Source organism: Paenibacillus sp. HB172176, assembly GCF_011947265.1.
GTDB lineage: Bacteria > Bacillota > Bacilli > Paenibacillales > Paenibacillaceae > Pristimantibacillus.
Map to the genome: position 1 here is coordinate 287265 of NZ_JAATHD010000002.1, position 56746 is coordinate 344010.

Annotated in this window: 67 protein-coding genes and 1 riboswitch (2 of these 68 only partly in view); of the genes, 3 read left to right on the forward strand and 64 right to left on the reverse strand. The window is 50.9% G+C overall.

All coding sequences use genetic code 11. The features are described from left to right. From aroB to HFP08_RS03820, 35 genes are all read right to left on the reverse strand, one after another. A protein-coding gene (aroB, locus tag HFP08_RS03650; RefSeq protein ID WP_168119152.1) for a 3-dehydroquinate synthase crosses the window boundary here: on the reverse strand, positions 1-975 show its 5' portion. The gene continues 129 nt to the left of window position 1, outside the view; 975 of the gene's 1104 nt are visible here — the first part of the coding sequence; its start codon is at positions 973-975; its stop codon lies off the left edge, out of view. A 2-nt stretch (positions 976-977) separates the two neighbouring features. Then, complete coding sequence (gene aroC / locus HFP08_RS03655; RefSeq protein ID WP_168119153.1) at positions 978-2147, reverse strand: chorismate synthase; 1170 nt, start codon at positions 2145-2147, stop codon at positions 978-980. Between the two features lie 243 nt (positions 2148-2390). Then, entirely contained in the window at positions 2391-2561 is a 171-nt protein-coding gene (locus HFP08_RS03660) for a hypothetical protein (RefSeq protein ID WP_168119154.1), read from the reverse strand. Positions 2562-2630: 69 nt separating this feature from the next. Further along, positions 2631-3413 (reverse strand): CheR family methyltransferase, encoded by a 783-nt coding sequence (locus tag HFP08_RS03665; protein ID WP_168119452.1) that lies wholly within the window; start codon positions 3411-3413, stop codon positions 2631-2633. Positions 3414-3441: 28 nt separating this feature from the next. Then, a complete protein-coding gene (ndk, locus tag HFP08_RS03670; RefSeq protein WP_168119155.1) occupies positions 3442-3885 on the reverse strand; it encodes a nucleoside-diphosphate kinase in 444 nt (147 codons plus the stop codon). A gap of 21 nt (positions 3886-3906) precedes the next feature. After that, entirely contained in the window at positions 3907-4881 is a 975-nt protein-coding gene (locus HFP08_RS03675; RefSeq protein ID WP_168119156.1) for a polyprenyl synthetase family protein, read from the reverse strand. Beyond that, positions 4878-5738: a menaquinone biosynthesis protein gene (locus tag HFP08_RS03680; RefSeq protein WP_168119157.1), complete on the reverse strand. Its 861-nt coding sequence runs from the start codon at positions 5736-5738 to the stop codon at positions 4878-4880. The genes HFP08_RS03675 and HFP08_RS03680 overlap by 4 nt, the downstream gene beginning before the upstream one ends. Continuing rightward, a complete protein-coding gene (locus HFP08_RS03685) occupies positions 5728-6381 on the reverse strand; it encodes a UbiX family flavin prenyltransferase (RefSeq protein WP_168119158.1) in 654 nt (217 codons plus the stop codon). Before HFP08_RS03685 ends, HFP08_RS03680 begins: the two co-directional genes overlap by 11 nt. Beyond that, a complete protein-coding gene (locus HFP08_RS03690; RefSeq protein WP_168119159.1) occupies positions 6375-7250 on the reverse strand; it encodes a UbiA-like polyprenyltransferase in 876 nt (291 codons plus the stop codon). The genes HFP08_RS03685 and HFP08_RS03690 overlap by 7 nt, the downstream gene beginning before the upstream one ends. Further along, positions 7247-7966 (reverse strand): demethylmenaquinone methyltransferase, encoded by a 720-nt coding sequence (locus tag HFP08_RS03695; protein ID WP_168119160.1) that lies wholly within the window; start codon positions 7964-7966, stop codon positions 7247-7249. Before HFP08_RS03695 ends, HFP08_RS03690 begins: the two co-directional genes overlap by 4 nt. A gap of 5 nt (positions 7967-7971) precedes the next feature. Then, positions 7972-8841 carry a heptaprenyl diphosphate synthase component 1 gene (locus tag HFP08_RS03700; RefSeq protein ID WP_168119161.1) on the reverse strand — a complete coding sequence of 290 codons (870 nt, stop codon included), beginning with the start codon at positions 8839-8841 and terminating at the stop codon, positions 7972-7974. A 98-nt stretch (positions 8842-8939) separates the two neighbouring features. Then, positions 8940-9506, reverse strand: a complete 567-nt coding sequence (locus HFP08_RS03705) for a hypothetical protein (RefSeq protein WP_168119162.1) — start codon at positions 9504-9506, stop codon at positions 8940-8942. A 221-nt stretch (positions 9507-9727) separates the two neighbouring features. Next, complete coding sequence (gene mtrB, locus HFP08_RS03710; protein ID WP_168119163.1) at positions 9728-9949, reverse strand: trp RNA-binding attenuation protein MtrB; 222 nt, start codon at positions 9947-9949, stop codon at positions 9728-9730. A 117-nt stretch (positions 9950-10066) separates the two neighbouring features. Next, a complete protein-coding gene (locus HFP08_RS03715) occupies positions 10067-10342 on the reverse strand; it encodes an HU family DNA-binding protein (protein WP_168119164.1) in 276 nt (91 codons plus the stop codon). Between the two features lie 183 nt (positions 10343-10525). Continuing rightward, on the reverse strand, positions 10526-12004 hold the full coding sequence (spoIVA, locus tag HFP08_RS03720) for a stage IV sporulation protein A (RefSeq protein ID WP_168119165.1): 1479 nt from the start codon (positions 12002-12004) through the stop codon (positions 10526-10528). 269 nt (positions 12005-12273) lie between these two features. Further along, on the reverse strand, positions 12274-13020 hold the full coding sequence (locus tag HFP08_RS03725; protein WP_240941061.1) for a DUF3939 domain-containing protein: 747 nt from the start codon (positions 13018-13020) through the stop codon (positions 12274-12276). A 19-nt stretch (positions 13021-13039) separates the two neighbouring features. Then, positions 13040-13384: a 2Fe-2S iron-sulfur cluster-binding protein gene (locus HFP08_RS03730; RefSeq protein WP_168119166.1), complete on the reverse strand. Its 345-nt coding sequence runs from the start codon at positions 13382-13384 to the stop codon at positions 13040-13042. Then, entirely contained in the window at positions 13369-13992 is a 624-nt protein-coding gene (locus HFP08_RS03735) for a nucleotidyltransferase family protein (protein ID WP_168119167.1), read from the reverse strand. Before HFP08_RS03735 ends, HFP08_RS03730 begins: the two co-directional genes overlap by 16 nt. Before the next feature lie 47 nt (positions 13993-14039). Next, entirely contained in the window at positions 14040-14336 is a 297-nt protein-coding gene (locus tag HFP08_RS03740) for a 2Fe-2S iron-sulfur cluster-binding protein (protein WP_168119168.1), read from the reverse strand. Next, positions 14329-14625, reverse strand: a complete 297-nt coding sequence (locus HFP08_RS29670) for a hypothetical protein (RefSeq protein WP_481856533.1) — start codon at positions 14623-14625, stop codon at positions 14329-14331. The genes HFP08_RS03740 and HFP08_RS29670 overlap by 8 nt, the downstream gene beginning before the upstream one ends. Positions 14626-14773: 148 nt before the next feature. After that, positions 14774-15049, reverse strand: coding sequence for a stage VI sporulation protein F (locus HFP08_RS03750; protein ID WP_168119170.1), 276 nt, complete (start codon positions 15047-15049; stop codon positions 14774-14776). Between the two features lie 76 nt (positions 15050-15125). Continuing rightward, positions 15126-16169 carry an NAD(P)H-dependent glycerol-3-phosphate dehydrogenase gene (locus HFP08_RS03755; RefSeq protein WP_168119171.1) on the reverse strand — a complete coding sequence of 348 codons (1044 nt, stop codon included), beginning with the start codon at positions 16167-16169 and terminating at the stop codon, positions 15126-15128. 4 nt (positions 16170-16173) lie between these two features. Then, the gene (gene plsY / locus HFP08_RS03760) at positions 16174-16773 is read right to left on the reverse strand and encodes a glycerol-3-phosphate 1-O-acyltransferase PlsY (protein ID WP_168119172.1); all 600 of its coding nucleotides are present in this window, start codon (positions 16771-16773) and stop codon (positions 16174-16176) included. A gap of 12 nt (positions 16774-16785) precedes the next feature. After that, positions 16786-18108 carry a ribosome biogenesis GTPase Der gene (gene der, locus HFP08_RS03765; protein ID WP_168119173.1) on the reverse strand — a complete coding sequence of 441 codons (1323 nt, stop codon included), beginning with the start codon at positions 18106-18108 and terminating at the stop codon, positions 16786-16788. Positions 18109-18320: 212 nt separating this feature from the next. Beyond that, positions 18321-18815, reverse strand: coding sequence for a YphA family membrane protein (locus HFP08_RS03770; protein WP_168119174.1), 495 nt, complete (start codon positions 18813-18815; stop codon positions 18321-18323). Positions 18816-19070: 255 nt separating this feature from the next. Next, entirely contained in the window at positions 19071-20306 is a 1236-nt protein-coding gene (gene rpsA, locus HFP08_RS03775; protein ID WP_168119175.1) for a 30S ribosomal protein S1, read from the reverse strand. Positions 20307-20384: 78 nt separating this feature from the next. Then, on the reverse strand, positions 20385-20960 hold the full coding sequence (locus HFP08_RS03780) for a lysophospholipid acyltransferase family protein (RefSeq protein WP_168119176.1): 576 nt from the start codon (positions 20958-20960) through the stop codon (positions 20385-20387). Between the two features lie 3 nt (positions 20961-20963). Further along, positions 20964-21662 (reverse strand): (d)CMP kinase, encoded by a 699-nt coding sequence (gene cmk / locus HFP08_RS03785; RefSeq protein WP_168119177.1) that lies wholly within the window; start codon positions 21660-21662, stop codon positions 20964-20966. A gap of 184 nt (positions 21663-21846) precedes the next feature. Continuing rightward, entirely contained in the window at positions 21847-22056 is a 210-nt protein-coding gene (locus tag HFP08_RS03790; RefSeq protein WP_168119178.1) for a hypothetical protein, read from the reverse strand. Between the two features lie 70 nt (positions 22057-22126). Next, positions 22127-22780, reverse strand: a complete 654-nt coding sequence (locus HFP08_RS03795; protein ID WP_168119179.1) for a flagellar brake protein — start codon at positions 22778-22780, stop codon at positions 22127-22129. A gap of 87 nt (positions 22781-22867) precedes the next feature. Then, positions 22868-24223, reverse strand: a complete 1356-nt coding sequence (gene ypeB, locus HFP08_RS03800; protein ID WP_346768714.1) for a germination protein YpeB — start codon at positions 24221-24223, stop codon at positions 22868-22870. A 103-nt stretch (positions 24224-24326) separates the two neighbouring features. Further along, positions 24327-24488: a hypothetical protein gene (locus tag HFP08_RS03805; RefSeq protein ID WP_168119180.1), complete on the reverse strand. Its 162-nt coding sequence runs from the start codon at positions 24486-24488 to the stop codon at positions 24327-24329. Positions 24489-24566: 78 nt separating this feature from the next. Beyond that, positions 24567-25262 carry a glutamic-type intramembrane protease PrsW gene (gene prsW / locus HFP08_RS03810; protein WP_168119181.1) on the reverse strand — a complete coding sequence of 232 codons (696 nt, stop codon included), beginning with the start codon at positions 25260-25262 and terminating at the stop codon, positions 24567-24569. 238 nt (positions 25263-25500) lie between these two features. Further along, positions 25501-26112 (reverse strand): genetic competence negative regulator, encoded by a 612-nt coding sequence (locus tag HFP08_RS03815; RefSeq protein WP_168119182.1) that lies wholly within the window; start codon positions 26110-26112, stop codon positions 25501-25503. 198 nt (positions 26113-26310) lie between these two features. Then, positions 26311-26646 (reverse strand): hypothetical protein, encoded by a 336-nt coding sequence (locus HFP08_RS03820; RefSeq protein WP_168119183.1) that lies wholly within the window; start codon positions 26644-26646, stop codon positions 26311-26313. Positions 26647-26808: 162 nt separating this feature from the next. Here HFP08_RS03820 and HFP08_RS03825 point away from each other — a divergent pair, with 162 nt between their 5' ends. Then, on the forward strand, positions 26809-27654 hold the full coding sequence (locus tag HFP08_RS03825) for a polysaccharide deacetylase family protein (RefSeq protein WP_168119184.1): 846 nt from the start codon (positions 26809-26811) through the stop codon (positions 27652-27654). Between the two features lie 240 nt (positions 27655-27894). Here the strand turns inward: HFP08_RS03825 and HFP08_RS03835 are convergent, their stop codons facing one another. Continuing rightward, the gene (locus tag HFP08_RS03835) at positions 27895-28488 is read right to left on the reverse strand and encodes a CPBP family intramembrane glutamic endopeptidase (RefSeq protein ID WP_168119186.1); all 594 of its coding nucleotides are present in this window, start codon (positions 28486-28488) and stop codon (positions 27895-27897) included. Positions 28489-28554: 66 nt separating this feature from the next. On the opposite strand from HFP08_RS03835, the gene HFP08_RS03840 reads away from it, so the two are divergent. Together HFP08_RS03840 and serA are read left to right on the forward strand one after the other, a co-directional pair. Then, on the forward strand, positions 28555-29475 hold the full coding sequence (locus tag HFP08_RS03840; protein ID WP_168119187.1) for a hypothetical protein: 921 nt from the start codon (positions 28555-28557) through the stop codon (positions 29473-29475). 244 nt (positions 29476-29719) lie between these two features. Further along, complete coding sequence (gene serA / locus HFP08_RS03845) at positions 29720-31312, forward strand: phosphoglycerate dehydrogenase (protein WP_168119188.1); 1593 nt, start codon at positions 29720-29722, stop codon at positions 31310-31312. Between the two features lie 107 nt (positions 31313-31419). Here serA and HFP08_RS03850 read toward each other — a convergent pair whose 3' ends face one another. The 28 genes from HFP08_RS03850 to HFP08_RS03985 all read right to left on the reverse strand — a co-directional run. Continuing rightward, positions 31420-32889, reverse strand: coding sequence for an ATP-binding protein (locus HFP08_RS03850; RefSeq protein ID WP_168119189.1), 1470 nt, complete (start codon positions 32887-32889; stop codon positions 31420-31422). Beyond that, on the reverse strand, positions 32890-33606 hold the full coding sequence (locus tag HFP08_RS03855) for a response regulator transcription factor (RefSeq protein ID WP_168119190.1): 717 nt from the start codon (positions 33604-33606) through the stop codon (positions 32890-32892). It abuts the gene before it with no gap. 26 nt (positions 33607-33632) lie between these two features. Beyond that, the gene (gene ccsA, locus HFP08_RS03860; RefSeq protein ID WP_168119191.1) at positions 33633-34892 is read right to left on the reverse strand and encodes a cytochrome c biogenesis protein CcsA; all 1260 of its coding nucleotides are present in this window, start codon (positions 34890-34892) and stop codon (positions 33633-33635) included. Further along, positions 34889-36562 carry a cytochrome c biogenesis protein ResB gene (gene resB, locus HFP08_RS03865; protein ID WP_240941062.1) on the reverse strand — a complete coding sequence of 558 codons (1674 nt, stop codon included), beginning with the start codon at positions 36560-36562 and terminating at the stop codon, positions 34889-34891. The genes ccsA and resB overlap by 4 nt, the downstream gene beginning before the upstream one ends. Positions 36563-36574: 12 nt before the next feature. Then, positions 36575-37105, reverse strand: coding sequence for a redoxin domain-containing protein (locus tag HFP08_RS03870; RefSeq protein WP_168119192.1), 531 nt, complete (start codon positions 37103-37105; stop codon positions 36575-36577). Positions 37106-37186: 81 nt separating this feature from the next. After that, positions 37187-37930: a pseudouridine synthase gene (locus HFP08_RS03875; RefSeq protein ID WP_168119193.1), complete on the reverse strand. Its 744-nt coding sequence runs from the start codon at positions 37928-37930 to the stop codon at positions 37187-37189. Positions 37931-38008: 78 nt separating this feature from the next. Next, positions 38009-38542 carry a spore maturation protein gene (locus HFP08_RS03880; protein ID WP_168119194.1) on the reverse strand — a complete coding sequence of 178 codons (534 nt, stop codon included), beginning with the start codon at positions 38540-38542 and terminating at the stop codon, positions 38009-38011. Further along, positions 38535-39128 carry a nucleoside recognition domain-containing protein gene (locus HFP08_RS03885; protein ID WP_168119195.1) on the reverse strand — a complete coding sequence of 198 codons (594 nt, stop codon included), beginning with the start codon at positions 39126-39128 and terminating at the stop codon, positions 38535-38537. The genes HFP08_RS03880 and HFP08_RS03885 overlap by 8 nt, the downstream gene beginning before the upstream one ends. Positions 39129-39170: 42 nt before the next feature. Beyond that, positions 39171-40202 carry a D-alanyl-D-alanine carboxypeptidase family protein gene (locus HFP08_RS03890; protein ID WP_240941095.1) on the reverse strand — a complete coding sequence of 344 codons (1032 nt, stop codon included), beginning with the start codon at positions 40200-40202 and terminating at the stop codon, positions 39171-39173. Between the two features lie 383 nt (positions 40203-40585). Further along, positions 40586-41080, reverse strand: a complete 495-nt coding sequence (ytfJ, locus tag HFP08_RS03895) for a GerW family sporulation protein (protein WP_168119197.1) — start codon at positions 41078-41080, stop codon at positions 40586-40588. Next, complete coding sequence (locus HFP08_RS03900; RefSeq protein ID WP_168119198.1) at positions 41053-41745, reverse strand: DUF2953 domain-containing protein; 693 nt, start codon at positions 41743-41745, stop codon at positions 41053-41055. The genes ytfJ and HFP08_RS03900 overlap by 28 nt, the downstream gene beginning before the upstream one ends. Before the next feature lie 96 nt (positions 41746-41841). Continuing rightward, positions 41842-42432: an SMC-Scp complex subunit ScpB gene (gene scpB, locus HFP08_RS03905; protein ID WP_168119199.1), complete on the reverse strand. Its 591-nt coding sequence runs from the start codon at positions 42430-42432 to the stop codon at positions 41842-41844. Beyond that, on the reverse strand, positions 42401-43180 hold the full coding sequence (locus tag HFP08_RS03910; RefSeq protein ID WP_168119200.1) for a segregation and condensation protein A: 780 nt from the start codon (positions 43178-43180) through the stop codon (positions 42401-42403). The genes scpB and HFP08_RS03910 overlap by 32 nt, the downstream gene beginning before the upstream one ends. Before the next feature lie 39 nt (positions 43181-43219). Continuing rightward, the gene (gene ribH, locus HFP08_RS03915) at positions 43220-43690 is read right to left on the reverse strand and encodes a 6,7-dimethyl-8-ribityllumazine synthase (protein WP_168119201.1); all 471 of its coding nucleotides are present in this window, start codon (positions 43688-43690) and stop codon (positions 43220-43222) included. Between the two features lie 67 nt (positions 43691-43757). Further along, positions 43758-45053: a bifunctional 3,4-dihydroxy-2-butanone-4-phosphate synthase/GTP cyclohydrolase II gene (locus HFP08_RS03920; protein ID WP_168119202.1), complete on the reverse strand. Its 1296-nt coding sequence runs from the start codon at positions 45051-45053 to the stop codon at positions 43758-43760. 58 nt (positions 45054-45111) lie between these two features. After that, positions 45112-45777 (reverse strand): riboflavin synthase, encoded by a 666-nt coding sequence (gene ribE / locus HFP08_RS03925; RefSeq protein ID WP_168119203.1) that lies wholly within the window; start codon positions 45775-45777, stop codon positions 45112-45114. Further along, positions 45762-46892 (reverse strand): bifunctional diaminohydroxyphosphoribosylaminopyrimidine deaminase/5-amino-6-(5-phosphoribosylamino)uracil reductase RibD, encoded by a 1131-nt coding sequence (gene ribD / locus HFP08_RS03930; protein WP_168119204.1) that lies wholly within the window; start codon positions 46890-46892, stop codon positions 45762-45764. Before ribD ends, ribE begins: the two co-directional genes overlap by 16 nt. A gap of 142 nt (positions 46893-47034) precedes the next feature. After that, positions 47035-47233, reverse strand: a riboswitch (FMN riboswitch). A gap of 52 nt (positions 47234-47285) precedes the next feature. Then, complete coding sequence (locus tag HFP08_RS03935; RefSeq protein ID WP_168119456.1) at positions 47286-47717, reverse strand: peptidylprolyl isomerase; 432 nt, start codon at positions 47715-47717, stop codon at positions 47286-47288. A gap of 52 nt (positions 47718-47769) precedes the next feature. Beyond that, positions 47770-49101 carry a diaminopimelate decarboxylase gene (gene lysA / locus HFP08_RS03940; RefSeq protein WP_168119205.1) on the reverse strand — a complete coding sequence of 444 codons (1332 nt, stop codon included), beginning with the start codon at positions 49099-49101 and terminating at the stop codon, positions 47770-47772. Positions 49102-49253: 152 nt separating this feature from the next. Beyond that, complete coding sequence (locus HFP08_RS03945) at positions 49254-50963, reverse strand: spore germination protein (RefSeq protein ID WP_168119206.1); 1710 nt, start codon at positions 50961-50963, stop codon at positions 49254-49256. Positions 50964-51003: 40 nt separating this feature from the next. Further along, entirely contained in the window at positions 51004-51432 is a 429-nt protein-coding gene (locus HFP08_RS03950) for a stage V sporulation protein AB (RefSeq protein WP_168119207.1), read from the reverse strand. After that, entirely contained in the window at positions 51425-52075 is a 651-nt protein-coding gene (locus HFP08_RS03955) for a stage V sporulation protein AA (RefSeq protein WP_168119208.1), read from the reverse strand. Before HFP08_RS03955 ends, HFP08_RS03950 begins: the two co-directional genes overlap by 8 nt. A gap of 101 nt (positions 52076-52176) precedes the next feature. Continuing rightward, positions 52177-52932, reverse strand: coding sequence for an RNA polymerase sporulation sigma factor SigF (gene sigF, locus HFP08_RS03960; RefSeq protein ID WP_168119209.1), 756 nt, complete (start codon positions 52930-52932; stop codon positions 52177-52179). A 19-nt stretch (positions 52933-52951) separates the two neighbouring features. Continuing rightward, positions 52952-53398, reverse strand: a complete 447-nt coding sequence (gene spoIIAB / locus HFP08_RS03965; RefSeq protein WP_168119210.1) for an anti-sigma F factor — start codon at positions 53396-53398, stop codon at positions 52952-52954. Next, the gene (gene spoIIAA / locus HFP08_RS03970) at positions 53395-53748 is read right to left on the reverse strand and encodes an anti-sigma F factor antagonist (protein WP_168119211.1); all 354 of its coding nucleotides are present in this window, start codon (positions 53746-53748) and stop codon (positions 53395-53397) included. Before spoIIAA ends, spoIIAB begins: the two co-directional genes overlap by 4 nt. A gap of 130 nt (positions 53749-53878) precedes the next feature. Further along, the gene (locus tag HFP08_RS03975; RefSeq protein ID WP_168119212.1) at positions 53879-55069 is read right to left on the reverse strand and encodes a D-alanyl-D-alanine carboxypeptidase family protein; all 1191 of its coding nucleotides are present in this window, start codon (positions 55067-55069) and stop codon (positions 53879-53881) included. A gap of 197 nt (positions 55070-55266) precedes the next feature. Beyond that, the gene (locus tag HFP08_RS03980; protein WP_168119213.1) at positions 55267-56595 is read right to left on the reverse strand and encodes a pyrimidine-nucleoside phosphorylase; all 1329 of its coding nucleotides are present in this window, start codon (positions 56593-56595) and stop codon (positions 55267-55269) included. A gap of 28 nt (positions 56596-56623) precedes the next feature. Continuing rightward, positions 56624-56746, reverse strand: the 3' portion of a protein-coding gene (locus HFP08_RS03985; protein WP_168119214.1) for an aspartyl-phosphate phosphatase Spo0E family protein. The gene runs 45 nt beyond the window's last position; only the last 123 of its 168 coding nucleotides appear in the window; its start codon lies beyond the right edge, outside the window — the gene reads right to left on this strand; its stop codon occupies positions 56624-56626.

Below are 56746 nucleotides of genomic sequence, written 5' to 3' on the forward strand. Positions count from 1 at the left end.
TTTCTTATCATGCATCATCGCCTTCATGATCGCCTCCGAATCGAAATTCTGGGGGATCGCGATCGGCAGTCCGCATTTCTCCAAAGCCCGCTTCGTGGTCGTGTATACTTCTTGCGGCGCCCCGTATCGAACGCCAAGCCTGGCCGATCCAATCATGCCGATCGCGATAGCTTCGCCGTGCTCCAATACGCCATAGCCAGCGACAGCCTCCAACGCATGCCCGATCGTATGGCCCAAGTTCAGAATCGCTCGCAATCCGTTCTCGCGCTCATCCTGCGACACCACGGAGGCTTTCACGCTGCAGCCGTTATAAAGCGCATAGCCCAGCGCTTCCGGATCAAGCCCAAGCAGCTTCTCGGCATTCTCCTCGCACCATTCCACGAACCCTGCATCCCAGATCAAGCCATGCTTCACAACCTCGGCCAAACCGCCAATGACTTCTCTAGCGGGAAGCGTTTGAAGCGTGCTCAGATCATAAAGCACGAATTCCGGCTGATGAAAAGCTCCTATGATGTTTTTGGCCATGGGATGATTGACGGCAACCTTGCCGCCTACACTGCTGTCATGAGCAAGAATCGTCGTCGGAATCTGTACGAATTTGACGCCTCTCATGAAGGAGGCGGCCACGAACCCCGCCAAATCTCCGACAACGCCTCCTCCGAGCGCGACGACCGCCGACTTGCGGTCAAGTCCTCCCTGGAGCGCTTTACCGATTAACGATTCGAGCATAGTCAGCGATTTCGCGCTTTCCCCTGCGGGAACAATCGCGCTGACGACGGGATAGCCTCCTTGGGACAGCTTGGCTTCAAGCTGCCCCAAATAATGAGGCGCGACATGATCATCCGTAATAATCAGGATCGAGGATTTCTTGGAAATGCCATTCTTCTCGAAATAAGCGGCAGCGTCGCCCAGCAGCCCTTCGCCGATATAAATCGGATAAGAGCGTTCACCCAGATTAACGATTAGCTCTCTCATCGTTAATACTGCTCCAATTGCGCTTCGTAGCTCTTCACATTGGCGCGAATTTCTTCAATGGAATCGCCGCCGAACTTCTCGAGGAACGCTCTTGCCACTTCCCAGGCCACCACATGCTCCATCACGACGCTCGCAGCCGGCACCGCGCAGCTGTCGGAACGCTCGACTTGAGCTGTGAACGGCTCCTTGGTATCGATGTCAACGCTTCTAAGCGGCTTATACAGCGTTGGAATCGGCTTCATAACGCCGCGCACCACAATCTGCTCGCCGTTCGTCATACCGCCTTCAAAGCCTCCCAAACGATTCGACGCGCGATGATAGCCTCTTTCCTCGCTGTGCAGAATTTCATCATGCACCTGTGAGCCTCGAAGCTCCGCCGCTTCAAAGCCTATCCCAATCTCGCAGCCTTTGAATGCATTAATGGATACAACCGCCTGGGCGATTCTTCCGTCCAGCTTCCGATCCCATTGCACATGGCTGCCAAGCCCGATCGGTACGCCTTCGATGATGCATTCCACAACGCCGCCGATGGAGTCGCCTTCCGCCTTGATTTGATCGATATAAGCGGTCATTCGGTTTTCGGTCTCTTTGTCGACGACGCGCACGGAAGATTCCTCCGTCAATCTAATCAAATCGTCAACGCCCAGTTGATTGGGCGGCGCTTCGATTTCCCCGATCCGAATCACTTGTCCCGCAACCTTGATGCCGAATTCCGCCAGCAATTGCTTGGCTACCGCGCCAACCGCGACTCTTGCCGCCGTTTCCCTCGCGCTGGAGCGCTCCAGCACATTGCGAAGATCCTTCAGATTATACTTCAATCCGCCGTTCAGATCCGCATGTCCGGGCCTAGGACGATGAACCCGGCGCTTCTCCTCGTCGCTGCCTTCAATCGGTTCAATGTTCATCACTTTGGTCCAGTGCTTCCAATCCTTATTCTCCACAACAAGCGCTACAGGCGCTCCGGTCGTTCTTCCATGTCTCACGCCGCCCACAATATTGGCGGTATCCGTTTCGATCTGCATTCTTCTGCCGCGTCCATGTCCCTTCTGTCGGCGAAGAAGTTGAAAGTTCAATTCTTCGAAATCGATTTTCAAATTGCTTGGCAACCCTTCTATGATCGCGGTCAATTGCGGACCGTGGGTCTCTCCAGCTGTCAAATAGCGTAAACTCAAGCCTAGCTCCTCCTCTGACGCAAGTCCCGGTCGACTCGCTCTCTTGTCGTGCCCTAAACATCTTTGCTCATTATAGTACAGCGGTGCGGGTTTGACAAGAAATCGCGGCAGCCTCAAGGCCTGCAAAAAGCAGATATAATCCATTATGCTCGCAAAAAAATCGGGCCCCCTTCCTTACGGAAGTCTCGGACCCGACTTTGTTCTTTCACTATGCATGGTGAAGCAGCAAAACTGTTCCGCAGCCTAGAGACTGTTGACAGTAGGCTGCTCGCGCAGCGATACGACCTCTGAAATCAGCTTCGGATCATTAATCAGCCTCGTCATCTGCCTATTGTCCACGCCGATAATTTGCGCGCATTCTTGAATGGTAATAAAGCCCCGTCGATAAGCCGCAATGACTTTGCGCTTGTCCAATCTATTCCCCTCCAAATTGAGTTGCATAGATCTAGTATAGGATAAGAGGAATTACGATATACGTATGACTCACATTTTTCGATAAAAAAACGTATCCGCCGTCTCGAGCCCGTATTGCCCAGGCGAGAAAATCTGTTCCGTGCTTCCTACGAAAAGAATGCCGCCTGACTTTAAAGCCGCTGCGAATTTATGATAGAGGAGATGCTTGGCCTCATCGGTGAAATAAATCATCACGTTGCGGCAGACAATCAGATCAAAGCCGGATTCGAAGGGATCATGCAGCAAATTCTGCTGCTCGAAGCGAATGCCGCGCTTCAAAATATCGGAAATAACATAAGCGCCTTCCGACGATTGAAAATATTTTGATTTGCAGTTCGAAGGAACATCTCTAAGCGATCGCTCCAGGTAGACGCCTTCCTTCGCCTTGTGCAGCACAGTGCTGTCCAAATCGGTTGCCAGCACGCTGCAGCGCTCCATCACGCCAAGCTCATTCAGAATCATCGTCAAGGTGTACGGCTCCTCGCCCGTGGAGCAGGCGGCGCTCCATAGCCTCAGCCTAGAGGTCCGATTCTCCAGCATAAGGGGGAGAAAGCGATCGCGCAGCACCTCCCATCTTGCCGGATTTCTCCAGAATTCAGACACATTGATCGTCATCCTGTCGAGAAACTCGTTCAGCAGAGCGCGATTATGCTCCATAGCTTCATCATATTCCGCAAAGGAACCGAAACCGTGCTTCATGCGAAGAGTCGTCAATCGCCTCTTCATCTGCCCCTCTTTGTATTGCGACAAGTCGATCCCTGTTTTCCGCTTGATTCGGCTAATAAAATGAGTGAAATCTTGATCTTCGGACATCATATCCCCCATCGCCTTAAGTCAGCTGTTAAATCCACCGTTGAATGGTATGCTCGAAAGCTACAAGCTCCTCCGGCTTGAAATACAAGTTAATCTCCCTCTCGGCGTTCTGGATCGAATCGGAGCCGTGAATCAGATTAAAGTTCGTATGTACGGCAAAGTCGGAGCGAATCGTGCCCGGCGCTGCGTCGATGGCATCGGTCTTGCCAATTAGCGCCCGTGTAAGCGCAATGACATTATCGCCGCTCCAAACCATGGCAAAAACGGGCCCGGACGTGATGAATGAGAGCAGCGGCTCATAGAACGACTTGCCCTTATGCTCTTCATAATGCTTCTCCGCCAGCTCTTCCGACAAAATCATGAATTTAGCCGCTTGCAGCTGCAGGCCCTTTCTCTCGAAACGGGAGATGATTTCCCCAATCAATCCGCGCTGCACGCCATCCGGCTTTATCATAAGAAACGTCTTCTCCATCTGAATATCCTTCCTTCACAATTAATAATTTCTTTTGCCAACAAAATGGGCGATATCTGTCAAATTTTTCTTGGCCGTAATCGCCGGCAATCCAGCTATTGCGTCGAGCGCCTTTTGTATGTATCTGCCCGCCAGCTCTTCAGCAAGTCCGGCGCCAGTGCTGCTTCTGATCATATCAATCGCTCTTCGCGTATCGGCTTCTCCTTCCGCATCCTTTATTTTGCGAATTTCATGAAGCAACGAATCGCGAATGCCGGGTTCCTGGAGCGCAAGAATGACAGGCAATGTAATGTTCCCTTGGCGAATGTCCGAGCCGGGCGGCTTGCCGATTTGCTTCTCGGTTCCGTACAGATCAAGCATATCGTCGCGTATTTGGAACGCCATGCCCACGTTGTACCCGTATCGGTACAATCTGTTCGCGGTCCCAGCATCAACGCCTGAGGCTAACGCTCCGAGCTGACAGCTTATCGCAATCAGAATAGCCGTTTTCCTCCGAATGCGCAGCAAATAATTCCGCACGGTTTGCCCGGTATTGAAGAAATCGCGTATTTGCTCCATTTCGCCGATGCACATCTGCACGAGCGCTCCCGAAAGTATACGATGAATCGCAGGATTCGGAAGCTCTGTAACAATCGACAGCGCTTTGCCGTGAATATAGTCGCCGGTGTACATCGCAATTCGGTTATCCCATTTCGACTTTACCGTCAATTGTCCGCGACGCGTATCCGCGTCATCGATTACATCGTCATGAACAAGTGACGCCATATGTATCAGTTCAAGGGGAACGGCAATTTTCTTCATAACCTCAAGATTATAGCTGCCGAACTTGCCGGATAAGAGAACGAATACGGGGCGCAGTCGCTTTCCTCCGGCCTTCAGCAGATGGGTCGACGCCTCGCTAAGCAGCGCATGATCGTCCGTTACGCTTCGCTCCAGCTCTTGCTCAATGCGATTCAAATCGCCTTTCATCTTTGCGTACAAATCTAATAGTTTCATTCCTTCACCTTTTGGGGGGATTGTTCTTCCATGAAACGCATGTCGACTGGAGAATCAAGCAATCCTAATTGCCATGCGTAGCTGTAATAAAGCGCAAGACCGTCTCTCAGCTTTTCTCCGAAATCATATTGAAGCGAGCGGAAATAGTGATCCCAGTACTTGCGCGAGCCGCCCAGAACCCGGCAAGCCCGATCGCTCAATTGTTCTCTATGAAGCAAATTATACCTCAAAGTGTCCTTCATTGCTTCATGAACTCGATTAACCTCGTTAGCGGCTGACGCAATTGCCTCTCTTCTTACCGCCACAACCGCATAGGTCATGCCAAGACCGGTCCAATTGTGCCACATCTCGCCAAGATCAACCACATGCATATCCCGATTCTCCCAGGAAGCTTTAATGGCAGGATCGCCAATCAACAGCGCAGCGTCCGAATGCGCCAGCATCTCTTCCAGCCGCGGTTCGCAAGCTATGTATTCAGGGGTGCACTGCCATTTCATTGCCATGACGATTTTCAACAAATTCACCGAGGTTGCCGAAGTAGTCGTTACCGCGATCCGACTCGGAAGCTCCTCCTCGAGAGGCTTCTTCAGAAACAACAATATGGAATGCACCTTGCCGATTGAGCCGACCGACAACTGCGGCATTAGGGCGTAGCTCTCGGCATGCTGTCCGTATGCGAAGGAAGAGACGGCCGCCATGTCCAGCTCTCCTATTGACAGCAGCCTGTTCAGCTGTGACGGAACATGCGGCTTGCGTTCGTAAGAAATTCCTGTCAAATATCGCTCTAATCCGATAAACAAAGGCCATGCGTTGGCATAATCGATTTCACCGATGGCGATATGGCGTTCAAAGGCCATTCTGCTCATCTCCCCATCTTCTGTATAAATCATGCTGTATATGTATCTGATCCAATACTTTGCCTACCAGAAACCCGATCATCTCATCCATGGACTGCGGTTTGTAATAGAAAGCAGGCATTGCCGGAACGATACGAACGCCAAGTCTGGCGAGATTCAACATATTCTCGAGATGAATCGCGTGCAGCGGCGTTTCGCGAGGAACAAGCACGAGCGGCCTGCCCTCCTTAAGCATAACGTCTGCCGCTCTCGTGAGCAAGTTGTTCGAGCTGCCATGCGCGATTGAAGACAATGTACCCATGGAGCACGGCATGATGAGCATGCCTTCCGTGCGGAAGGAGCCGCTTGCAATCGACGCCCCGATATCGCCGTTGGGATGATAGATCAGCGCGCCGGAAGCGATAGCGTCCGGGAAATGTGCGGCAAGTGTCTCCGCCCTCCTGGCCGTCTCCCAGCCAAGCTCCTCCTTGATGACTCTCCAGCCTGCTTCCGTAACGACAAGATGCACTTCGCAGCGCTGTGCAAGAAGCTCTTCCACCAGCTTGATTCCATATACAGCGCCGCTTGCTCCCGTTATACCGACAACCCAGCTTCGCGGCCGCTCCGGACGATAATCGCGAAGTCCCCTTCCATGCTCTACCATAACCGAACCGCCAGCAAGTCAGCCATCGTGAAGAGGAAGAGCACGACGCTCAGCGTTCCGTTCATACCGAAGAAAGCGGTCTGCACTCGGGATAAATCCGTCGGCTTCACCATGTAATGCTGATAGAACAGAAGCGTGATCGATAACACAGCGCCGAATAGATACAGCCAGCTCAGTTCCGTCATCATGAACAGCGTCACAAACCCGCATGCGGTTATCCCATGCAAGGCGCGAGCGATCCAGAGAGAACCGGCGATGCCGAATTGCGCGGGAATCGAATGCACGCCATGCTCGCAGTCGTATTCATAATCTTGCGTCGCGTAGATGATGTCAAAGCCCGCAATCCAGAGCGCTACCGTCACGTAGAGCAGCCATGCGACGGCGTCGAACTTGCCGGTAACGGCAATCCAGCCGCCTAGCGGCGACAGGGCGATCGTCATGCCGAGCACGATATGGCAGAGCCATGTGAACCGCTTCGTATAGGAGTATACAACAAGAAAGAATACGGCGATCGGCATGAGCTTCATTGCAATTGGAGCAAGATTCGATGCCGCCCAAATGAGAATCGCGAACGAGGCCAATATGAAAACGAGCACCTCTGCCGACTTCAGCAAGCCAGCTGGAATCGCCCTGTTTTTTGTTCTCGGATTATGAAGATCAATCGTTTTGTCAATAACCCGGTTCAAGCTCATTGCCGCGCTTCTGGCCCCGAACATCGCCAGGGATACCCAGCCAATCTGCGCCCAGCTTGGCAAATGCCCTTGCATGACCACCGCCCCCAGAATGGCGCCCATATAGGCGAACGGCAACGCGAATACCGTGTGCTCGAATTTTATCATTTCAAGAATTATGCCTAGTTTGCGAATCATTGCTCTCCAACCTGTCCCTTCGTCCCTATATGCAGCGCCGCGATTCCTCCGAAGAACGGGTGCGCTTGAATGTGCTGAAGACCTGCCTGCGAGAACAGCTTTGTCAAGCCTCTGGCATCCGGGAACAGCTTGAGCGAGTCGGGCAGCCATTGATATTCCTTGAAGCGACCGGCCAGCAGCTTGCCGAATAAGGGCATGATATGTTCGAAATACAAATAATAAATGCCTTTGAAGGGCTGCCAGGAAGGCTTGGATAGCTCCAGGCAAACTACCTTGCCGCCCGGCCTCGCAACCCGGTGCATTTCTTTCAAAACTTGCAAATAGTCCGGCACGTTCCGCAAACCGAAGCCTATTGTGACGAAATCGAAGGAGTTGTCCGGGAAGGGCAGGCTCATGGCATTGCCTTGCACAAGCTCAATCCGCTTCTGCAAACCAAGCTTGTTAATTTTCTGCGCTCCCACCTCGAGCATATTTTGACTGAAGTCCAGTCCTGCAACCTTTCCCGTTTCGCTTGCCCGGGCCAGATCAATCGTCCAATCGCAGGTGCCGGAGCAAACATCAAGCGCGCTCTGGCCTCTCTCCACCTTCATCTGCTTCATCGTATATTTACGCCAGGCCTTGTGTCTTCTAAACGATATGACATCATTCATAAAATCATATTGGGGCGCTATCGTCTCGAATAGCGCATGCACATGTTTCTTTGATTCGCTCTCCACCTTGCTTACCTCATCTCGTTAAGAGCAGCCGGATGGCTGCCCAGCTTCTGCAACAGACCTTCGGAAATGACAGCAAGCTCGCTAATGAGCTTGCTCGAATCCAGCTTTGACGCAATCGACTTCAATTGCTCCAAGGACTGACTGAATTTTCCGTCAAGCAGCCTGCGAACCTCGTATTTGTCCATTAGTACTCTTCTGGCATGCGGCTGCATGTCGGCTTCCTTCAACTGCTCGCGTTCTTCGTTCGTTCCGTTCTGCAAGACGTACCAATAGCCCCAGCTTTTCTCGAACCTCTCCTTCGAGTCGGCGCGTTCAAGCTCATCAAGCGCCACCTCGCATCTAGAAACGCTGCCAAGCAGCTCAGGCCAAATCCGTGACATGCTGCCCTCGAGCATCGACGCGAAATGCTGGTACAGCTCGCTTCTGAGCTGAACGGCTTGTCCGAAATAGTCATCGGCCGTCACGCGAAGCTGGCGCATTCTCGTATACAAGTTTACCTTCAATCGATTCACTTCGCATACCGCGCCGCTGATCTTGCCTACCATATCAATCTGCCCCGCTCCTGCGAGCAGCTGGTAAAAGCGTGAAGAAAAGTAATCCCCCGCAAGCACCTTCAATTGACGGGAGCGCATTTGCTCGGTCGTCTGCCTGTCGCTATCGTTATCAATCAAGTCATGCGTGTCCATACCAAGCTGAACAAGCGAGGTGACCAGCGTATAAAGCTCGCTCCGATCGCTTAGCGCATGCTGTTCATTCAATACGGCAAAGAGCAGCTTGGCTCTCCAGTCTGGCAGCGGCGGAATGGTTGTATGTCTTTGAATCATGTCATGGCTCGCGTATTGTTCTGCCATCTCAGTTATGCGGTATGTTTTCATAGGAATGAGCCTCCGAACAGAGCAACAACCTTGCCGCTCAATAATCTAAGCTATTATAGCACAACTTGCCATAAAGAGCATATGCCGCTTGATGATGTTCATGATTTTGATGATTTTGCGGAGAAGGAGCTTGCCTTGCCAAATCTTTCTTCCCAAGCGGAGGTGAAGCTGACGCGAAGCCTCTCGCGCCACAGCTCGTCATGAAAGGGATCGGCATAATCCAATTGCGAGAGGCTGACGCTCAACCACTCATCCGAGCCTCGTATGTCCATAGCCGTCAATAGCTTTTTATTGCCGGAGCTCCACTCGACAATTTGAATCAACAATCGATTGACATTGTCAAGCTGCTGGAAGGAAACCTGAATCAGCTTTCTCACATCCTCAAACCAGGCTTCGGGCCTTCCGCTGTCAGCAGGAACCGAAAGCTCGATCGCAAGCACGGAACGATTCCATTCCGCATGGGAAATTTTCTCGCGCAGAGGCACCCCGATCAGAATATCCACAATATTGCCGTTCGTCATATGGCGCAAGGGCGCTTGCTTGAATACGGCAAGAGGATGCGCCGCATTATCCTTCTCTCGAATCATGTAAGGAATCCAGGCCGCGCCAAGCGTAATAATCAGCGTCCACATGCACGCGGTCAAAAATGATTTTTTCACTGCCACTGCAGCTCCTCCTCATCGACAATCGAAATGACCGTTCATCCCTATAAGTCTGCGCATTCGAAATTGGACTCATACGCACTTGGATGCCATACTACAGTGTACGAGCGCCAAAGAGCGATTATGCGACAAGCCGTTAATCCTTGCCTTTGTAATAAAGATCAATGCGGCCGGGCAGCAAAAAAGCAGGCGGCGCCTGCTTCCAATCGTTGCAAATTTTCGTTTTATTGATCCGTTTCAACGGTTCCATATTTGGTCATTACAATCGCTTTTCCTCTGATCTTGATGGCTGAGGTATGATCAGTGAACTGGCAAATCAAAACCTCGTTCTTGTCGAGCTTCTCCGTATGATGAAACTTGGTGTCATGTCCGCGCGTCAGCCCGATGACTTGCACTCCTCCATCTTTCGCTTTCACAACAATATAATCGCCTACCGTTGGTTCCATGTTATTCCCTCCGCAGTTAACGCATATTATCCATGAATTATAGAGGAATAATGGGCTTAATGCAACGAAAAACGCTCAAACCGTTTACAGGTTCGAGCGTTTATTGACGTGTATGCGTTAATTGGATACGAGGTCCTTAAGAGATTTGCCTGGCTTGAAAGCCGGCATCTTGCTTGCGGCAATATCAATCTCTTCGCCGGTTTGCGGATTGCGGCCCTTGCGCGCTTGACGCTCGCGAACCTCGAAGTTGCCAAAGCCGACAAGCTGCACTTTATCTCCGCTTTGCAATGCATCGGAGATTGCTTCGAAAACGGCATCAACAGCTTTGGTCGCATCCTTCTTGGATAATTCCGACAAATCGGCTACCTTTGCAATCAGATCTGTTTTGTTCATTGTTTCACCTCCTTATAGCAATCGAACGCTCTTATCCCTCTTATTCACCGAAAACTTCAAATATATACCTTTTGACTGGACAAACTTATAGTAATACAGCCCAAACGCAATTTCAAGTTAAATCCAATAATCCTCAAAAAAAAGAACCCGCTTCGATTAATTCGAAACGGGTTCCGGCATAGCCTACAGAATTATCGCGATCAGGCCGCCCGAACCTTCGTTAATAATCCGGCCAAGCGTTTCCTGCAGCTTGTAACGCGCATTGTCCGGCATCATCGCGATCTTCCCTTGAATGCCCTCTCTGACAATGGAGTGGAGGGAACGCCCGAATATGTCCGATTCCCAAATTTTGATGGGATCATTTTCGAAATCTTGCATCAAGTAACGAACGAGCTCTTCGCTCTGCTTCTCCGTTCCGATAATCGGCGCAAATTCCGACTCGACATCCACCCGGATCATATGAATGGAAGGCGCCGTAGCCTTCAAGCGAACGCCGAAGCGAGAGCCTTGACGAATAAGCTCGGGCTCGTCAAGCGCCATCTCGGCAAGCGACGGCGCGGCGATGCCGTAGCCCGTCGTCTTCACCATCTCCAGCGATTCCGCGAAGCGGTCGTATTCCCGCTTGGCATGCGAGAATTCCTGCATCAGCTGAAGCAGATGATCCTTGCCGCGAATTTCCACGCCGACGACCTCCATCAGAATCCGGTCGTATAGCTCATCCGGAGCATACAGGTCGATTTCGGCGACGCCTTGACCCATATTCATGCCGCTGAGTCCGGCTCTGGCAATGAAGTCGTAATCCATAAACTGCGTGACGACGCGCTCGACATCCCGCAGTCTCCGGATATCCTTCACGGTATCTCTAACCGAATTTTCGTAGTTGCTGCGCAGCCAATGATTGTCGCTGAGCACCATAACCCAGCTCGGAAGATTGACATTCACCTCATGCACAGGGAATTCATAGAGCACCTCGCGCAGTACGGACATGACCTCTTCCTCGCCCATCGTTGCCGCGCTGAGCGTCATAACCGGTATATCGTACTTGGCCTGCAGCTCGCTGCGGAGCTGCTGCGCTTCCTCGCTGCGCGGTTTTGTCGAGTTGATGATAAGAACGAAAGGCTTGCCGACCTCCTTCAGTTCTTCAACGACCCGCTCCTCGGCCACAACATACGAGCTTCTTGGAATTTCTGCAATCGTACCGTCTGTCGTCACGACAACGCCTAATGTGGAATGCTCCTGAATAACCTTGCGCGTGCCGATCTCGGCTGCTTCCTGGAATGGAATCGGCTCATCAAACCAAGGGGTCGTAATCATCCGAGGTCCATTCTCGTCTTCATAGCCCTTGGCTCCTTCAACCGCGTAGCCCACGCAGTCAACCAGCCTCACATTCACCTCAAGACCTTCAGCAACCTTCAATTGAACCGCCTGATTCGGAACAAATTTAGGTTCGGTCGTCATTATTGTTTTGCCTGCGGCGCTTTGAGGAAGCTCGTCAACGGCTCTGATGCGGTCGGATTCATTCGCGATGTTCGGAAGCACTACCGTTTCCATGAACCGTTTGATAAAGGTCGATTTGCCCGTCCGGACAGCTCCTACCACGCCGAGGTAAATATCCCCGCCGGTTCTCTCGGCAATGTCCTTGAAAATGTCTACTTTCTCCACTGAATATCCCCTCCCAATTGATTTTCCGGTTCGCCGCCTTCCACCGGACAAGAGGGCAGGCCAGCGACGCAACTCGTACATACTTTTTGGACTAGTAACATCATATGTTCAGACTGTCCAATTATGCCGATTCCGTCTACGAAATCTTTTTTGATGCAACCTTTTCACAAGCTTCCCTTCCAAGATTGAAATATATGAGATATTGCGGAAATCTATGACGATCATCGCAAAAAAAACCTCCTCCGCTCATTGCGGAGAAGGTTCAGGGTTCAGGAGGCCACGGCCTCTGGGTCGCCGTCATTCCATCTATAGATCGGCGCTTTCACAGGCACGTAGTCCGAATTGTCCACCAGCAAAGCCCGCAAATCGTCAACGGGAGGTTTGGCGTCGCCAAGCTTGATGAGCTGCTGCATAATATCGACGGCGTAATCGGTATATACCGTGCCGTTATCGTCAATGATTGCAGGCAAGATATGTCCGGAGAACTCGCTGCGAATAATAGGCTCCTTCACTGGAAGACTCTTATAATCGATCGTATAGAAGCCGGGATACGCCGCCTCGCCCTTCGGCAGCTGCCCCTCCTTCTTCTTATAAGCGTCTACGGCTTTCTGCAAATCGTTAATCTGCTGATAGACGACAATATCCATCAGCTTAATCGTCGGATCCGTCTCTTCGTTTATAATGAGGAAATAATAATTGCCGCCATTCTCGAATGCCGCGCTTGGAATATCGCCTATGTAGCCTTCCCTTTGAAGCTTCACGAAGTCAAGCTTGAACTTCTCGTAGAGGGGCACATCCTCGGAGCTGTTCTTGATCGGCAGCAAACCCGTGTCCCCAAAATATTGATCGATTGCGCCCTGCACATTACGGACGGCTTCCTTCGGGGCGCCGTTCTGCCTTAATTGATCCTTGGGATACAAGCAACCCGACAGCAGCCCCGCGAAGAGCAGCAGCAGCGCGGAACCGGCCGCGGCTCTCATCCATGAGCGCGCGACCGCCCTTGGTAGAACTTCCATATGATTAATCCTCCATTTCTTACCACAATTCATCCTCTTCCTTCTGCCGGGCCAGCTGTCTCGCAACTGCCGCGCGCAAAGGATCCAGAGGGACATCTATCTCCGCCTTTCCCGTCACCCGGGTTTGACAGGAGAGTCGGACGCCGCTCTCATCAAGACCGGCAAGCTTTCTTCTCTCGATATCGCCAATCGGCATGAGCTCGCTCCCGGGCCGCACATTCACCTTGCACATGAAGCAGGCGGCCTTGCCTCCGCAGCGCGTCGCGATCGTCACGCCGGCTCTGCGGGCCGCGTCAAGCACGGTTGTTCCGCGTCTTACTTTCACGGTGCGACCCGATGGATAGAATTTCACTTCCGCCTCCAAGCTCCTTCCCCCTCTCCTGGAGCCTTCAACCACTGATGCAGCTCGCCGGCAATAGTCGCTGTGAAATGATTCGCTTCATCCGCTTCGACTGCACGGAGAGCAGCCTCATGCATCCAAGGCTGCGCGGCGAACGCTTCGCAAATAACACTTACCCTGTCCATTCGATCGCGCATTCGGTTAAACCACAGCTCATGCGCCAAAGGAACAATTGGAATTTCCTTAGCCGACGAAGAGGCAGAAACCTCCGCCTTCCCGCTATAGGGGATCAGCAGCCCCTTCACTTTCGTAAGATAGCGGCAGCCCTCGGAGGCTACCTGAAAGCCGCCGACCAGCTCTACGCGGACATCATCTATGACATAATGGCTCAGCCATGATTTGTACAGCTTTGTTTCGCTGTATTCGGGAGCATCTACAGCGAATTCCTTTAACCCCTCATGAAGCCCTGTCACATCTTCCCGATCGCAATAAATATCGATATCGTTCGGCGCCTCGACAAGCGGCAGACCGCGAAGCAGCAAGCCCGCGCTGCCCCCGAGAATCCAGGCTCCAGACTCCGCGTTGTTAGCAATTGCAGCCAGCGCATGATGAATTTGTGAGCAATCGTCCATGCCGGCACATCCTTTTTTTGTGAGGTTATTCTGCATGCGCAGTCTCGCTAAAAGTAAGTTTTATTCGCTGCCGTTATTCGGCCCGCATTTTCCTTCACGATAGCTTGACAGCCAAGCCGATAGCCTTCCTCGAATTCCTCCGGCTCCAGACGATCCCATTCCTCGTCTGTAATTTCTTCGAGGAATTCCATGCCTTCCGTCACCAGGCAGCGACAACGCGCGCAGGTTCCGCGCGTACAGGAGAAGCTCCAGTCGACGCCGTTCTTCATTGCCAGATCAAGAAGACTGAGTCCCGCTTCCGCTTCGACTTCTTTCTGTATCGTTCTACCCTTTAATTCAATCATAAGCTCCTGGATTCTCCTTATCCTTGTGTCGATTTCGCTTTCGCGCATTATGTAGTGTTCCCGTCAAGTAATCGATATCAATCCACAGATAAAGCCGAGGAACAATAATAGAAATGCAATTGTCGATAAAATAAATTTTACGATGCCTTTTGTTTTCAATCTGGCGATCGTTATGAGGAATGCCGCAACGGCCATCATTCCGATGCCGATTAAAGAAATCCACATCTTTGTCATTCCGTCCATCTTCGTTATCTACTCCCTGCCTCTTTGCGTATTCAAGCTCTTTCATTATAACATCAGCCTGCCGAGGAAACGAATAAAATGTCGACAATAATACGAATTTTGAAGGTTGAAGCAACGAAAAAACGACAAAAGCATGGCGCCGGGCAAATAAGCAATTTCACCTATCGCCGCTGCGCACGCTTTTGCCGGACTACTTATTTTTTCGTCATCATTTTAATCAGAGACTCCATGCTTGACGGACTCATTCCGCTTGCTTTAACGGCTTTCACGATATCGTTCATTGTCGATTCAGTTACTTTGATCTTCGCCATGTCAGCGACCTGCTTAATCAATTTTCGAAGCTCAGTTTCGCTTTGCAGGGTTCCGGCATCAACGCCGCTTGCTATTTTTTTAACGGCATTTTCGCTAATATTGCTGCCCGTTTTTTTGTTAATCGCTCCGAGTACATCCTTCGGTATTCCTTTTGACAAGTGTTCCACCCTCCTCTGATGGTTGAGCTCCTTGCATCATATGAGGAGCGGTCATCATTGGTGTAGGCGGGTGACATCAGTCGAACGATTCTATTTCATGCGTTTTCAACCGGCCCATAAGATGCTCGACCGCATCCTTGGGCGACTTTCCTTCGAACAGGACGGCGTAGAGCTGCTCCGTTATCGGCATCTCCACATTCGCATCCTTGGCAAGCTTGTACGCGGCTTTGGTCGTGCGCACGCCTTCCACAACCATGCCCATGCGCTCTAGCACCTCAGAGAGCGGCGTGCCGTCCGCGAGCATATAGCCGGCTCTCCAATTGCGGCTGTGCTTGCTGGTGCAGGTAACAACGAGGTCGCCGACGCCGGCAAGCCCCGCGAAGGTAAGCGGACTCGCTCCCAAAGCGGAGCCCAGTCGGCTAATCTCAGCCAAGCCTCGTGTCAGCAAAGCCGCCTTGGCATTATCGCCGAATTGAAGCCCATCCGTCAGCCCTGCTCCAAGCGCGATAATATTCTTGATCGCTCCAGCGACTTCTACGCCAACGACGTCGTTGTTCGTATAGACCCGAAATGCTTGTGTCATGAAGGCATCCTGCGCTTGTTCGGCAGCGCTCAGCTTCTCTGCCGCGACAACGACTGTCGTCGGCTGCTTGCGAATGACCTCCTCCGCATGGCTCGGCCCCGATAAGACAACAATGGATTCCGCCGGACGACGCAATTCCTCCGATAGCACAATCGACATCCGTTTCAGCGATTCGGCTTCAAAGCCCTTGGTCGCATGAACGCATAACGTGTCCGCTTCAAGGAAAGGGGCCGCCATAGAGGCAACCGCTCTCATTGCTCCGGACGGCGCTGCGAATAATGCCAGCTCGGCATCGTGCAAGGCATGCTCTATATTCGTAGTTGCCGATATGGATAAAGAGAGTTCGATTCCCGGAAGATATTTCTTATTGGTATGCCGGTCGTTGATCTCGGCCGCCTGCTCTTCGCTGCGCGTCCAGATTTGCACATCAAAGTCGTTGCAGGCAAGCACGGAAGCGAGCGCCGTCCCCCAGCTTCCCCCAACGATAACAGCCGCTTTGCGTTTACAGTCTTTATGCGCCTCTATCTCTATGCTCATCCTTTCAAGCTCCTTTCCTTTCGCCCAGCTTTCTCTCCGTGCCCTGCAGCAGCTTCACGATATTCGTTCGGTGGCGAACGATAGCGAAGATGGCCAGAACAATTGCCCCGCTCAGCAAGGGAGCCGTCGCGTCGAAGAATAGAATGAATAAAGGCGTGAAGATGGCGAATAACAAAGAGCCGAGGGATACGTACCTTGTCGCGGCGATTACCGCTATCGCTACAACGCCCGCGCATAGAGCCGGCACAAACGCCAAAGTAGCAATCGCGCCAACTGTCGTAGCAATTCCTTTGCCGCCTTTGAAGCGAAACCACACAGGCCAGTTATGACCGATAATCGCCGCCAAACCGCATAGTACAGGCACCCATGAATCGTCGCTCAGCAGCCGTCCGATGAACACAGCCGCGACACCTTTCGCGATATCCAGCAGGAAAACCAGAATGCCAGGTCCCTTCCCGAGCACTCTTAACGTATTCGTCGCCCCGGCGTTGCCGCTGCCGTGCTGACGAATATCAATACCTTTCACCCATTTGGCAATCAGAATGCTGAATGACAACGAGCCTAGCAAATAACAAACAACAACTGCGATGATATCTGGTAGCAAGCTTCTTCTCCCCTAATCCTCATCCGATTTGCGCCTTGTAAAGATTCTGAGCGGCGTGCCCTCGAAATCAAAAGCGGCGCGAATTTTGTTTTCCAAATAGCGTTCATACGAGAAATGCATAAGCTCCGGATCATTCACAAAGCATACAATTGTCGGCGGCTTCGTCGCGACCTGTGTCACATAATTAATTCTGAGCCGCTTGCCTTTGTCCGACGGGGGCGGATTAATCGCTACCGCATCCGACACGACGTCGTTGAGCAGATGCGTCTGTATGCGAAGCGCATGCTGCTCGGACACATGATTAATGACGGGCAGCAATTTATGTAAGCGCTGCTTGGTCAGTGCAGACAAATAAACAATCGGAGCATAGGTCATGAACAGAAAATGATCGCGAATATTTTGACTGAATCGAATCATCGTTTTGTCATCCTTGTCGATCGCATCCCATTTGTTCACAACAAAGACGGAAGCTTTCCCGGCCTCATGAGCATAGCCCGCAATATGCTTGTCCTGCTCGATGATGCCTTCCTCTCCGTTGATGAGCACCAGCACAACATCAGCCCGCTCGATCGCTTTCATGGCGCGCATAACACTGTATTTTTCCGTCGATTCGTACACCTTGCCGCGCTTTCTCATGCCTGCCGTATCAATCAGAACATAACGTTGACCGTCATGTTCGAACGGCGTGTCTATCGCGTCTCGCGTCGTCCCCGCTACATTGCTGACAATAACTCGATCTTCCCCGAGCAAAGCATTGACAAGCGAAGATTTCCCCACGTTCGGCCGGCCAATCAATGCCACTCGAATGACATCATCGTCGTAGCCATCATCCTCAAGCTCCGGCAATCGCTCAACGGCCGCATCAAGCAAATCCCCGATACCAAGTCCATGCGCTCCGGAAATAGCGATCGGATCGCCGAATCCAAGTCCATAAAATTCATAAATATCGTCATGCCGATTCTCATTATCGACTTTGTTCACGGCCATAACGATCGGCTTGCGCGAGCGGAAAAGCATTTGCGCCACTTCTTCATCCGACATTGTAAGTCCGCTTTTCGCATCGGTCATGAAGATAATTACGTCGGCCTCTTCAATCGCCAACTCCGCTTGCATCCGGACGGATTTCATAATCTCATCCTCGCCGTCGATTTCAATGCCGCCTGTATCAATAATGCTGAATGCCTTGCCGTTCCATTCTCCGGTTCCGTATATTCGATCGCGCGTTATGCCGGGCTTATCTTCAACGATTGCCAGACGATCACCGATTATACGGTTAAAAATAGTCGATTTCCCTACATTCGGTCGACCAACAATCGCGATAACGGGTCTTGCCATAATTGGTTTTTCACTCCTTCTTCAATTCTCACGATAACCATCATAGCAAAAAAGAACGCTCTTGGCTAACATTTCATATTCTCGTTTCTCAGTTAAATTTCATGTCAATCTCTGCAGATTGAAGCCCCATGTCGCGAGAACCAACACGATTCATGGAAATGATCGATATCTATCGACGGCTGTCGCTTCCTGATGTCGAATGCAGGAAATCGTCAATTCTTTCTGTACTTAAGAGAGGCCCTTCCTATCTTCAAAAACATCCTCTTGCCAAAACGTTGCAGTAGCGTCATTAGCAATGCCGCAGCCACGGCCGCCCATACGCTGTCCCACCAGAATAAACCGCCAATTCGCATAGTGAAGGAACCGGCGTCAAGCCATGCTGATAGAAATTCTCCCATGATCGCGCCAAGCGCGATAACACTGAATTGCTGATGCAAATCAGACGCAAACGAGCAGCATAATATTCCGCAGAGAACAGGCCCTCCCCAGCTCGCATCCAAATGAAAGAACAGCGGATCATGGGCATATAAGCTATGAATTCCTCCCCACAAAATCGCAATCAATGCACTGCAAACCATTAAATAAACGCGATTATTCGTTGATTTGGACTTCCAAATCGAAGCTATAGAAGCCAGTAGAACGATACAAATTCCAATATGAAGTTCAAAAGCGGAATAAGCAGAGCTTGGACGCCACCATAACGGCATGTAGAAGAGCAGCGTTGTCGTAATCCATAGGAAAATGAGAGATCGCCCTCCAGCCTGCTGTGAAAGATAAGGCCGCCAACCCGTTGCGATAAGAATGAGAAGACAGATAAGGATTAACATCGACGTATACCCTGCATTCATTATTATCATCACCTCGTGCTTCCTATTATGCGCCAAAGCAAAAAGGCTATTCCTGCAAATAATCGCAGGAATAGCCTTTCCATTCGTCTAAGAGGTTGTTCAAAAAGAACATTTTTATTTCAATTTGCTTAATTTGTCGCCAAAACGTTCGCCCAGAGAATAGCTCATGCTTGAGCTGTTCAGACTGACGTTCGGATTATTGATTTCTTCCATCTTCGGCGAGCGCGGAGCGCGTTCCGGTCTGGAGCTTGCAGCAGGCTGCTCAGGAGCTTCTTCCGTTTCCTTGATGCTCAGGCTGACACGTTTCTCTCCGGCATTGAAATCAAGAATTTTCGCTTTAACTTCTTGACCTTCTTTCAGTACCTCGTGAGGAGTGGCAATGTGACGATGAGCGATTTGCGAAATATGAACCAGACCTTCAACGCCTGGAGCGATTTCAACGAAAGCGCCGAAAGTTACGATGCGGCGAACAACGCCTGTAACGATGTCGCCTACATTGAATTGACCAGCAGCCGTATCCCATGGTCCAGGTTGAGCGGCTTTAATGCTCAGGCTAATCTTGCCGGCGGCAGGATCTACTTTAAGAACCTTCACCTTCACTTGGTCGCCCTCGGAAACAACATCCTTCGGATGAGCAACATGCTGCCAGGAGATTTCAGAAACGTGGACAAGACCGTCAACGCCGCCGATATCAACGAAAGCGCCGAAAGGAGTCAATCGTTGAACCGTACCTTCAAGCTCTTGACCGATTTCCAGCGATCCCATAATTTCTTGTTTGTTCTGCTCAAATTCGGCATCAAGAACTTCTTTCTGCGAAAGAATAACTTTCTTGTTCTCCGTATCGATCTCCTTCACCTTCACACGAAGCGTACGGCCTTTGTAATCGCTGAAATCCTCGACGAAATGACGCTCAACCATGGATGCCGGAATAAAGCCGCGAACGCCAACATCGGCGACGAGTCCGCCTTTTACGACATCTGCTACAACAACCTCGAACACCTCTCCGCTTTCAAAGCGCTGTTGAATCTCTTCCCAGCCTTTTTCTCCGTCAATCAAACGTTTGGAAAGCACCAGGCTTTCTTTGTTGTCATCGATGCTGACAACCTTCAGTTCAACCTCTTGGCCGACTTCAACAGCGTCAGCCGCGTTCTCCACTTGCACATTGGACAGCTCGCGGATTGGAATGACACCGTCATATTTATATCCAAGGCTTACATAAGCTTGGTTATCCTCGATTTTGACGATCGTACCTTTAACGGAGTCGCCTTTCTTCAAAGACATTAGATTATCCATTTGATCCTGGCTAACTTCCTCCGCTGCCGTTTCTTGCACATTAATTTCTTCTGACATTGAAAATTACCTCCTCAGTTCATACCCCAACTTTATTTAAATCCGGCGGCGTCAGCCGCTCAGCATTTAAAACGCATTTTAATGATATTGCGCAGCCAGCTCGTTGATTCTGGCCATGACAACCTCTGTTACTTGCTCGAGCGCATCCGGCGATGATAAATCAATAATGGCCGCTAACTGAATGGGCTCGCCATAGCAAACCAACGTCTTTCTGAACAATCGATATCCGCCTACAATCGCGACAGGCACAATTAACGCTTCGCTTCGCATGGCGATCATCGCGGTTCCCTTTTTGGCAGCTCCCGGAGTCTTTCTGGAGCCTTCGGGAAAGATACCCATAACATTTCCCGCTTTCAGCAAATTAATGCCTGAGCGAATCGCTTCCTTGCTGACTCCCCCTCGCTTTACAGGGAAAGCGCCGAAGGAACGCAGCAACCCTCCGAATATCGGAATTTTGAACAGCTCTTCCTTCGCCATAAAGTAAACCTTGCGAGGAACCAGCACACCGATGGTCGGCGGATCCAGATTGCTAATATGATTCGATGCAAGAATAACCGGTCCTGACTTCGGAATATGATGCAAGCCCTTCGCTTCCAATCGAAACAGAAATCTATAGATCACTCGGAGAAGAAACCGAAAAAATACATATGACATAGTTTACTTCGCCTCCGCCAATTTGGTTCGGCTTAATTTCACAATAGCTTCGACAACTTCGTCAATCGTCATGTGACTGCTGTCGAGAACCTTTGCATCGGAGGCCTTGATAAGCGGAGAAATTTCTCTCTGCTCGTCCAAACGATCACGCTCTCTAATCTCTTGCTCCAATTGCTCCAAGGATACTGAATCATTAGCCGGCAATTCCTTAAATCTGCGCAGCGCTCTCTCGCTTGCGCTTGCCGTCAGGAAGATTTTCAATTCGGCCTTCGGCAACACATGCGTGCCGATATCACGGCCATCCATTACGACGCCTTTGCGATCCGCGAGCTTGCGCTGCATCTTGCTCAGCACTTCACGCACGATGCCGCTGGCGGCGAAATAAGAAACCTGACTCGTCACCTCTCGTGAACGAATACCGCTCGTGACATCCTCGCCGTTCACGTAGACGGATTGACCCTGCTCGCCCGGCAATAGATCGATCTTAAGAGATTTCACCAAAGCGGATAAAGCATGATGATCATCTGCTGCAACAGCCAAGCGCTGCGCGCTCAATGTTACGGCTCGGTACATTGCGCCCGTGTCGACATAGACATAACCGAGCTTGTCGGCGACTTTGCGCGCCACCGTGCTCTTGCCTGCGCCTGCCGGTCCGTCAATCGCAATGTTGATATTACCGCTGTCGCCCTCTTGCTGCGCCACGTACGGACAACCTCCTTCGTATCAAGACGGACGCCTTCAACATGAAAACGGTCTATGGAGATGAATTCCAAGTTGATAGCGACGCAATAGCCTATAACAGCTTAGAATTCAAAGAAAAAGCAGGCTTTGCCTGCGAACGTGAAAATTATACCACAGTTTGAGTGCAGATGCAAAAAGAGAAGAGCTAGTTCAAGAGGGTTCCTTCCCACCGATTCGCGCTTGTCAGCCAATGGCGGAAGGAGTCCGCCTGCAGAAGCATTTGTGAAATCAAAAGCAGGACAAGTAAAAGAATAACCGTTTTTTTGAGATGACCGCTTATCGCATCAATGAGGAGAAGCAGCCTGCGCGCGCCGAAATCGGCTCTCGCTTGCTTGCATTCCGTTTTCTTGGTCATTTCCAATCGCTCCCTCCGGCAAAAACTGCATTTAGTTTCCCGCGATTGAAGCGATCTATTCATCGAATGTTTATCGATTCCGGAATTCCAGCTGTCTCTCGAAGCAGAAACGAATAATTTTCTGGCGCTCCGTTTCGGTAATGCTAATATACTTCAGCATGGCCTGGAGCCTTCCGGTTTCGAGCGTCTTGACGCGAACAACCTCCGCTTTCAGAAACGCGTGCTCGATCGATCCGTTCTTGTAAGGGATGAGCAGCCAGCATTCCATCTCCTGACCGGTCTGCAGCGCCCATTTACTATCGCATATGAAGGAAATGCCTCCGCCGCCGATATCATCCGTCAGACAGACGAAACGCGCTTGCGCGGAAACCTTGACGGCCAGCTCGAGCTCGGCAGATACGCGAAGAAAGCTTCGCCTCTGTACCGTTGTAATTTTGGCAGGGTCGGGCTTCAATAATACGACCTGTCGAATCGTATCCTCTACGAATCCTGTAACATGAGAATCGAAATAATGCTTGACCCCGTCTGAAGAAACGAAATAAACCGACAACTCATCGCCCAGATATAAGCGCTTCATTCGGCCAGTCGCTTCGTTCAGCGGATATTCAATCAATAATGTATCTTGCGTTTCGTCGGCTATTCTTGAACGATATTCAATCGTTGCCTCCGCTTCATCCGAGGAAGCGACGTGATAATACAGCATTTCATTAACTTTTGGCAGCAAAACTTGTCCCCCCCATAGTACCGCCATTATACCATGGAGTAGGAAAGGGGGGCTATATCGATATTAGCGAAAACAAAGAGAATTTTGCTATTGAGACGCCTTCTCATCCGCCGGATTGATTGTTTCGATAGATTCTTCAATGCCTGTCTCTGCGTTAATGTATATGCGGTAATCGCTATTGTTAATCGCGCCTGTGAATTCATAACAGAGGGCTTCATTTCCGGTTTCCGAGTCGATGAGAGCAAGCTGGACTTTCTTCACCTTCATATTCGGATTGATCGCCTTGGCTGCTTCCTCCTTCGTCATGATTGGACTTGGAAGCTTCCGCTTGTAATGCTCGTACACATAATCGCCGGCTTGAATGCCGACCGGTTCGCCATTATCCAGCGCTACCTTCACTTTCAGCTTGTCCGGATAGATCAGAACGCCGTTCTGCTTGCCCACGTAGGTGAATGTTCCCGAATTGTCGAATTGATCGTAATTGACCGCCTGCATGTCTTTGAAGCCGTTTTTTTCGAGGAACGCGTCGGATGCCGCCTTTGCTTTCTCGAAATCGACCGTTTGCTTCCCGATCGGCCTTGATTTCATCATCCAGAGCAAATTACCGCCTTTTTTTGCGAAATCAAGCTGGATCCGTCGATCGGGTTCCTCTGCGTTCACAACAGCCGAGTAAGAAGAATATTCCGTTCCTTTGCCATTCTCCGTCACAGCTACGAGCGATGGATCGACATTCGTCATTTGCGCGGCTTTCTTCTTAATATCGGCAGGTTCGACATTGTCGCCGCTCAGCATCGTGATAGAGCGCTTCTCGTACATGCTGCTGACGGAGGGACCCCAATTAAGCTCCGGGTATGCCTTCACCTTGCCGTCAAGGGAACGCAGTCCGTCAACGAACGGATTTTGCCCCTCCTGCTGATCCGCGGCTATCGCCATTTCCACGTCCATCCATCGCATCTGATGCGTCATGACATCCTCCTGCATCTGATGCAAATCCTTTGCGATATCGTCCGATTTGTCATACAGCTCCTTCAAGGTTTTGAATTCATCCTGAGAGAGAGGCTGCTTTGACAGATCGCGCACAGAGGTTTTATAGGCAAAATTCGATATATGCGAAAGAAAGTTTTCCGTATCGCCAAAAGGCAAATACGTTAGCGGCAACTGACTGATCTCGTTCTGAGCCTCGCTTGTCAGTCTCCAGACATTGACCAGACCTTTTCGATGGTAAGCCATGGAAGTAGAATTGACGGCAAGCGTGTTGCCGAGCTGTTCATGGAGCTTCTCTACGTGAAAGGTCAAATTGTGAAATGCGCGCTGATAATTGTTTTCCGCTTTGATCAATACTTCGTTCTTCTCTTGATGCTCCTGATATCCCCAATACATGGCTCCGATGAGCAAAATGGCTGTAATAGGGAACATGATCGAGCTGAGTCTGCGATAGATCATACAAAAAGCTCCTTTCTGTGCCAAACCTGATATTAGTTTGGTTTCCAGCAAGGAGCTTTATGCATTTCTGTATCTTTTTGTTAGAAAGGAAAGTTCATTTGCTTCAGATGCCGATATGTTCTTCAATATCGAGATCGCTTGTATTATTGCAGATGCATTGCTTGAAGCCAGTGTCAATCGTTCCTTTATCGCGTCTTCCCCTTAAAACGAATTTCTCGCCGCACACATTGCAGCGAATCGTAACCTTGATACGTACCGCGTCCATACCTTCAATCTTACCTCCCGAGCGTGATTATAAGTGAGGGTTTGATCAACCTCTATAATGGAAGTATAGACGGATTTCCTACAATTTAACCTCATCTTCTCTTGCGACGAAACGGTAAGGCGAACGCTCGTGGGCAGATTTCATCTTGCGCAAGCCCCAAATCCACAGCAACAGCATGAACGGCACCATGAACCAAAGCCAATCCTTGTTGGTCGCAATTATAATCCAATCGAACGAACCATGCAGCATCCATGGAAGCAACAGCGAGATTGACAGAAACTGCACTGATTTTCGCTTCGCGGCGAACTTCGCTTTGCCCAAATAATAGCCCATCATAACGCCGAACAAAGCATGGCCGGATACCGGCAGAAGCGCTCTGGCTAGCAACGAGCCGAAGGAAGCCGGCGAATAGATGGCGTATAGAATATTCTCGGTCGTGGCAAAGCCTAACGAGATGGCCGCAGCGTATAATATGCCGTCGTAAGGCTCGTCGAATTCGGTATGGTTGTAGATAACATGAAATAATACAAACCATTTCAGAAATTCCTCGACGCCCGCAGACTGCACGAACGAAGCTATCAAGCTTTGGTCGCCAAGCCATAACTCAAGACCGCGCTGCAGCACCATGATCGGAATGACGATAAGAATGCCGAGCACGAACATGCGAAGCACCATATGAATCGGTTCTGCGTCGTAACGATCGCGCAAATATAAATAGGTAAGCAGTGAAACGCCAGGCGCTGCTGCCGCGATGAGAACGGAGAACATAAGCATTTCGTCCCTGCTTTCTTATAAAGGTAGTTCAATATGATGAATTTCATAAGTGATCTTTATTTATATCACTTCTCTATTATACATGGGATTGACAACTTCCGAAACAGCCTGACGAAAACCGGGATAGAGCATGCACGGAAGGATGCTTGCTGCCGCTGTAGGAGCCTAGAAAAAAAAGCATCAACAGACACAGTCGCCTGCTGATGCTTTCAGTTGGAGCAATGCTGCTGATTGGCTGTTAAAACTGGAAATGACTGCAAATTTCTCTCACGGCATGTTCCGGCATAATGATCTTCCCGTATTCCTCCAGCATGGCTGATGTAACAGATGTAGCATCCCCGTATTCCGCCAAAACCGCAATGACGGCATTGTGGCGGGAAGAATCAATCAAAGCGGGCTCCAGCGCCAATATATACTTGCCATTGTACGTATAAAGCCGCCCATCCTCAGTGAAGCTTGAAGCCATAAGCTGCCTGCAGACCGAAATCACATCTTCAAAATCTCGAAAAGCGTACATCACGATATCCGTCTGCTCCATGGTGACTTCCATATCATATATGTCATCTTCCAAGTCATCCTCTTCAGTCGCGCCGTCTGCTGCGGAGTTGCTCTTGCCTCTGGTCACGATTATGACCATTCCCTGCGCAGGCATAGCCAGCACTTCTACAGCCAGCGGTCCATCAGCGTCAAAACCCAGCTCTGTGTATGCTTGCTCCATCATTTCCAAAAATAGCTCATGCAGCTTCGGAGGCTCACGCCACATATCATCCTTCTGGATCCCCCGCTCTAACAAGTCGTCGAACGTCAGAAAAATCCGAATCTTGTCCTGACTAAGCCGCTCGATTTTCATGACAGGATCCTCCTTAAGCAGCGTCTGTTGTAACAGCGTATGAATCTATTTCCCAAATGTGAATAAAATGGACTCATACGAGTTATGTATTTACTTTATCATTTCTTATTCGCGAATGCACTATAATAAACGAAAAAAAGAATCGTTTTGAGGGTCGCTTTCTGCGAATCAACTCATACGATTCTTCAGGCTTCATAATTAATGAGTCATGTTGGAAGACGATTCCGCTTTTATCTGATCCACTTCCGCCTTCACCTCGGGATCGTTCTCGATTAAGGCTTCAATCTGTTCCCAAGCGCCGGCGGATGTTTCTGCGGTATCGTCTGTAGGCTTTGGGACATGCGACATCGCCTCGTTCGCCCCATGCTTCCAGTCCATATTGATCATCTTCGACATCGCTTTCCCGGACATCGAGGAAAGAGCGCCCGACACCGCTCTCGATGCCCTCATCGCCGCTCCCGGCTTCTTGCGCGAAATGTATAGCGTTGCCGCGGCGCCGATCAGACCGCCGAATAGCATGCTGCTCAATCTCATTGCTGGCCACCTCTTTCTTACGATTGATTTCGCCTTTAGTTTGACCGCCAACTGTGCTGACCATGCAATATAAAATAAGGAAATCAATCTGCTCATCTGAAGGGCGAATTATGGTAGAATATGATCTAAACAACGAAGATTTTAGCGAAAAGGGGAGAGAGAATGAGAAAAAGATGGAAAACCGCTGCGAGCGTTATTCTCGCCTTGCAGCTCGCAGGCTGCAGCAACAGCGGCAGCGGCACGACGGCCGAGCAACCCGCATCGACGACGATCCAAGCGACCGCAGTTCCGACTTCAACGGCCACCGCAGCTCCGACTGCGCCCGAGCCGACGCCTTCGGCTACGCCGGCGACCGAGACGAAATTATACAAAATGAGCAGCGTCTATCGTTTTGCCCCGATCAACGATTCGAACGAATTGTCGCCCGCGCAGGTCGTTCTGCTTACCTTCGATGACGGCCCTCATAATAAGCAGGTGCTTACAAGCTTGCTGGATACGCTGGATAAGCATCATGCCAAGGCAATCTTCTTCGTCAACGGCTACCGTGTGAAGCAGAATCCCGATTTGCTGAAGCTTATTCACGAGCGAAAGCAAACAATCGGCAATCACTCTTATGATCATATCAACCTCAAGCAAGAAACGATTGAGGTTATTGAGAAGCAGGTGGGAGATGTATCTCAGCAGGTTGAAGACTTAATCGGCGAACGTCCTTCATTTTTCCGGCCTCCCTACGGCGCCGGCAATCAAGAGCTCAAGGACTATGTAGCGGATCAAAGCATGCTCTACATGACATGGTCGGACGGATCGCTCGATTGGGACGCCTCCGCGAAGAACAAGCCGGATGTGGTCATCAAGAACGTGATGGAACAGTTGCACAAAGGAGCGAACATTCTCATGCACGAGCTGCAATGGACAGCCGATGCGCTTGACGAGCTTCTAACGAAGCTGGAGGATGCCGGCTACGGCTTCATCGATCCAGAGACGATCGATACCGATTTTACGAGCTGAAATTATGACCGTACCAGAACAAAAACGCGACAAGCGCGAGAAATAACACAAACAGAAGATTATAATACCATTTGTTCACTTTATTGATGCTGGATGGGAATTTTTTGCGTCTGGAGGGAAGTTTCCCCTCCTCGGGTTGGCTCTGCTGCAATGCATCGTCGGCTGCAATCGGGTCTGCCTTTGAACGAGCATGGGAACGGGATCGTGTTTTTGAGGATCGGCTATGCCTTTCTTTCCTGTTCATGATTCCCTCCTGAATCGAATGATAAGACCCATAATGAAATCAATAAGAAAATGCGCAAGTATAGGGGCCCAGATCGTACCGGACTCGATGTAAATCCAGCCAAGGCCGTAAGAGATCGAGAAGACAAGCCCCGTAGGAATCCAGTGGCGCAAATACCGGACATGAATCGCTGCGAACAGTACACTGGTCCAATACGGACCGAATGCAGTCTGAACAGCGCCGCGGAACAGCAATTCTTCGCAGATCGATACGACTAGACACAGAAGAAAGATATGCCAGACTGGTCTCGTTCGAAATATGCGTTCATTGACGCCCCCGTCATCCGACGCCTCTTCGGGAACAAATCGGGACAAAAGCAAGTCTGCAGCGATGACTGCGAGAGCCAATCCCGCTCCCCAATAGAGAAACTCGGCATTTTTCTCAAAAGAAAAAAGACGAATGGGGCTTTGCCGCTGAAATAATAGCCAAATAAAACCGATAACAAGTGTAAACGCTTGTGTGGCGTATAAATTAATGAGAAGCATGCGATCGTCAATGTCGTCCACGTTGACCTTCTTGACTCGAATTTTTCTAATATCGAATTTCTTCATTAAGTAACTCCCTGTCTGTAAGTAGGATTACGAGAACGTATACAACCTTTGTAGAAGGAGATTATTATGGATAAACGATTAACGAATTCGGCGATGTTATTCAGTGTTGGTTTTGTATTTATGCTAGTTTGCGCAGTCGCTGCGTTCTTCTACGGCGTTCAAATCGGCACCGACAAAATGGAAGCCAAATATGAAGCGAACCTGACAAGCGAGGCGAGCAAGCTCGTTCCTGACAGTCCTTATCAACAGCAAGATCTCGTTTCCTTCTATCATACCGTATTCACGCCGTTCCGCGAATTTCAGAATGAATGGAGTATAACCATTTCCAAGATCGGTCAAGGACAAATGGCAGATGCCAAATCAGGCTTCAACGCCCTTGCGAAGCTCGCTGATCAGAAAGCCGAAGCTGCCAAATCCTACGATTTGCAAGCTTCCCCTTTAATTAGCGACGCTCAAATCAGCTACATAAGAAGTTTAATGCTGTTCAAGGATGCTGCGACCGCTGCTGCCGATCTGTCGAAGACGTACGGCGGCGGCGAGCTTCTCTCCAAAATCGGAGAGGACAAAAATTACAAGGCTGCGGTACAAGAAACCTTGTCGGCGCAGAACGCTTATTACAGCGCGATGCAGAAATGGGCGGCAAGCATCGATCCTGATATTCCGGATGAGAACGCAGCCGGCCTTGCTCCCAAGCTGGCGGAATGGAGCAAGCTTCCTCTAACCGTTAAGAATAGTCTTCTCACTCAATATTTGGCGAAGCGCGGTGAAATGAACATTTTCTATCCACAGGATCTGACCGCCAGGATTGACGACTTCATCGTCGCCGGCAAAGCTGCACAGATGAAATTGACGACCGTTTTTGAAGTATCCGACCTGCTTATTGACACCGACGCCGTGCGGAACGGAGATTTCAACATGAACAAGGACCGTTTCTATAAGAGCGAATTATTGCCGCAATTGCCTTTTTTCTTTCCCGAGATGAATTGATTGTCGATCGCCGGCGATCTCTGACGATTCTGCTTGAATCATAACGAAATTTTCACAATTGTTCAAGTTTGAGCATTGCAATTCACCACGTTCATGCTATAAAATAATAAAGTCCAATTCGTTCGTAGATTGAACTCTCGATCCGCTGTGGAATCTCTCTGCGGTAAGAGGGTTTTTCTGTTCATTCTTTAGATTACTATAGCGGAGGCAGCTTGCTCCGCCTATTCTAGGAGGCTTGTTTTACATGTACAAAGTGCTTGTATCCGATCCCATCAGCGATTTGGGAATCCAGCAGCTGGTTGATGCGGCAGACATTATTGTCGACAAAAACCCTGGCTTGTCAGAAGATGAATTAACGGCTATAATCGGCGACTACGACGCGTTGCTGGTCAGAAGCCAAACCCGCGTAACGGCGAAAATTATGGAAGCCGGCAAGAAATTGAAAGTGGTTGGACGAGCCGGCGTCGGCGTTGACAACATTGATCTTGAAGCCGCTACTCAGCGCGGCATTATTGTTATCAATGCTCCTGACGGCAACACGATCACAACCTGCGAGCATACCTTCGCCATGATGATGGCCGTTGCCCGCCACATTCCTCAAGCTTATTTGAAAACCGTAAGCGGAACCTGGGATCGCAAGTCGTTCCTCGGCGTCGAGCTTCGCAATAAAACGTTGGGCGTGCTCGGCATGGGTCGTATCGGCAGCGAGGTCGCCAAACGCGCCAAAGCATTCGGCATGAATATTATGGGTTATGATCCGTTCATGACGGAAGAGCGCGCAGAGAAGCTGGGCGTGAAGCTTGCAAGCGTGGATGAAATTGTTCGCGAGGCTGATTTCATGACTGTGCATACGCCTCTTACTCCGGAAACGCGTCATATGATCGGCGCGAAGCAGTTCGAGGTGATGAAGCCGGGCATGCGCATTATCAACTGCGCTCGCGGCGGCATTATAGATGAAATCGCTTTGGTTGACGCTGCCGACAAGGGAATTGTCGCCGGAGCCGCTTTCGACGTATTCGAAGTTGAGCCTCCCGCAGCGGATCATCCTTTCCTGAAGCATCCCAAAATCATCGTCACTCCGCATCTCGGCGCATCTACCGTAGAAGCGCAAGAGAATGTTGCGATTGACGTTTCCGAGCAAGTGCTTCATATTTTGCGGGACGAGCCGTTCATGAATGCCGTGAACATGCCTCCTATCCCTGCCTTGCTGCAAAGCAAGCTTCAGCCTTACTTCGCACTTGGCGAGAAGCTCGGAAGCTTCATCGCGCAATCGACCGAAGGCGGCGTGCAAGAAATCGTCGTGAGCTTCGCAGGCGAGCTCGCCGAGCTCGATACGCAGCCTCTGACTCGTTATATCGTGCGGGGCGTATTGTCCCATCATCTTGGCAACGAGCAGGTTAATGTCGTTAACTCCATGCATCTTGCCAAAATTCGCGATGTGAACATCGTTATTCAGAAATCCCATACAGCCAAGGATTTCACCAATCTTGTTACAGTAGCTCTTCGCACCAAGAAAGAAGAACGTTCGGTATCCGGAACTTTACTTACCGGCTATGGACCCCGTATCGTTCAGATTGACAAATACCCGGTCGACGTTACGCCGGAAGGCAATCTCATCTTGATCTCGCATAACGATAAGCCGGGCATTATCGGCCGCGTCGGCACCTTGCTCGGCACGAACGACGTCAATATCGCAACTATGCAGGTTGGACGTCAACTGGTAGGCGGATCCGCCATTATGGTGCTGCGCGTTGACAAAGGTACGCCGAAAGATGTGCTGGATCAGCTTACAAGCATGCCGGAGCTTAATACAGCCAAAGAAATCATCTTGCCTTAAAAGCAAATTCAAAATCTCTATAATGTTCCACGAAGAACAAGATTTATCTGCAAGCTTCAACAAAAACAGCGTTCACTTGAGTGAACGCTGTTTTCTCATTAGGTCAATTAAAATGAATCGCGAACGTCGACCGGCAATAATATCGTAAACGTTGTGCCCGTGCCCTTCACGCTGTCGACCGCGATTTGACCATGATGCATATCGATCAAATTTTTCACAATCGCAAGACCAAGCCCTGTTCCGCTAGAGGCTCCCCTCTTCCTCGCTTTATCCGCTTTGTAGAAACGCTCGAAGATAAACGGAACATCCTCTGTCGGTATGCCTTGTCCTTCATCCTTGACGACAATCTGAACAAACGAGCTTTCGTTCACAAGCACATTCTCGCCTGCAATCGCTATGCATTTGCCGGCTGTCGTATGTCTAAGTGCATTGTCCATCAGATTGGTGAGCACCTGCTCCAGCTTGTCCTCATCCGCTTGCATGAGCGTAAGCGGCTCCTCGGGAAGCGACAGGTTAAGCAGCACGTCTCTCTCTTTCGCATACACCTGAAACTTGCGATGCACCCTGCGAATCATATGATTAAGATCGATTTGTTGCTCGTTCATGTCCACATGACCGGCTTCCATCCTCGCAATGTCGAGGAAATCATTCACCAGACGTCCCATACGCAATGATTCGTCATAGATGACTTGAACAAGCTCCTTGCGTTCCTCGGGCTCCACGACAATATCGTCTATCAATGCTTCGCTGTAGCCTTGAAGCATGGAAAGCGGCGTTCTGATCTCATGCGAGATATTGGCAACAAAGTCCCGTCGCAGCTTATCCAGCTTATGCTCCTCAGTCACGTTCCGAATGACGGCTACGGCGCCTCGAATGACGCCCCCGGATTGAAGCGGCGCCATCACGACCGACCACACATTGCTGTGCACATGGATTTTGTCCGTAAGATCGCGGCCTTCTTGCATCACATTATGAAGCAGATGACGAAGCGGCAGCGGCGTATTCGTGAGCAGAGGCATGCCTTCAATATCATCATCATCCCATTCGGATTCGAGACCGGACCATTGATTGATCAAGAGATGTCCGCTTGGATTCGTCAGAATGACGCAGCCCTCTGCATCGAAGGTGATGACCGAATCCCCCATGCTTCGCAGAATGCTGGCAAGATGATTCTTCTCATGCTGCAAATCATGTATCAGTTCCTCGAGCTGCTCCGTCATGTGGTTGAACGTATTGGCAAGCTGGCCAATCTCATCCGATGACCGAATATTCACGCGAGTGCTGTAATCGCCTTGAGCAACGGAATCGGCAGCATTCTTCAGCTGAAGCAGGGGCTGTTGAATCTTCGCCGACAGGAAGAATGCGAAGAAAGTCGACAGCAGGAAGCCGATTACTGCCGTGACGATGAACAACAATTTGATGGCATGCGCATTGTCATTGAACCAGATATCGATATATTGGAGCAAGAATACGCCAAGAATGAGCAGCACGACCGCTACTAGCAGCATGATCGTCGCCCACAGCTTGCCGATTACGCTATGCCAAAGCAGCCTGTACAATCGTCTCCATAAGCGCATTTACTTCGGAACCTCTAGCTTATAGCCAACTCCCCATACTGTCGTAATCATCGCCGCCGCGTCGGCGGACACCTTGTTAAGCTTCTCGCGCAGTCGCTTCACATGTGTATCAACGGTTCGAAGATCTCCGAAAAACTCGTAATTCCATACATCCTTAAGTAAATCCTCGCGCGAGAATACCTTGTCCGGTGAAACGGCGAGATAGTGAAGCAGTTCATATTCCTTCGGCGTCAAACTGACTTCCTGACCGCCCGCTGTTACGCGGTGAGCGTCATGCTCGATCGTAAGATGGGGAAACACGATATTCGAGATCGCGTTCATCTCCTTGGTCAGGAAGGCGGTTGACGAGGAACGGCGCAAAATCGCCTTCACCCGATATATAATTTCTCTTGGAGAGAAAGGCTTCACTACATAATCATCCGCACCGACCTCGAAACCCTGTACACGGTTCATCTCCTCGCCTTTTGCCGTAAGCATAATGACCGGTGTGGCCTTCACCTGACGAAGGCGGGAGCACACTTCCACCCCATCAATACCCGGCAACATCACATCAAGCAGAATAATCGCATAGTCCGAGCTGGAAGCCAGCTTGAGCGCGGTTTCGCCATCCTCGGCTTCATCAATTACATAGCCTTCCTTCTCCAAATACATTTTCAATAAACGACGAATTCTCTCTTCATCATCCACGACCAAAATACGGTTGCGAAAATCGGACATGACTGCCAACTCCCTCCTTTGATTAACTACACTCCCGCGTAGGAATGCAGTCCCGCAATGACCAGATTTACCCCGATCAAGGTAAACAATACGATAACAAATCCGATTACGGCAAGCCAGGAAGAATTGAGTCCTTGCCAGCCTCGGGACAACCGGAAATGCAGATAGGCGCTGTAGAACAACCAGGTAATCAGCGCCCATACCTCCTTCGGATCCCAGCCCCAGAACCGGCCCCAGGCTCTCTCAGCCCAAATCATCGCGAAGATTAAAGCGCCGAGCGTGAAGATCGGAAATCCGATGGCAATGGCGCGATAGCTGATTTCATCCAGATCATCCGGATCAATACCCTCAAGCGTCGGGTGAATGACAACGCTCAAGCGTTTGCGGAAAAGAAGCCTCATCAGACCGTACAGCAGCGAACCGGTAATAATCGACCATACTACCGTATTTAGCTTGCGTCCGGCATTAACGCCATTCATCCAGGACGGAGCCTCCAGCAAGCCGTCCTCCATGCCAAGGAAGGAATCCATCTTATCGACTTGACTGTTGTACGGCTTGAATATCGGCGGCAACGTATAATAAGCCGTTTCGACCGATGTAGATTCTACACCTCTGTCGTCGATGTTAACCTTTTCTCTCGTGAAACCCGCTTCATAGCCGAGACCGCGGAAGACGAATACGGCTACGATAAAGCCTACAATCATTATAATCGCATACAAGGTGAATTCCACCCAGAATTGCGAACGGCGCGCGCCCTTGGACGTACCGGTGAAATCAACAGCGCGCAGCAGATACATCAACCCTGCAGCAAAGCCGACCGCAAAGAAGGCTTCGCCTAGCGCGGCCGTCGTGACATGCACCTTCAGCCAGATCGAATCGAGTGCGGGAATAAGCGGTTGAACCTCCTGCGGAAACACAGCTGCATAAGCGACGATGATAACGACAAGAGGCAAAGCGAACATGCCAAGCATTGGATTTCGATACATAGAATATACGATGGTATAAGCAATCATGATCGCCATCGCCAAGAAAGACATAAATTCATACATGTTGCTCGTCGGCACCTGACCGCTTCCCGCCCAGCGCGTGAAGAAGAACGCCAGATGCAGGGCGAGACCCGTGCTGGAGACGACAAAGGCGAAGGTGCCCCAGCGTTTCATATGGGCCGCAGGATCGCGGTCGCTCCATCTTCTTCCCGCTATCGCGATGACATAGAACAAGAAAGCGAAGCAATAAAGAAAGAATGCCGCTATATAGCTGCTGCTGCTGAATGATAATAAACTCACGCGCTTTTCCCTCCGTTGTCAAGGGATTTCGGATCTACCTCAATCCCGATTTTTTTCAGCGCGAACGCAATGTCTCCGCGCATGCCAAACCAGTTTTTGTTCGTATGCGCGCCAAGAGACAGCTTGTCCTCGTCAATGCGCAGCCAAATTCTGCGATGCTGCCAGTAAGAGCCCATAATCAATCCAATCATGGAGAACGCCGCACCGATCCACAGATAAGGCAATGATTTGTCCATTCTTACGTTCAAATAGGTCGTGGCTTCGGAGAAATCCACGTTCTCCATGCCGTCAACCCGAATTTCGACCTTGTCAGCCAGTTCGCGGTTAATCGTATCCTGCGCGAAGCGAACCTTATCCTTCTGCATCGGGAAATACATATACGGCTCTCCTTCGGCTTTCAGGCCAGGTCCCTTCACTGTAAAAATAAATGCCGGAGCGTTCGGGTCACGGGACAATGTCGTCGGATTTCCTTCGCTGTCCAGAGCGAATTCCATGAAATTCGCATACAGATCAAGCGTGTACGGCCCTACCTCTTGATGCGTCGGCGCATCCTTCATCGGCAGGAAAAAGGGGCCGTATGTTTCGCCCGTGCTCTTATCCTCAATGATCGGCGATACCGAGTTGAGGCGCGGCGTCAGATCGAAGTCGAATTGATAGAGCTTCAAGCCTTTGTATTGAAGCGGTTTGTTCACTTCAATCTGATGCTTCTCCACCTCTTCGAGCACGGGCTCCTTCCCGGGATCATTACAATCGCTTACACATTTGTAGAGTACTGCATCCGTCACATAGGATTTCGCCCTGGTCTTGCCTTGAAGCTCTTGGGGAAGCTCGTTGTCCTTGTAGAAATCAACCGTGAATTTCTCGTTCTTCACGAAATAATTCGTATCTTCAATCCGTACAGTATCGCCGTCGGGAATGCCGATATAATTATCCATCTGCCAGCCCGGCAGCGTTCTGGCGAGAATCGCAAGCAGAAACAGAATCAAGCCGATATGATTAATATAGGGCCCCCATCTGCTGAATCGATTCTTCTCGGCAAGCAGCGCCGAGCCGTCCGGATCCCGATGCACCCTGTAGCCGCGCTTCTTAAGATGCGAAGCGTATTCCTCCGTCCATGCGTCAGCGTCGCTGATGCCTTCATATTGGAAGACGGCCTTCTGCCTGAGAATGAACTGGGAATGCTTGCGAATTTGCTGTTTATTCAGCGCGCGGTACAGCGGCAGAACACGGTCGATGCTGCAAATGACAAGCGAGGTGCCGATCATAACCAGCAGCCCTATAAACCACCAGCTGTCGTAAATATGCGAGATGCCGAACATGTAATAAAGCTTGCCGGAGAAGCCGTATGTATTCTCGTAATACTTGTCCAGCTCGAATTTGTTGATGAACGTATTCTCCTGCGGATAGATCGTGCCGAGCATTGCCGTCAAGAATGTAATGATAATCAAGTAAATGGCAATTTTCACCGAGGAGAAAAAGCTCCATACGCGATCAATCAAATTCGGATTGCTCTTCTGCGATCTTCTTGCAATGCCGTCATATCGCATTTCGAGCGGCAAATCCGAGGCTTGCTCTTCCTCCAAAAGCGGCTTGCCGCAGGATTCGCAGAGCACGGTTCCAATGTGATTCTGATGGCCGCACTCGCATTTCGTATTTTCGGGTACTATCACTAGGGTAACCTCCTAAAGCTGCAACAGCCGTTCAATCCGCTCGTCAATATCCGCTTCCTGCATGCCGCCCACAACCATTTCGAACAGCTCGCCGTTCGGCTTGACGAAGAACGTGGTCGGATAGGAGCGGAGATTGTACGCTCGCTCGGTTCTACGATTCACGTCTCGCAAAATCGGATAATTCAAATCGAATCGATTGACGAAATTTTTGACAGTCAGCGTATCCTCGCTGAGATTAATCGCAAGTATAACCAAACCTTTGTCCTTCCATTTCTCGTATTGCTTCTCGAATTCAGGCATTTCCTTCACGCAGGGCTCGCAGAAGCTTCCCCAGAAGTTAATGACGATTGGCTGACCGACATAATCGGACAGCGCGGTTTCTCCGCCGTTCAAATTCGATAACAAAAAGGAGGGCGGCTTGTCCCCCGGCTGAAGCGGCCCTGTCCCATCCTTGGCAAATATGCTGGTTCCGATTGCATAGCCCCCGATAATGAGCACGGCAATCAAGATAATCACTTGAAGCGCTTTGCGAGACTTCTTCAATGCTTTCACTCCCCGTACAATCAGGTATGTACAATGCTTTCATTATAACGAAAAGTCGACGGCATGAAATGCCGCCGCCGATTACTTTTTATGAACTTTATGTGTCTTAAACGCAGCCGCTTTAAGCTCTTCCACTTCTTGCGGCGTCAAGTGACGAAACTTGCCTCTCCCCAATTGCTGAAGACCTAGCTCGCCAAACTTGATGCGTTTCAAACGGATTACTTTGTGGCCAACCGCCTCAAACATGCGCCGCACCTGTCGATTTCTTCCTTCATAGATCGTAATCGCGATCGTTGCTTCATTCTTGTCCGTATCCACGTCGTGATATTCCACCTCTGCGGGGGATGTCATGCCGTCCTCGAGCTTGACGCCCTTCTGCAGCTGCTCCAATGCAGTGCCGTGAGGCACTCCCTTTACCGTAGCGTGATAGGTTTTGGGCACATGATGCTTGGGATGCGTAAGCAGATTCGCAAACTCGCCGTCATTCGTCAGAATCAAAAGCCCCTCCGTATCATAATCGAGCCTGCCGACGGGATAGACGCGCTCCTTGATGCCCGGCAGAAAATCCGTCACCACTTTGCGGCCTTGCGGATCATTCGCGCTCGTAATGACCCCTTTGCTCTTGTTGAGCATAAGATAAAGCTTCTTCTCGCCTCGAATGGTTTTGCCGTTAACGGCAATCGCATCGACTGCAGGGTCGGCCTTTACTCCGAGAGTTGTGACCTTCTCCCCATTGACCGTTACCGCGCCGGATTGGATAAGCTCCTCGCATTTGCGTCTGGAAGCTACGCCAGCCTGCGCCAAAATTTTCTGTAAACGTTCCAAATGTTTCACCTCACTCTACATCATAACGATATAGAGCGCAAAGTACAAGTTTACTGTCGATTCTAGCTCTCAAATGGATTAAAAGATGTATAAGCAAATCAAAATGGCCGCAACAAACCCGACGAAATCCGAAAATAAACCTACTTTTAACGCGTATCTCGTCTTACGAACCGCCACTGCTCCAAAATAAACCGTCAGTACATATAGCGTCGTATCGGTGCTGCCTTGAATGGTAGACGCTATGCGGCCAATCATGGAATCCGGACCGTAGGTTTGAATGAGATCCGCAGTGAACGCCAGCGAACCTGCGCCTGTAAGCGGACGCAGAAGGCCAAGAGGCAGCACTTCGCTGGGGATATGCAGCCAATCGAAAAGCGGTCGTACGGCCGACAGCATGAAGTCCATCGCACCGGATGCGCGAAACATGCTGATCGCGACCATCATGCCCACAAGATGCGGAATGATTGCGATCGCTGTGCCGAAGCCGTCCTTGGCTCCCTCGACGAAGGTTTCATAGACGGGCAACTTTCTTCGAAGCGCCCCATAGAGCGGGATGAATACAATAATGGCGGGAATCAGCCAAGCGGACAGCCTGGTGAATATCTCATACAAGCTCTTCACCCCCCGATCGCTTCCGGTACCAGCGGTCCGCGGCGATGGCTGCTGCGGTTGCGATGAAGGTCGCAGCCAAGGTCGTTCCGATAATTTCGGCAGGATTGGCCGAACCGTAATTCATCCGTATCGCGATTAATGTCGTGGGAATGATTGTAATGCTCGAAGTGTTCAAGGCCAGCAAGGTGCACATGGCAGGCGTTGCCGTATCGGGATGCGGATTCAGCTTCTGCAGCTCCTGCATCGCCTTGATGCCCATTGGCGTTGCCGCATTGCCGAGTCCGAACAAATTGGCGCTAAGATTGCTCATTATGTAGCCGATCGCGGGATGATTCCTCGGAATATCCGGGAATAGCCAGCGCACGAGAGGTCCAAGCAGTCGTGCGAGCTTCTTAAGGAGCTCCGCATCTTCCGCAATTCGCATCATCCCGAGCCAAAATACCATAATGCTGATTAAACCGAAGCTTACCGTAACGCCTGACTTCGCCCCATCGAAGGCGGCCTGCGTTACGGCATCCATCTTGCCCGTGCAAGCAGCCACCGCCACGCTCGCCACAATAAAAAATAACCAAATGAAGTTCACCATATCCTTCACGCCTCCCCCAAAACGCGAACGCAGAACGGCTTATCACTTCTCTCCCTGAAGTGAAAGCCTCAGCCTTTTGCTCGCTTGATCATAAACCGGCACAGAGCCGACGTGCTTGCCGTCCAGATAATACTCCAAAGAACCTCGCTCGCCCAGAGCGTAATCGACTTCATCCCGGTTTTTCAGTACGAGCCTGGATTCCAAATGTTCGGAAACCTCAAGCGGATATCGGAAGCTGCGACCTGCCGCAAGCGAATAACCGGCAATCTCTGAGCCCTTCGCCGTAATCTGCTGGAGCGGAAAATGAGCGAAGCCCCAGTCGAGCAAATGGCTGTGATCGACCCAATCATCCCCGTCGTTAATCGTTACTGCCGCAAGCTGCTGGCCGTTCCGCGTCGCCGAACTGACCAAACAGCGCAAAGCTTTTTTCGTATAACCTGTTTTCACGCCATCCGCTCCATCGTACATCGCAAGCATCTTGTTTTTATTCTTCCATCGATAATCCCAAGCATCATGCGGATTCGGCGCTTTCCATTCCTTTGTGGAAACAATTTCCGAAAACACTTTATTACGAAGCGCGTAAGCAGTCAGCTTGGCCAAATCATTAGCAGAAGAATAATGCCCGTCCACATCAAGGCCATGCGGATTTTGAAATTGCGTGTTCGTAAGACCTAGTAAGGCAGCCTTCTCGTTCATAAGATGAACAAAGCCTTCCTCCGAGCCTCCCACATGCTCCGAAATCGCCGTAGCCGCGTCATTGCCCGATCTGAGCATAAGTCCGTACAGCATATTCGACAAGCTCATCTCCTCGTCCAGCTGCAAATAAATCGAGGAGCCCTCCCTGCCCGCCGCATGCTTTGACGTTTTCACCATGTCCTTCAAATTGCCATGCTCGATCGCGACAATCGCGGTCATGATCTTCGTCAAACTGGCAATTCGCATCGGCGTGTCTCCGCTGCTGCTGTACAGCACGCGTCCTGATGCGACATCAATCAATGCTGCAGCTTTCGCGTTTGTGCTGATTGAAGGCGCGGCTTGCGTTATTGCAGAATTGCAATCGAACAGCAAGAGCATCGTTGCCGCGACAAGTAAAGTTAAGCTTTGCTTCCATTTCGCAATCATAATCAAGTAGTACTCCTCTCAGGTGCAATCGCATCGTCGTCATTTGCCGAAATGGGCTCGGCAGTCAAGTTTTCTTCAATAGTATATGCGTGAGCAAGCCCCAGTAGACGAGCTTATTTTTCCAATTCACCTGATCTTTATCTCCGATTCCTTCACCTATTTGCCTCCATATTCATTTCCTTCATCCCTAACTGAATTGAGAGTTGAGAATAACGCACAAAAAAAGAGCCCAACCTCTGCGAATCGAGGTTGAACCCTTCGGTTTCATTGCCTTTATGTTATCTACAAGCTAACATGAAAGACATAAATCGTCAAGCATGTCAAATTTCATTTTGCTAATTGCGCAAAGAATCATCTTCCAAATGCCCGTCGATAATTGCCTCCGTCGTCTCGCTGTAATCATCCCTGTCTGTGAAGGACGGCTTCAACATCGATTGAATCTTATCGAACACCTTCGGAGCGGAATCAATCATTCTCTCCATCAAATGCGTCTGATTATCAAGAGATACAATCTTCACGCCATGAGTGCCAACGACGAGAAAGGCGATTGGCGTAATGGATACGCCTCCCCCGCTTCCTCCGCCGAACGGCAGCGATACGGATGCATGATGCGCATCGGATGCGCCTGCGCCGCTCCCTTGCTTTTCCGAACCGTCCATGCGAATATCGCTGCCGCCGGCAACGAATCCGAAGCCAACCTTCGAGATTGGCATAATGACGCTGCCGTCAGGGGTTTGGACAGGATCCCCGACAATCGTATTAACATCAACCATTTCCTTAATGTTCTCCATTGCGGTTTGCATTAAGCCTTGAATAGGATGTTCTGCCATGCTCTGACGCCTCCTTTCCATTTCTTCATGCGAACTAACAGCTGCAGTCCGGCAAGAATAGCATAACCGAAGCGTATTTGAGCTATGCACAGCCATTCCGTTGAAAATGCAGGATACTGGAATACAGGATGCACGGTTAATCTTGGATGCTCCTCCACATGCAGCATTTGAGAGATCAGACCCAGGAGCGATGTTTTCACCGACCAAACGGCCCCTATCGCCATAGCGGTCCACATTGCGTCTCCCGTTCCTACAGTCGTGGACCATTGCCAATCCAAAAGCCGCACTCTTCTTAATGTATCCTTGACCCAGCCCTTCATATCGCGCGTCATTTGGAGCAATTGCTTATATTTGTCAATCGAGCTTTCAACTTTCTCGGCGTCGATCTCGTCCCTTTCCTCTTGGCGGGATGCAATTCCTGCGCCTTCTTGACTGACCTTCTTTTTGAACTTTAACGAATTGCCGGTGAAAAACATGCTGGGGACCGTGTATTGGTAATGCAAAATGCCGAACAAAGCTCGAACCTTGAATTCCGCGAATTCATCGTTCCCGACCTTCCTCACATGTCCGGTCATCGTTATGGGCGAAGATAGAATGGAAGTCAGGAGCAGCAGCAAAAGAAAAACGCCGCCTGTCATCATTAAGCCATAAGGGTAACCAAGCATCGATATGCTTCCTCCGTTCCCTAAGTGTGGTTGTTCAACACGCACTATAATTGGTTAAATGTAGTATGACCAGGCAGCGAATTCTCATTCTTTCCATTATTCAATTGTCAATTGATTGCCGTCAAGACGATCGAACAGCATTTGCGTTTGCTCATCCAAAGCGTCTTCCACATTCACATGCTTCGGCTCGGGCAGCTCCTTGATCGACGGAAGTCCGAAATAATCCAGAAAAAGCTTCGTTGTACCGTATAGAATCGGCCTTCCGATAGCCTCCGCTCTTCCAACCTCCTCAATCAAGTCCTTCGCAACCAGGGTTTGAATGGCTCTATCGCTTTTAACGCCTCTGATTTCTTCAATATCGATTCTTGTAATCGGTTGGCGGTATGCCACGATCGACAGCGTCTCCAATGCGGCCTGCGACAACTGAGAACGGGTAGGCGTATAAGCCATCCGCTCGAAATAAGGCGCATGATCGGCATGCGTGGTCATCCGAAAGGAAGCGGCAACCTCTATAATTTGAATGCCTCGTTCTTCGCGTTCCAGATCACGTTGCAAATCATAGACGAGATCTGCGGCGAATTCGGCATCCACCTCAAGAATATCGCCCAGCTGCCGTTTGTTCAAGCCTTCGTCGCCAGCCATAAACAATAATCCCTCAATAATCGATTTCAACTTCTGAAATTCCATCGACATCCGCCTCTCCTCTCCAATTGATGACGATATCGTCGAAGAGCGCATGCTGAAAGCATCGGATATGCTTCATCTTCATTAATTCCAGAATAGCAAGAAAGGTGACTACGATCTCGTGCTTCTCCATATCTTCGCGAATCAGTCTGGAGAAACGTATGTTCTCATGCTGTCTCAGCACCTCGACGATATCGCGAATCCGATCCTTAACCGAAATTTCGTCCCGCTGCACCGTCGAGAAGGAATCCCGCCTTGCCGCTTTGTTAATCGCCTTCTGGAACGCCTTGACGATGTCGGACACATGCAAGCCCTCCAGCGGATTCACGAATTCCTCCTTCTGGAAGGGCGTCATATCCTCCGCCTCGCGCGAGTAGACGAGACTCCGTTCATGCTCCTTCTCCCGCAGTTGCTCCGCGATCCCCTTGAATCTTCGATATTCGATCAATCGTTGAATCAGCTCGTCTCTCGGATCCAGAGAATCGTCATACCACTCCTCGAACTCATCCTCGAACACCGGCGGCTTCGGCAGAAGCTGATTGCTCTTGATTGCGAGCAGCGTGGCAGCCATCACGAGAAACTCGCTTGTGACCTCGAGCTCCAGATCCTTCATGGCGTCAAGATAGCCCATATATTGCGTCGTAATTTCGCTGATTGATATTTCATGAATATCGATTTCCGCTTTATCGATTAGATGAAGCAGAAGGTCAAGCGGACCTTCGAATGATTCAAGCTTGTAAAGCACAGACACCTGCTCAACCTCCCGTGAAGAATGAATGCCGAGCTTTTATCAGACTTGAAGCTGCTTGACGAGATTAGCCATCTCGATAGCCGACACTGCCGCTTCATACCCCTTATTGCCCGCTTTCGTACCGGCTCTCTCAATCGCTTGCTCGATTGAATCGACCGTAAGCACGCCGAAAATTGTCGGCACGCCGGTCTTAAGACCGATTGCGGCAATGCCTTTGGCCACTTCGTTGCAGACATAGTCGAAGTGCGCCGTTGATCCGCGAATAACGGCGCCGAGCGTAATGACAGCGTCGTATTTGCCGCTTTCCGCCATCTTCTGAGCGATCAACGGAATTTCGAATGCTCCAGGAACCCAAGCCACTTCGACATCCTGTTCCTCCGCGCCATGACGCTTGAATGCGTCAAGCGCTCCGCCAAGAAGCTTGCTCGAGATAAACTCGTTGAATCTGCCTGCCACGATGCCGTATTTCAATCCTTGCGATACCAAATGTCCTTCATAATACGTTGTCATTATATCGTCATCCTCCCAGATTATCCTCTACAGTATTTCTAACCGTGCGTTTCTTACAAATATGCTCTTATTGTTCGTGTTTAACTGGCAGCGGCTCGCCAGATGACTGCTCAAGCTTCTTCTCCTGAGCAAGCTCCAAGCCGTCCATTAGCAGCATATGGCCAAGCTTCGCCTTCTTCGTCTTGAGATAATGCTGATTGTCGACGTTGACCTCCATCTGAATCGGCACCCGCTCGACCACTTCGATGCCGTAGCCTTCAAGCCCTTTGATCTTGCGAGGGTTGTTCGTCAGAAGCCTCATCTTCGTGACGCCCAGATCCTTCAATATTTGAGCGCCAATGCCGTAATCGCGCAAATCCGGAGCGAAGCCTAGCTTAATATTCGCCTCCACGGTGTCGAATCCCTGCTCTTGCAGCGCATAAGCCTTTAATTTATTAATTAATCCGATGCCTCTGCCCTCTTGACGCATATAGAGCAGCACGCCTTGACCCGCTTCGCTGATTTGCCGAAGCGCCGCTTCCAGCTGCGGCCCGCAATCGCATCGGTGAGAATGGAACACATCTCCTGTCAAGCATTCCGAATGCACGCGTACCAGCAGAGGCTCATCGGGACGAATCTCGCCTTTCACAAGCGCGACATGCTCTTTGTTATCCACTTCGTTCGTATAAGCGACTGCATGGAATTCGCCGAAATCCGTTGGCATCTTAACCTCTACGACGCGTTCCACCAGCTTCTCCTTCTCATTGCGATAACGAATCAGCTCTTCAATAGTAATGAGTTTAAGACCATGCTTCTTTTTGAACTGCACAAGATCCGGCAAGCGCGCCATCGTGCCGTCTTCTTTAATAATTTCGCAGATGACGGCTGCCGGAGCCGCATGACATAAATTCGCGAGATCAATGCCTGCCTCCGTATGTCCGGCGCGGCGCAATACACCGCCCGGCTTGGCGATCAACGGAAAGATATGGCCCGGTCTGCGGAAGTCTTCCGCTTTCGCAGACCCGTCAATTAAAGCTTTGACCGTTAATGATCGCTCATAGGCAGAGATGCCTGTGGAGGTGGAGCTATGATCGACGGAAACGGTAAAGGCCGTTCCGTGGAAATCCGTGTTCTGCGAAACCATCGGCGGAAGCTCCAGCTCCTGCGCCCTCTCCTGCGTAATCGGCACGCACACGAGTCCGCGTGCCTCGGAAATCATGAAATTAATTACTTCCGGCGTTGATTTATCCGCCAAGGCGATCAGATCGCCTTCATTCTCTCTATCCTCATCGTCCACGACAATAACCGGACGCCCTTGCAGCAGATCCTGCAGAGCGCTTTCGATGCTGTCGAAAACGCTCGAGTCGATTTCTGGTGTGCTCATTCGATTTCCTCCTCTGTATTTCTCTTCTGCGGTCGGCTGCGAAATCAGATCAATTCTTTTACAGGAAGCCATGCTCCGTCAAATATTCCGCCGTAAGCTTCGATTTTGGCGCAGCAGCAGCCGGCTCCAATCCGCGAAAATGCATGAGATGATCGACATATTTGCCAATAATGTCCGTCTCGATATTGACCGCGCCTCCCCTCTGCTTCGATTGCAGCGCTGTCTGTGCGAGCGTGTGAGGAATGATCGAGACAGAGAAAGCGTCGTTATCAGCGTCCACGACGGTTAGGCTGATGCCGTCCACCGTCACGGAACCTTTCGGGATGATGTATCGGAACAACCCGGGATCATCGGTCCGAATGCGGAATACAACCGCATTGGCATCCGAGTGCCGTGAAACGATTTTCCCCGTTCCGTCTACATGTCCCTGCACGATATGTCCGCCGAATCTTGCTCCTGCCTGCATCGCGCGCTCCAAATTTACGGGATCGCCATTCTTAAGCAGATGCAAGCCTGAGCGCTTATACGTCTCCGGCATCACATCGGCGGCGAAGGTTCCCGCATCGAAGGCTGTGACGGTCAAACAAACTCCGTTAACCGCAATACTGTCGCCGAGACTGACATCCTTCGTAACCAGACTCGCTCCAATTACGAGCTGCATCGCTTCTCCTTGCGTCGCTGTGAACTTCAATCGGCCTACTTCTTCAATCAAGCCTGTGAACATCTTCTCACCTTCCCCGCGTTGTCCGGATATCCGATGATGCAAATATCGGGGCCAATCATCTCCGATGTTACATCCCTGAGTCCGATAGCGTCATCCATTCTCTCAATTCCCGCAAAAGAAAAGCTCGATGGCGCATTCTCTCCGCCAATTATTTTCGCGGCAATGAACATATGAATCTTGTCAACGAGACCCGCCTCGAGCATGGCTCCGTTCAGCTTGCCGCCCCCTTCGAGAAGGATCGAACCAATCTCCAATTCGGCGAGAGCCTTCATCGCTGCAGTAAGATCAACCGCCTCCCCTGCGCCGCATGGAATAACCTCTACGCCGGCTGCCGTCAGCAGCTCACATCGATTGGAGTCCGCTCCTTCGGTCGTCAGTACGAGCGTTCTTGCGCTTCGATCTCCAACTACACGAGCTTCCAGAGGCAATCGAAGCTTTGAATCCACAACAATTCGAACCGGATTCAGAGCAGGAACATCCCCTCTTGTCGTAAGCAGAGGATCATCCGCGAGAACGGTGGCGATGCCCACCATGATCCCCGCATGCTGATGCCTCAGCACATGCACTTGCTCCCTTGCCTCAGGCCCTGTAATCCATTTGCTGTGGCCCGTCGACGATGCGATTCGGCCATCCAGCGTGCTTGCCGTCTTCAACGTGACGAATGGCAATTTCGTGCAGATCCACTTATTGAACTTCTCATTCATTTGCCGCGCTTCTTCCTCGAGCAGCCCGACCTCTACTGCAATGCCATGCTCGCGCAATCTGGCAATACCGCTTCCTGCCACGAGCGGATTGCCGTCGACGGCAGCAACGACGACTCTGGCTGCCTTCGCCTCGATGATGCGATCGCAGCAGGGAGGCGTCTTTCCAGTGTGACTGCACGGCTCCAGCGTGACATAGACGGTAGCGCCTTCCGCCTCCGGTCCGGCCATCTTAAGCGCGTGAACCTCCGCGTGGCCCTCGCCGCGCTTCAGATGGGTGCCGATCCCGACAATTCGGCCATCCTTCACCACGACACAGCCGACCATCGGATTCAAATCGGTCTGTCCGCTTGTCTTCCTCGCCATATCCAGCGCAAGCCGCATATAGAATTCATCATTCAAAGCCTCTAACAAAACAGAAAACCCCCTCTCCGGCATGCTTGCCGTCAGGGGGATAGGAAATGCGAGATAAACGATCGCTGTCGAAATAAACCTATTCACTTTGTGAAAAGATGCACAAAGAAATAAGCGCTAAAAATAGCACAGCTAACCGAAGTCTCTCCTTCTCCCATCCAGACTATACTGTCGGCTCCGGAATTGCACCAGATCCACCGTTCCGAATGTTGCGGCATAACGCCGCTCCAATCAGCCCGGGTCACGGACTGACGCATCGGCGAGGAAGCTGTCATAATGACATGCCCCTCGCCCATGCGATCACCGCCGGTTGGGAATTTCACCCTGCCCCGAAGGAAAGCTTATTGATTCAACTTTTAACTTACTAACTTATTGATAGTGTAAATCGTAGCATTAATTTTCGAAAACTTCAACCTTTTCCATCTTGTCTCCGCCTTTGAGCGCGTCAACAAACTCCATACCCTTCGTTACTTTGCCGAAAACGGTATGTCCGCCGTCCAGATGCGGCTGCGGTTGATAGCAAATATAGAACTGGCTTCCGCCTGTATTGCGACCGGCATGCGCCATCGCCAGCGTGCCGCGCTCGTGCTTGTTCGGATTGATTTCGCAGTCGATTTGGTAGCCGGGGCCGCCGGTTCCGTTGCCTACCGGGCAACCGCCCTGCGCTACGAAGCCTGGAATGACGCGATGAAAGGTCAGTCCGTTATAGAAGCCGGATCCAGCCAGCTTCTCGAAGTTTGCAACGGTATTCGGAGCATCCTGATCGAACAAATCCAGCTGCACCTCGCCGCCGCTTGCTAATGTAATTTTCGCTTTTTTTGACAAATTCATCCACCATCCTCTAATTCATAATACAACTACGTTACCAATATTACACTTATTTCGCAAGTGGCGATTTGAGCAGTCTGGCCGGAATCACATCGTTGCACACAATGTTGTCCAGCGACTCGCGCTTGACCGCGAGGTCCGCGTGTCCGTCCTTCACGAATACGACGGCCGGTCTGCGAATCCGATTGTAGTTGCTAGCCATCGCGTAATTGTATGCTCCCGTGCAGAATACGGCGAGCAAATCGCCCTTTTCAGCCTTTGGAAGCTCGAGATCCCAGATGAGCATATCGCCGCTTTCGCAGCATTTGCCCGCGATCGAGACCGTCTCTGCCTTCGCCTCATTGGCGCGATTCGCAAGTACCGCCTCATATTGCGATTGATACAGCGCGGGACGAGGATTGTCGGTCATGCCGCCGTCAACGGCGATGTATTTGCGAACGCCGGGAATATCCTTGCTTGTCCCGATTGTGTACAGCGTCGTACCCGCATCGCCGACCATGCTGCGGCCCGGCTCGACCCAGATTTCGGGCAGCGGATAGTCCGCTTCGCTGAAATTCGATTTGATCGAATCGGTAATCGCGCCCACATATTCACTGATCGGAAGCGGAGAATCTCCCTCCACATATCGTATCCCGAAGCCTCCTCCAAGATTGATGACCTTGAAGGTCAGTCCTAATTCCGAGCGAATGGACACGGCAAACTGAGCAACCTTGTCAACAGCCATACGGAAGCCTTCGACCTCGAAAATTTGGGAACCAATATGGGAATGCACGCCGAGGATAATCAAATTCGGCAGCTTCATGGCATGCTCGATTGCTTGCTTCGCCGCGCCGTTGCCAAGATCGAAGCCGAACTTCGAATCCTGCTGGCCGGTCGAAATATAATCATGCGTATGCGCTTCGACGCCCGGCGTAATGCGAAGAAGAATGTTGACCTTCTTGCCCTTCTCTCCCGCCAACGCATTCAGCATGTCGAGCTCCATGAAATTATCTGCAACGAAGCAGCCGATGCCTGCTTCAAGCGCCATTTGAATTTCGTCAGGCGTCTTGTTGTTGCCGTGGAAATGAATGCGTTCAGCCGGGAATCCGGCCTGAAGCGCCGTATATAATTCGCCGTCGGAGACGACATCGAGCGACAGGCCCTCTTGCTCGGCAATCGCGCACATCGCCATCACGCTGAACGCCTTGCTGGCGTAAGCGACCTGGAATTTCAAGCCGGATGCCTTGAATGCCTCCACATACTCGGAAGCGCGTTTGCGGACAAGAGCCTCGTCCACAATATAGAGCGGAGTTCCGAACTCCTTCGCCAAATCGGCCGTATCGCAGCCGCCGATTTCCAGATGGCCGTTTGCGTTAACTTTGCTGGTTCCATGCAGATACATTGCTTCCCCTCCGCTTTCCTCTATCCTGACATAGATAGACCTGTTATGATTTGCACCTATGTCATAAGTATAGCTTAAGTCCTCCTTCTCCGTAATGGATAAATCCACATTTCATTTGTATTTTTTCCGCCGCCCGGCATTCCTTCGCAAATTTAGTTCGTATCCGGCATCTTGTTTCGCTGCTGCGGTCTGAGCACATTCGGCCGGGTCCGGTTATGCAGCAGCGGCTTCCGAATAATGATGCTCCAGAGCGCCTTCGCGTCGAAAGGAATGATCGGCCACATGTAAGGGCGGTTCATCGAACGTTCGCAGACCAGCATAATCAGAATAAGCGTTGTACAGATCATCAATCCCGGCGCATTGAATAATGCGACCGCCACGAGCAGCACAAGTCTGACAATCCGGTTGGCGAGCCCAAGCTCGTAGCTTGGCGTTGCGAACATGCCGATCGCCGCGATTGCCATGTACAGAATGACTTCGTTCACGAACACGCCCGTCTGAACAGCGATATCTCCAATCAGAATCGCCGCGACCAGCGACATGGCGGTAGCCAGCGAGGACGGCGTGTGGACGGAAGCCATGCGCATGAGGTCGATGCCGACCTCGGCAAGCAGAAATTGAACGAACAGCGGCAGCTTGCCCGTCTTGTTCGGGCCTAGAAACTCGAGAAACGGAGGTTTGAATTCCGGATGCATGACGAACAGCAGCCACAGCGGCAGCATGAACAAGGAAGCGAGTATGCCTAGAAATCTCACCCAGCGCAAGTAGGTGCCGATGAACGGCGTCTGCCTGTTCTCTTCCGCATGCTGCATCAAATCCGTGTAAGTCGTAGGCAAGGTCATGACGCTCGGCGAGGTGTCCACGAAAATGGCGACATAACCTTCCAGCAAATGCGAGGCTACAGTGTCCGGCCGCTCCGAATAACGAACAAGAGGGAATGGATTCCAGCCGCGTTTGATCGTGGCCTCCTCGAGTTGCTTATCCGCGAGCGGAATGCCGTCTACCTTCACCATGGAAATTTTTTTCTTGATCGACTCCAGCAATTTTTTATCCACAATATCGTCGATATAGGCGATGCACACATCCGTCTTCGTGCGCTCGCCGATTTGCACAAGCTCATAACGCAGTTGAGGATCGCGAAGACGTCTGCGCACCAGCGAAATATTGACCATCAACGTTTCGATAAATCCGTCCCGGGCGCCTCTGACGACCTTCTCCAGCGACGGTTCTTCAGGCCCTCTCGCCGGAAAGCTCTTGGCGTCAATCATGATTGCCGTCGCTTCTCCGTCAATGAAGAACGCGGTGCCGCCCGCCAGCACGCTGGTCACCAGCTTCTCCCAATTCTCCTCCTTAGTCGCTTGGGATGCCGGTACGTACAAATCAAGGAAGGCATGAAGCGCGTCGCTGTCCAAGTCCTCCGGATGCAAATAAGTAAGTCTCTTCAGCACCTCGGTAAGCATCGTGCTCATCGCCAGTCCGTTCAGGCAGAACATGGCCGTCTTCTTCTCACCGAAGGTCATCTCTCTCACCACAAGATCAAAGCTCGTTTTGTAGCCCAGCTCGGTTTCCAGTCGATGAAGCACTTCATCCAGGCGGCTCGGTATGCGTTTCGCCCCTTCTCTTCCTTCTTCGGCGTTCATTTCCTTGCCTTCAATCGATTGATTGCCTCCGGAAGGATCCGAATCCTTTTTTTCGCCGCGAATCTCCTTACGCTCTTCGTGGCTTTCTGCTCCAAGGCTTCCTTCCTCTTGACGCTGCTGATCGCGATCCTCTCCTTCTCCAAGATAGGCTAGAAGGTTTTCAACAGAGTCTTCTTGCTCCCTTGCACGGTCCTGATTGCTCTCATGCCGATTGTCTCTCATCTGTGCGCACCTCTATTTCTTTAACGTAAATTTCAGTCCCTTACCACTGGAAATACAGCCAATCGAATAATGAGCCCATCGTCTTGCCGAGCACCATGGCCATGACAAGGGCAAGAATAAAGCGGGACAGTCGCAGCCGCTTGGCAAGAATCGGAAGCACGTTCATGACCTCCGTCAAAGCCGCAGCCAGCATGCCGACGAAGATGCCGTCGAACAAGCCTGGAACGGAGAGCGCCGCGAAGGCGGGAAGCCGCAGCCTCCAGTCCAGGAAATCCGCAAAGGTCCAGTAGAGCGAACCGCATATGATCGCCGTCTCGAACCAAATTGATTTCCTGAAAGCCCCCGCGAGCTGAGCAAGTCGCGGAATCAAATCGAATACGATAAGCAAGGCGACTAACCCGCTGCCGACCGCCAGACCGCCTCCAAGGCCCAATAACGCGATGAAGAGATGTTGCGCGAGCTCAATCATGCCGCTCCGCCTGCGATTGATTATATTGCGCTTTCTTGCGCATTTCGTCCGCTATGACATAAGCGTTCACATTCTCTTGATACATAAAGAGCTCCACCTCTAGCGGATTCGGCTCTTCATTGAACCTCTTGCGGAAGAGATGATTGAAGAATAACACCATCCCCAGCCCAATGCCGAAAGAATAGGGGATTTGGAACCATAGCGGATGCTGGGTCTTCTCTCCGGTAATCAACTCGACTATGCGGATATGCACGGCTTTCATGCTCACATCCGTATGGAAGTTCATAATAGCCAGACCCGCCCCGAAGAACAACAGCAGCCACGCCAGCACCAGTACGACATAACGCGGCTTCACTTCCTTCTCCGACACCATCAAGAGCACCTGAGGATCGCCGTAGGCCTCGATTGTCGCATTCGGCAGCGCCTGTCTTACGGCTTTGACGATTTGCAGCAAATCAATAACGACTCTGTTGCCGTCAGATTTGGCATGCTTGTAGATTTGGAGCTTATGCAGCATACGCTCCTTCTCGGGCTCGTCGGTCAATATTCTCGCAACTTGACCCAGTGTAATCAACTGCAGAGGCTTCATATAGATTCTTTTCTTCAATCGCAGATAGAGGACCGAACGGCTGTTTTCGCCCATCTGTCATCTTCCCTTCTGCCCGCCAAGAGCGAATGTCCGTCTTAGTATGAGGCAAGGAGGATAAGGATAATCATGAAAAGGCAAGAAAAAAGATCAAACCGCTATTGCGCGATTTGATCTCTAATATTTTGCAATATTTTTTTCTCCAGCCGGGAAACCTGCACCTGGGAAATGCCCAGCCTGCTGGCGACCTCGGATTGCGTCTTGTCCCTGTAATAGCGAAGATACACAATCAGACGCTCCCGTTCACAGAGACCTTCAATCGCTTCGATCAACGCCAGCTTGTCGAACCACCGCTCTTGGGAATCATCGGCGATCTGATCCATCAGCGTTATCGGGTCGCCGTCGTTCTCGAACACGGTCTCATGAATGGACGTCGGAGGTTTATTCGCTTCTTGAGCGAATACGACATCCTCCGGCGTGATGCCGAGCCGATCCGCTACCTCGGTAATGGTCGGCAGTCTCCCCAATGTTTTCGATAATTCATCCTTCATCTTCCGAACCTTATTCGCCGTCTCCTTCAATGAGCGGCTGACCTTGAGCGTGCCGTCGTCCCGCAAGAAACGCTGAATCTCTCCGATGATCATAGGCACCGCATAGGTGGAGAACTTGACATCGTAAGACAGATCAAACTTGTCGACCGACTTCAACAATCCGATGCAGCCAATCTGGAACAAATCCTCCGGCTCATAGCCGCGATTGATAAACCGTTGCACGACTGACCACACGAGCCGAATATTGCAATTAACAAGCGTATCCCGCGCTAGTGTATCGCCGGATTGACTCAATGCAATGAGGCGCTTGACCTCGGCGTCCTCCAGATATGGCTGAGCGGACTGCTTCATATTGACATCCATGACGCTCAACCCCTATGCCCTAGTTATAGAGCGCTTTTTTTGATTCGATACGCTTCATCATCGTGACATTCGTTCCGCCATCCAGCGAGCTCGACACATCAAAGCGATCCATGAAATTTTCCATAATGGTAAAGCCCATGCCTGATCGCTCAAGGTCCGGCTTCGAGGTATACAGCGGCTGTCTGGCAAGCTCCAAATCTTCAATGCCCTTGCCTTGATCGGATACCGTGATGGACACCGTGTCTTTCTGAATCGCCGCTGTAATCGTCACTTGACGCTCGGGATCATTGTCGTAGCCGTGAATAATCGCATTGGTCACCGCTTCGGATACCGCTGTCTTCAAGTCATTCAGCTCCTCCATCGTCGGATCGAGCTGAGAGACGAACGCTGCGACCGCCACGCGGGCGAAGGCTTCATTCTCGGAACGTGCGCTGAATGAAAGCGTCATTTCGTTATTTCCTATCATGACACCACCTCCAAACTGGATATCGCGTTATGCTCGTTGTCATGCACTGCAACAATTTTGAACAGCCCTGACAGCTCGAATAACCGACGGACACCCGGATTGATGTCGCATACAATCATTTTGCCACCCTTGCTCTTCACTTGCTTGTACCGTCCCAGAATAACGCCAAGTCCCGAGCTGTCCATGAATTGCAGCTCCTTCAGACTCAGAATGACATGATTGACGTTATCCTTCATCAGCGCTTCCTCCATCTTGAATCTGACGATGTTAGCGGTATGATGGTCAAGCTCGCCATACAGCCGCACAATGAGTGCGTTGCGGTAATGCTCCAATTCGATTTGCAGACTCATCTTAGCGCTCCAACTCCTTCATGGTTCTTGCCGGGATAAGACTAGCAATTCTCCAATGGAGGGAATGATTCCTGCCTGCCGACAAAACTAGAAGCATACCGCTACAAGGTGACAAAATATGAGACGTTGATCAGGAATGGAATAATCCGTAAGCCGAGCGTCCCAACAACTTCCACCAGCTCGCCTTAGCTACGGACTGAGGCGATTCAATCTCGAATTCCTTCACAACCTGTTCGTCTTGGTAGACCATCAGCTTGCCCAGCGATTGTCCTTGCTTGACCGGCGCCTTGATATTTTCGTTCAGCTTAAGCTCATAACGAATATTGTCTGTGGAGGCGCCCTTCTGAAGCAGCACGCTGTACGGACGATCAGCGGTCAATGCGATCTGGGACTCCATTCCTTTCTCGACGCGGACGGTGCCGATCGAATCTCCCTTTCCGACAATGGGATAGTTCATATATTGCGCGAAGGAATAATCGAACATCTGGGAAACCTCTTCGTTCCGCTGCTTCGTTGTCGGTTCTCCCATGACAACGGCGATCACCCTCATATTGTCCCGCTTCGCGGTTCCGGACAAGCAGTATTTGGCCTCGCTCGTATATCCGGTTTTCAAACCGTCAGCGCCGCTGTAAAATCTGACAAGTTTATTCGTATTGACGAGCCAGAACGGCTTCGGCGAAGATTTCCGAAGATAGTCTTGATAGAGTCCCGTATATTTCGTCACTTCTTCATGCTTAAGCAGCTCGCGCGACATGATCGCGATATCATGCGCGGAGGAATAATGACCTTGCACGGGAAGACCGTTCGGATTAACGAAATGCGTGTCCGTCATGCCGAGCTCCTTCGCCCGTTCATTCATCATCGCCACGAAATGCTCCTCCGTTCCTCCGAGCTTCTCGGCCATAGCAACGGATGCGTCATTGCCCGATGCGAGCGCAATGCCTTTGATCATATCGTCAACCGTCATTTCCTCGCCCTGCTCGAGGAAGATCTGAGAGCCTCCCATTGAAGCCGCATATTCGCTGGTGCGAACCTTGTCCGTCAATCGCAGCTTTCCGTCATCGAGCGCTTCCATGACAAGCAGCAAGGTCATAATTTTCGTAATGCTCGCGGGCGGCAGTCTGTCGTGGCTGTTCTTCTCGAATATGACCGTGCCGCTGTCCGCATCCATCAAGACGGCGGACAAGGAAGACGGCGCCAGATTCGGGCTCGGAGATGCGCCTGGCGAAGCCGGTTTCTCCTCCGCAGCGAACGCGGCGGCGGGCAGCGCAAGGCAGCATACTAATGCGATTGCGACAAACGATGTGGTTACTTTTTTCAAACGAAGTCCCTCCTGGATAAATTCGGTCTTATTTCCTTTTTAGTGTTCACATTTTCCATCAAAAATATTCCAATTCAACTTCATGCAGGAAAATGTCGCGAAGCCAATATTGAAATGCGAACAGCCTGCGCGGACCCGTACGGGTCTACGCAGGCTGTTCGGTGCTGCATCATCAAAGACATCCTTCTGTCAGTTGCTTACAAACGGGCTATCCCTTCCGAAGTGACAATAGACAGCAGCAGCGCGCCTGGATTCGGAACGCTCTGCTCAATAGAGAAGGATCCGGCAATATCCTCCGCAACGCGTTCTGCGCTGCTGCTCCTCTCCCTCAAAGACATAATGGCCAGTACATCGCCTGCTTGAACCTCATCACCGACCTTCCTTGCAAGCGTAACGCCTACCGCATAGTCTATCGCATCATCCTTTGTCGCCCTTCCCGCTCCCAGACGCATGGCCGACAGTCCAAGCAGCTCCGCATCAATGGCATGGATGAAGCCTGAGGAAGAGCTTCTTACTTCCATCGTGAACGGAGCCTGAGGAAGGAGCTCCGGCCGCTCAGCAATTCGGTCGTCGCCTCCCTGAGCCTTCACGAATGACTTGAATTTCGAGAGCGCCTCTCCGTTCAGAAGCTGGTTCATTAACGTCTTCTCCGCTTCTTCAAAGCACTCGAACTTACCTCCCAGCATGAGCATATGCGCAGCCAAAGCGACGCAAAGCCGGGTCAAATCCTGCGGTCCTTTGCCCTTCAAGGTCTCAATCGCTTCTTTCACTTCAAGCGAATTGCCGATTGCAAAGCCTAGAGGCTGGTTCATATCGCTTATAATCGCCGCTGTACGGCGGCCGACCTGCTCGCCAATGGAGACCATTGCTTGCGCAAGCTTCTCCGCTTCTCCGAGCGATTTCATGAACGCTCCCTTGCCCGTTTTCACATCAAGCATGATCGCATCCGAGCCCGCAGCCAGCTTCTTGCTCATGACGGAGCTCGCGATTAGCGGAATCGATTCAACCGTTCCCGTAACATCGCGCAGCGCGTATAGCTTCTTGTCCGCGGGAGCCAGATTGGCGCTTTGTCCAATGACGGCAATGCCGATTTCGTTCACCTGTCTGACGAACGCTTCCCGGTCAAGCACTGTGCGGAAGCCCGGAATCGATTCAAGCTTGTCCAAGGTGCCCCCGGTATGTCCCAGTCCTCTTCCAGACATCTTCGCTACGGGAAGTCCCAGCGATGCGACCAGCGGGGCGACGATAAGCGTCGTCTTGTCTCCAACGCCGCCCGTACTATGCTTGTCCGCTTTGATGCCGGCAATGGCCGACAGATCGATTTGATCGCCCGACTCTACGATCGCCGTCGTCAAAGCAGCGGTTTCCTCGGCTGTCATGCCTTGAAAGCAAATCGCCATCGCCCACGCCGAAATTTGATAATCGGGAATTTCGCCGCTGTTATATCCCGCTATCAGGAAGGAAATTTCATCCGCTTCAAGTTCTCCGCCATCTCTCTTCTTCCGAATTAAATCAACCGCTCTCACAGGTTTCCTCCTCAGGTGTATGCTTTGCTTATGTTCGTGCCGGCATGCGCTCCGACTGTACCCTTACGATGATTTCGTCCAGTGTTTGACTGAGCACCAGCACATCGCTATGAAGCAAATTCTGTTCTACCAATTGAGCCGTTTCGTTCAT

Excerpts from the sequence above, each read along its gene's own strand:
- HFP08_RS03715 (WP_168119164.1), bottom strand. The coding sequence starts at position 10,342 with ATGAACAAAACAGATCTGATTGCAAAGGTAGCCGATTTGTCGGAATTA.
- HFP08_RS03770 (WP_168119174.1), bottom strand. The coding sequence starts at position 18,815 with ATGCCGTTATGGTGGCGTCCAAGCTCTGCTTATTCCGCTTTTGAACTT.
- ndk (WP_168119155.1), bottom strand. The coding sequence starts at position 3,885 with ATGGAGAAGACGTTTCTTATGATAAAGCCGGATGGCGTGCAGCGCGGA.
- sigF (WP_168119209.1), bottom strand. The coding sequence starts at position 52,932 with ATGGATGTCAATATGAAGCAGTCCGCTCAGCCATATCTGGAGGACGCC.
- HFP08_RS03885 (WP_168119195.1), bottom strand. The coding sequence starts at position 39,128 with ATGGTGAACTTCATTTGGTTATTTTTTATTGTGGCGAGCGTGGCGGTG.
- HFP08_RS03755 (WP_168119171.1), bottom strand. The coding sequence starts at position 16,169 with ATGAGCATAGAGATAGAGGCGCATAAAGACTGTAAACGCAAAGCGGCT.
- HFP08_RS03835 (WP_168119186.1), bottom strand. The coding sequence starts at position 28,488 with ATGAAGAAATTCGATATTAGAAAAATTCGAGTCAAGAAGGTCAACGTG.
- HFP08_RS03780 (WP_168119176.1), bottom strand. The coding sequence starts at position 20,960 with ATGTCATATGTATTTTTTCGGTTTCTTCTCCGAGTGATCTATAGATTT.
- HFP08_RS03805 (WP_168119180.1), bottom strand. The coding sequence starts at position 24,488 with ATGGACGCGGTACGTATCAAGGTTACGATTCGCTGCAATGTGTGCGGC.
- HFP08_RS03945 (WP_168119206.1), bottom strand. The coding sequence starts at position 50,963 with ATGAGAGACAATCGGCATGAGAGCAATCAGGACCGTGCAAGGGAGCAA.
- serA (WP_168119188.1), top strand. The coding sequence starts at position 29,720 with ATGTACAAAGTGCTTGTATCCGATCCCATCAGCGATTTGGGAATCCAG.
- ytfJ (WP_168119197.1), bottom strand. The coding sequence starts at position 41,080 with ATGGCAGAACATCCTATTCAAGGCTTAATGCAAACCGCAATGGAGAAC.
- HFP08_RS03790 (WP_168119178.1), bottom strand. The coding sequence starts at position 22,056 with ATGACCAAGAAAACGGAATGCAAGCAAGCGAGAGCCGATTTCGGCGCG.
- spoIIAA (WP_168119211.1), bottom strand. The coding sequence starts at position 53,748 with ATGAGTCTGCAAATCGAATTGGAGCATTACCGCAACGCACTCATTGTG.
- HFP08_RS03690 (WP_168119159.1), bottom strand. The coding sequence starts at position 7,250 with ATGATTCGCAAACTAGGCATAATTCTTGAAATGATAAAATTCGAGCAC.
- HFP08_RS03680 (WP_168119157.1), bottom strand. The coding sequence starts at position 5,738 with ATGGCCTTTGAACGCCATATCGCCATCGGTGAAATCGATTATGCCAAC.
- HFP08_RS03920 (WP_168119202.1), bottom strand. The coding sequence starts at position 45,053 with ATGAGCACACCAGAAATCGACTCGAGCGTTTTCGACAGCATCGAAAGC.
- HFP08_RS03740 (WP_168119168.1), bottom strand. The coding sequence starts at position 14,336 with ATGATTGAATTAAAGGGTAGAACGATACAGAAAGAAGTCGAAGCGGAA.
- HFP08_RS03890 (WP_240941095.1), bottom strand. The coding sequence starts at position 40,202 with ATGCTCTTGCTGTTCGATTGCAATTCTGCAATAACGCAAGCCGCGCCT.
- HFP08_RS03685 (WP_168119158.1), bottom strand. The coding sequence starts at position 6,381 with ATGGTAGAGCATGGAAGGGGACTTCGCGATTATCGTCCGGAGCGGCCG.
- HFP08_RS03735 (WP_168119167.1), bottom strand. The coding sequence starts at position 13,992 with ATGGACGATTGCTCACAAATTCATCATGCGCTGGCTGCAATTGCTAAC.
- rpsA (WP_168119175.1), bottom strand. The coding sequence starts at position 20,306 with ATGTCAGAAGAAATTAATGTGCAAGAAACGGCAGCGGAGGAAGTTAGC.
- mtrB (WP_168119163.1), bottom strand. The coding sequence starts at position 9,949 with ATGGAACCAACGGTAGGCGATTATATTGTTGTGAAAGCGAAAGATGGA.
- HFP08_RS29670 (WP_481856533.1), bottom strand. The coding sequence starts at position 14,625 with ATGAAAGAGCTTGAATACGCAAAGAGGCAGGGAGTAGATAACGAAGAT.
- ribH (WP_168119201.1), bottom strand. The coding sequence starts at position 43,690 with ATGACAACGTATTATGAAGGACATTTGGTATCGCAAGGATTGAAATAC.
- scpB (WP_168119199.1), bottom strand. The coding sequence starts at position 42,432 with ATGGAATTTCAGAAGTTGAAATCGATTATTGAGGGATTATTGTTTATG.
- spoIIAB (WP_168119210.1), bottom strand. The coding sequence starts at position 53,398 with ATGATAGGAAATAACGAAATGACGCTTTCATTCAGCGCACGTTCCGAG.
- HFP08_RS03820 (WP_168119183.1), bottom strand. The coding sequence starts at position 26,646 with ATGAGATTGAGCAGCATGCTATTCGGCGGTCTGATCGGCGCCGCGGCA.
- ypeB (WP_346768714.1), bottom strand. The coding sequence starts at position 24,223 with ATGATCTATCGCAGACTCAGCTCGATCATGTTCCCTATTACAGCCATT.
- HFP08_RS03840 (WP_168119187.1), top strand. The coding sequence starts at position 28,555 with ATGGATAAACGATTAACGAATTCGGCGATGTTATTCAGTGTTGGTTTT.
- HFP08_RS03725 (WP_240941061.1), bottom strand. The coding sequence starts at position 13,020 with ATGGAAGTTCTACCAAGGGCGGTCGCGCGCTCATGGATGAGAGCCGCG.
- HFP08_RS03815 (WP_168119182.1), bottom strand. The coding sequence starts at position 26,112 with ATGAAAATCGAGCGGCTTAGTCAGGACAAGATTCGGATTTTTCTGACG.
- HFP08_RS03950 (WP_168119207.1), bottom strand. The coding sequence starts at position 51,432 with ATGATTGAGCTCGCGCAACATCTCTTCATCGCGTTATTGGGCCTTGGA.
- HFP08_RS03955 (WP_168119208.1), bottom strand. The coding sequence starts at position 52,075 with ATGGGCGAAAACAGCCGTTCGGTCCTCTATCTGCGATTGAAGAAAAGA.
- prsW (WP_168119181.1), bottom strand. The coding sequence starts at position 25,262 with ATGCTTATGTTCTCCGTTCTCATCGCGGCAGCAGCGCCTGGCGTTTCA.
- HFP08_RS03665 (WP_168119452.1), bottom strand. The coding sequence starts at position 3,413 with ATGTCCGAAGATCAAGATTTCACTCATTTTATTAGCCGAATCAAGCGG.
- HFP08_RS03825 (WP_168119184.1), top strand. The coding sequence starts at position 26,809 with ATGAGAAAAAGATGGAAAACCGCTGCGAGCGTTATTCTCGCCTTGCAG.
- der (WP_168119173.1), bottom strand. The coding sequence starts at position 18,108 with ATGGCAAGACCCGTTATCGCGATTGTTGGTCGACCGAATGTAGGGAAA.
- ribE (WP_168119203.1), bottom strand. The coding sequence starts at position 45,777 with ATGTTCACAGGCTTGATTGAAGAAGTAGGCCGATTGAAGTTCACAGCG.
- lysA (WP_168119205.1), bottom strand. The coding sequence starts at position 49,101 with ATGTATCTGCATGGAACCAGCAAAGTTAACGCAAACGGCCATCTGGAA.
- HFP08_RS03675 (WP_168119156.1), bottom strand. The coding sequence starts at position 4,881 with ATGAAACTATTAGATTTGTACGCAAAGATGAAAGGCGATTTGAATCGC.
- HFP08_RS03700 (WP_168119161.1), bottom strand. The coding sequence starts at position 8,841 with ATGAAAACATACCGCATAACTGAGATGGCAGAACAATACGCGAGCCAT.
- HFP08_RS03855 (WP_168119190.1), bottom strand. The coding sequence starts at position 33,606 with ATGTCCGATTTTCGCAACCGTATTTTGGTCGTGGATGATGAAGAGAGA.
- HFP08_RS03900 (WP_168119198.1), bottom strand. The coding sequence starts at position 41,745 with ATGCTTGGTTACCCTTATGGCTTAATGATGACAGGCGGCGTTTTTCTT.
- HFP08_RS03850 (WP_168119189.1), bottom strand. The coding sequence starts at position 32,889 with ATGCGCTTATGGAGACGATTGTACAGGCTGCTTTGGCATAGCGTAATC.